Here is a 56,790-nt window from a genome sequence, read left to right as displayed (position 1 = left end):
GCGGCCAGGAATAAGACCAACCTCACCGCTAACCTGTCAGTGGCTATCATATTGCTCACCTCCCTTTTTCTTGGGGACGCCATTCTCCAGCTCTTCGGGATTTCGATTGACTCTTTCCGCATAGCGGGTGGGATCCTGGTCGTGACCATCGCGATGTCCATGATCAGCGGTAAGCTGGGCGAGGATAAACAGAACAAGCAGGAGAAGTCAGAAACAGCTATCCGCGAAAGTATTGGCGTGGTGCCGCTGGCCTTACCGCTCATGGCTGGCCCTGGCGCCATCAGTTCAACAATTGTCTGGGGCACGCGTTACCATAGCCTGATGCACCTGATTGGCTTTTCCGTTGCCATTGCGCTTTTCGCACTCTGCTGTTGGGGAGTATTCCGCATGGCGCCCTGGCTGGTGCGCCTGCTGGGGCAGACGGGCATTAACGTCATAACGCGTATTATGGGGCTGCTGTTGATGGCGTTAGGGATAGAATTCATCGTTACAGGAATTAAAAGCATTTTCCCCGGTTTGCTGCACTGATATTTCGTATGAAAGAACGGAGCCACGGCTCCGTTTTTTTACGTCATTATCAGTAAATCCTATAACTAAAGTTGAAATGCTCACATATCATAATAAATTCTACTAATAATGTTCATTGCTTGTATTTCAATGAGTTATTAATTCCCGCCAAACCCGCCTGCGCAGAAAACCTTCGATCGATCTGTTATTTTACTCACATGATACTCTGGGGCTTGCTGAGAGATAACCGAAATGATATTAGTAAATTCAACATTCCCCTAGATGAATGTGCTAAATAATAACCAGTTGTTAAATTTTTGTACAAAATAACTCGATGATAGCGCAGCGACGCGCGTGTAGAGAAAATTTTCTCTATCTTATTGAATATCATAATTTTTAAGTGGTATTCGATGTCCGGCAGGGCTGCCCTCAACGATGCGGTACTCACCGTAAAAGAGAATTGCTTAACAAATTTGCAAAATGTATTGGCGCGCGTTTACGCCATTTGATACTTTCCGGCCTAATATTTTGCAGCATAAAACAAGCAGATGAGAATTATTTTCATATGGTTCTCTTCTCAGATATCCAGTGCAGGTCTCAAACAGGGGAGGCCTGTAAAGAATCGACGCAAGACGGCCATACGAGCGGTCAGTAATAAAAAAGTCGGTGATAGCAAGCAGTAAAAGAAGAACCTGACAGCAGCAAAAAAAACTCCTGCGCTGTACAGGCCCCAAAAGGGGATTACACAGCTGGCGAAGGCCAGTCATTATAATGAGTGGAGTACCAACACAATGTCCATCATCACAAAAAAAAATCTGGTAGCAGCGGGGATTTTAACTGCGCTAATCGCGGGCAACGCTGCAATGGCTGCGGACGTTCCTGCAGGTGTTCAACTGGCGGAGAAACAGACGCTGGTGCGTAACAACGGTGCGGAAGTTCAGTCTCTTGACCCGCACAAAATTGAAGGTGTTCCTGAGTCTAACGTTAACCGCGACCTGTTCGAAGGCCTGCTGGTGACAGACGTAGACGGCCATCCGGCACCGGGTGTAGCAGAAAAATGGGAAAACAAAGATTTCAAAGTCTGGACATTCCATCTGCGTAAAGATGCGAAATGGTCCGACGGTACACCGGTTACGGCCGAAGATTTCGTTTATAGCTGGCAGCGTCTGGCGAATCCAACCACCGCCTCTCCGTATGCGAGCTACCTGCAATATGGCCACATTGCCAATATTGATGACATCATCGCGGGCAAAAAACCTGTTACCGACCTGGGCGTAAAAGCGATCGATGCCAATACCTTTGAAGTGACGTTGAGCGAACCTGTTCCGTACTTCTATAAGCTGCTGGTTCACCCGTCCGTCTCCCCGGTACCAAAATCCGCCGTGGAAAAATTTGGTGAGAAATGGACGCAGCCTGCCAATATCGTGACCAACGGTGCCTATAAGCTGAAAGACTGGGTGGTCAACGAACGTATGGTGCTTGACCGTAACCCGCAGTATTGGGATAACGCGAAAACCGTTATTGACCAGGTGACCTACCTGCCAATTTCGTCCGAAGTGACTGACGTTAACCGCTATCGCAGCGGTGAAATCGACATGACCTATAACAACATGCCGATTGAACTGTTCCAGAAACTAAAAAAAGAGATCCCTAAAGAAGTTCACGTCGATCCGTACCTGTGCACCTATTACTATGAAATCAACAACCAGAAAGCACCGTTTACCGACGTACGTGTACGTACTGCGCTGAAGCTGGCACTGGATCGCGATATCATCGTGAACAAAGTGAAAAACCAGGGCGATCTGCCGGCGTACAGCTATACCCCTCCATACACCGATGGCGCAAAACTGACCGAGCCAGAGTGGTTCAAACAGACTCAGGAACAGCGTAACGCAGAAGCGAAGAAACTGCTGGCCGAAGCGGGCTACACCGCAGATAAGCCGCTGACCTTCAGCCTGCTCTACAACACTTCCGATCTGCACAAAAAACTGGCTATCGCCGTTGCCTCAATCTGGAAAAAGAACCTGGGCGCGAACGTGAAGCTGGAGAACCAGGAGTGGAAAACCTTCCTCGACAGCCGTCATCAGGGCACCTTTGATGTGGCTCGTGCTGGCTGGTGTGCGGACTATAACGAACCGACCTCCTTCCTGAACACCATGCTGAGCGACAGCTCGAACAACACCGCTCACTATAAGAGCCCGGCGTTCGACAAGCTGATTGGCGACACGCTGAAAACCACTGACGAAGCGCAGCGTACAGAATTGTACTCTAAAGCCGAGCAGCAGCTGGATAAAGATTCCGCGATCGTTCCGGTTTACTACTACGTTAACGCCCGTCTGGTGAAACCGTGGGTAGGTGGATATACCGGTAAAGACCCGATGGATAATATCTACGTTAAAAACTTGTATATTATCAAGCATTAATGGCAATGAGTGGGGCGGGCATGCTCGCCCCACGGTGTCTAACCAACGTCACATAATATAGGCACACGCCAGAAGGTACGGGCAATGTTGAAATTTATCCTACGTCGCTGTCTTGAAGCGATTCCAACGCTATTTATTCTCATCACGATTTCCTTCTTCATGATGCGTCTTGCGCCGGGCAGTCCATTTACCGGTGAGCGTACGCTGCCGCCTGAAGTCATGGCGAATATCGAAGCGAAATACCACTTGAACGATCCTATCTCCACCCAGTACTTCAATTACCTGAAGCAGCTGGCCCACGGCGATTTTGGACCGTCATTTAAATATAAAGACTATTCCGTTAACGACCTGGTCGCGTCCAGCTTCCCGGTATCGGCTAAGTTGGGTGCTGCGGCATTCATTCTGGCCATCGTTTTCGGGGTCACCGCGGGCGTTATCGCTGCGCTCAGACAAAATACCAAATGGGATTATGCCGTAATGGGGGTGGCAATGACCGGGGTAGTGATACCCAGCTTCGTTGTCGCGCCATTACTGGTGATGATATTTGCCATCACGCTGAAGTGGCTGCCTGGCGGCGGCTGGAACGGCGGGGCATTGAAGTTCATGATTTTGCCGATGGTGGCATTATCGCTGGCGTACATCGCCAGCATCGCGCGTATCACCCGTGGTTCAATGATCGAAGTGCTGCACTCGAACTTCATTCGTACCGCGCGCGCTAAAGGGCTGCCGATGCGTCGGATTATCTTCCGCCACGCGCTCAAACCGGCGCTGTTGCCCGTGCTCTCCTACATGGGACCGGCATTCGTCGGGATCATCACTGGCTCTATGGTTATCGAAACAATCTACGGTCTGCCTGGCATTGGTCAGCTGTTCGTTAACGGCGCGCTCAACCGCGACTATTCGCTGGTGCTGAGCCTGACCATTCTCGTCGGTGCGCTGACCATTCTCTTTAACGCTATCGTCGATGTGCTGTATGCCGTCATCGACCCGAAAATTCGTTACTAACGCTGGAGCACGCCATGATGTTGAGTAAGAAAAACAGCGAGGCGCTGGAAAACTTCAGTGAAAAACTGGAAGTAGAAGGTCGTAGCCTCTGGCAGGACGCGCGCCGTCGCTTTATGCACAACCGTGCAGCGGTTGCCAGTCTGGTTGTTCTGGTGATCATCGCGCTGTTTGTGACCCTGGCGCCGATGCTGTCGCAATTTACCTATTTCGACACCGACTGGGGCATGATGTCCAGCGCACCGGATATGGAATCAGGCCATTATTTTGGCACGGACTCCTCCGGACGCGATCTGCTGGTGCGTGTCGCTATCGGTGGCCGTATCTCGCTGATGGTAGGTATTGCTGCCGCACTGGTGGCGGTGATCGTGGGTACGCTCTACGGTTCACTTTCCGGCTACCTCGGCGGCAAAATAGACTCGGTAATGATGCGTCTGCTGGAAATCCTGAACTCCTTCCCGTTCATGTTCTTCGTCATCCTGCTGGTGACCTTCTTCGGTCAAAATATCCTGCTGATCTTCGTGGCTATCGGGATGGTTTCCTGGCTGGATATGGCGCGTATTGTTCGCGGCCAGACGCTGAGCCTCAAACGCAAAGAATTTATCGAAGCCGCGCAGGTAGGCGGTGTGTCCACCGGGAATATCGTGGTTCGCCATATCGTTCCTAACGTGCTGGGCGTGGTGGTGGTTTATGCCTCACTGCTGGTACCAAGCATGATCCTGTTTGAATCTTTCCTGAGCTTCCTGGGTCTCGGCACTCAAGAGCCACTGAGCAGCTGGGGCGCGCTGCTGAGCGATGGCGCAAACTCGATGGAAGTTTCACCGTGGCTGCTGCTTTATCCGGCGGGTTTCCTGGTCGTTACCCTGTTCTGTTTTAACTTTATCGGCGATGGCCTGCGTGATGCCCTCGACCCGAAAGACCGTTAAGGAGCGCCGTCATGACAATTATTGAAACGGCCACTGCGCCACAGGCGCAACAGCAGAATAACCTTCTGCTGGATGTGAAAGATCTCCGCGTGACCTTTAAAACGCCGGACGGGGATGTTACCGCCGTCAACGATCTCAACTTCAACCTGCGCGCGGGCGAAACGCTGGGGATTGTAGGGGAATCCGGTTCCGGAAAATCCCAGACTGCCTTTGCGCTGATGGGCCTGCTGGCTGCTAACGGTGTGATTGGGGGCTCCGCTAAATTCAACGGTCGCGAAATCCTCAACCTGCCGGAACACGAGCTGAACAAGCTGCGCGCTGAGCAGATTTCGATGATTTTCCAGGATCCTATGACCTCGCTGAACCCGTATATGCGTGTAGGCGAGCAGCTGATGGAGGTCCTGATGCTGCACAAAGGCCTGGGCAAAGCGGAGGCCTTTGAAGAGTCGGTCAAAATGCTGGATGCGGTGAAAATGCCGGAAGCGCGCAAGCGTATGCGCATGTTCCCGCACGAGTTTTCTGGCGGTATGCGTCAGCGCGTGATGATTGCGATGGCGCTGCTGTGCCGGCCAAAGCTGCTGATTGCCGATGAACCTACCACCGCGCTGGACGTTACCGTTCAGGCGCAGATCATGACCCTGTTGAACGAGCTGAAGCGCGAGTTCAACACGGCGATTATCATGATCACCCACGACCTGGGCGTAGTGGCGGGCATCTGTGACAAAGTGCTGGTGATGTACGCCGGTCGTACCATGGAATACGGCAAAGCGCGCGATGTCTTCTATCAGCCAGCCCATCCGTACTCAATTGGTCTGCTGAACGCGGTGCCGCGTCTTGATGCAGAAGGGGAATCTCTGCTCACCATTCCGGGCAACCCGCCAAACCTGCTGCGTCTGCCGAAAGGCTGTCCGTTCCAGCCGCGCTGCCCGCACGCGATGGAAATCTGCAACAGCGCTCCGCCGCTGGAAGAGTTTGCACCAGGCCGTCTGCGCGCCTGCTTTAAGCCGCAGGAGGAGCTGGTATGAACGCATTAGATGAAAAACGCAACGTGCTGCTCGAAATCGCCGATCTTAAAGTGCATTTCGACATTAAAGACGGCAAACAGTGGTTCTGGCAGCCGCCGAAGACCCTGAAAGCGGTGGACGGCGTCACGCTGCGCCTGTACGAAGGGGAAACCCTGGGCGTGGTGGGAGAGTCCGGCTGCGGTAAATCGACCTTTGCGCGAGCCATTATCGGTCTGGTCAAAGCCACCGACGGTAAAGTGGCCTGGCTGGGTAAAGATCTGCTGGGCATGAAGCCCGACGAGTGGCGCGAGGTGCGCAGCGATATCCAGATGATTTTCCAGGATCCGCTGGCATCATTAAACCCGCGTATGACCATCGGCGAGATTATTGCCGAGCCGCTGCGCACCTATCATCCGAAAATGTCTCGTCAGGAAGTGCGCGATCGCGTGAAGGCGATGATGATGAAAGTCGGCCTGTTGCCAAACCTCATCAACCGCTATCCGCATGAGTTCTCCGGCGGTCAGTGCCAGCGTATTGGTATTGCCCGTGCGCTGATCCTCGAACCGAAGCTGATTATCTGCGATGAGCCGGTTTCCGCGCTGGACGTCTCCATTCAGGCGCAGGTGGTTAACCTGCTGCAGAAGCTGCAGCGCGAAATGGGGCTGTCGCTGATCTTCATCGCGCATGACCTGGCCGTGGTGAAACACATTTCTGACCGCGTGCTGGTGATGTATCTGGGGCATGCCGTGGAGCTGGGCACCTATGACGAGGTGTACCATAATCCATTGCATCCATACACCAGAGCGCTGATGTCCGCGGTGCCGATCCCCGATCCCGATCTGGAGAAAAATAAAACCATCCAGCTTCTGGAAGGGGAATTACCCTCGCCGATTAACCCACCGTCAGGCTGCGTCTTCCGCACGCGCTGCCCGATGGCCGGGCCGGAATGTGCTAAAACGCGACCGGTTCTGGAAGGCAGTTTCCGACATGCGGTTTCCTGCCTGAAAGTAGACCCGTTATAATCGCAAGGGCTGACATGATGTCAGCCCTTATTTTTTGCGAGGTAACTGTGTCGCGTATATTCACGTCAGCCCGTCGGCGGCTATATCATTTTTTATTCGACCCTGAAACGGTTTCAGGGCGACGCTTTGAAGGTCTGTGCGGTTTATTTGCGCTCCTCAGCGTGGTAGTCATCTTTATTGAATCGGGTGCCGGGACGCAATACCACCTGACGTTTGACGAATGGCATATCTTTGTCTGGCTTGAGCTGGCGATTACCCTGGTTTTTACCGCTGAATATCTCCTCCGGGTAATAGCCTGGCCCAACCCGGCCAGATATGTTTTCAGCTTCTGGGGATTTATCGATTTAGCCACCATCCTGCCGCTCTATGTCATGTGGCTTTGGCCGGAGATTAGCCTGAGCTATGTCTTTGCCTGGCGCGCGATGCGCGTGATTCGGGTATTACGTATTCTGAAGTTACTGCGTTTTATGCCGTCATTACGCGTGTTCTGGAGTGCGATCGTCAGCGCCCGCCATCAGCTTATTTTGTTCTACTCGTTTATTGCCATCGTTATGATTGTTTTTGGCGCGCTGATGTATTTAATAGAAGGGCCCAAATATGGCTTTACGACGCTCAATGCATCCGTCTACTGGGCCATTGTGACCGTCACCACCGTGGGCTACGGAGATATTACGCCCCACACGCCAGTGGGGCGCATCGTGGCGTCAGTGCTGATTTTGATTGGCTATTCGGTGATTGCGATCCCGACGGGACTTATTACCACACACATGAGCAGCGCGTTTCAGAGCCGCAAGCAACAGCGCAAATGTCCTCATTGCCAGCAGGGCGAACATGAACACGACGCGCGGTTTTGTCACCGCTGCGGCAGTGAATTACCGGAGTAAATAAAAAAGGCTGCAATCGCAGCCTTTTTTATTATTCGCGCCAGAGAATATGGCACAGCTTGTGGTCTTTCTCGCGACAGAGCAGGACGCGGGCGAAAATATCGTTAATTTCGCCGCCGTCTTCATCGGCCAGCCCAATCACCACTTCGGCAAAGAAGTCAGGATTCAGGTCGAAATCAACATGCTCAGCCCAGTCTTCTGAAGGGTCGAACAATTCGGCGCCGCCGCGCTCTTCGAACTGCAGATTAAAGAGGATCACGTCTGCGGGATCGAGGTTATCAACCGCCAGTTCGAGAAAAATGTCATAGGCCTGCTCGAGCGTTTCGTCTTCGGTCAGGCGATTGTTCAGATCCATTTCCATGATGACTACCTGTTTAACATCGTTGGGCACGTTTTACAGCAACGGACTAAAGAAGTAAAACAGTCGTTCGGCAATTCTCTGCCACAGCGGACGTTTTACCCACAGTCTGGCATCCAGTAGCCGCGAGCGGGAGATATAATCATCCTGCACCGCCGCGAGATCGCCGCCAAAGCCGGCATCATCAATGACCAGCGTGATTTCAAAGTTAAGCCACAGGCTGCGCATATCCAGGTTGACCGTGCCCACCAGGCTCAGCTCACCGTCGACGAGAACGCTCTTGGTGTGGAGCAATCCGCCTTCAAACTGATAAATTTTTACCCCTGCGGCCAGCAGTTCGCTAAAGAATGCCCGGCTGGCCCAGCCCACCAGTAGGGAGTCATTTTTGCGTGGCAAAATGATGCTCACATCGACACCGCGCTGCGCGGCGGTACAGATCGCGTGCAGGAGGTCGTCGCTGGGGACAAAGTAGGGCGTCGTCATGATCAGATATTCACGCGCCGAGTAGGTTGCCGTCAGCAACGCCTGATGGATTAAGTCTTCCGGGAAGCCCGGCCCGGAAGCAATAGTATGAATGGTGTGACCGCTCGCCTCTTCAAACGGCATAATATTGCCGTCCGGCGGTGGCGGCAGGATACGCTTGCCGGTCTCTATTTCCCAGTCGCAGGAATAAACGATGCCCATCGAGGTGGCAATCGGACCCTCCATTCGCGCCATCAAATCAACCCATTGACCTACGCCCGAGTCCTGTTTGAAGAAGCGCGGGTCAACCATATTCATACTGCCGGTATAGGCAATATAGTTATCGATCATGATCATTTTGCGATGCTGACGGAGATCCATCCTGCGCAGAAACACGCGCAGGAGATTCACCTTCAGCGCTTCAACCACTTCGATCCCGGCATTACGCATCATGCCCGCCCAGGGGCTACGGAAAAATGCCACGCTACCCGCGGAGTCAAGCATCAGGCGGCAATGAATGCCGCGCCGTGCGGCGGCCATCAGCGATTCAGCGACCTGGTCAGCCATCCCTCCGGGCTGCCAGATATAAAAAACCATCTCGATATTATGACGAGCCAGCTGAATATCGCGGATTAACGCCTGCATGACGTCGTCGGACGAGGTCAGCAGCTGCAGTTGATTGCCCTTAACGCCGCCAATCCCCTGACGGCGCTCGCAGAGCTTAAACAGTGAGGAGGCGACGCTGCTGTTCTCCTCGGCAAAAATATGTTTGCAGGCCTTAAGATCGTTCAGCCACTTCGCTGTGGAGGGCCACATGGCACGGGCGCGCTCGGCGCGGCGTTTACCCAGATGAAGTTCACCGAAAGAGAGATAGGCAATAATTCCCACCAGCGGGAGGATATAAATGATCAGAAGCCAGGCCATGGCAGAGGGTACGGCTCTGCGCTTCATCAGGATGCGTAATGTCACACCCGCGATTAACAGCCAGTATCCCAAAATGACCAGCCAACTCACCACGGTGTAGAAGGTTGTCATAGGTAAAAAAATCCTTTTGAAAGCGTATTGTTATGAGTGTACGCATCAGGATTCATCTGGCAAATAAAAACGCCAGGTAAAAGCGCTGGTTTGCCGCCGGGTTGGGTTTATAATGGCCTTTCTTTTAGAGAAAAAGTGTTAGAGAAAGAGTTGTAGACATGAAGCGCAGTAGAACAGAAGTAGGGCGCTGGCGCATGTTGCGACAGGTGAGTCGTCGCAAGGCTCGTTGGCTGGAAGCACAATCCCGCCGCAATATGCGTATTCACGCCATCAGAAAATGTGGATTGACCAGGCACCGCAATGCGTTGCTGTTCGCAGTCCAGGATATCTGAAACCATGAGGGCACCGTAACCGGTGCCCGCTGATTTTATAGCGTCTGATTTTCTTGGGGAATAGCGTATTTGCAGCGATATTCCTGTTGTGTTTAGCAAAAGGAGGGAGAAGTGTTTGCGGAGTTTGGCGTACTGAATTTCTGGACGTATGTTGTCGGCGCGTTTTTTATCGTGCTGGTGCCTGGGCCGAATACCCTGTTTGTGCTGAAAACCGGGATCGGTCACGGCGTTAAAAAAGGGTATCTTGCCGCCACGGGCGTGTTTATCGGCGATGCGGTTCTGATGTTTCTGGCCTGGGCGGGCGTCGCGGCATTAATCCAGACCACGCCGGTACTGTTTAATATCGTGCGCTATCTCGGGGCCTTCTATCTGCTCTGGCTGGGCGGCAAAATGCTCTGGTCAGTGGTGAACCGCCAGAAAAATGCGAATGAGAGCGGCCCCGAACCGGCCAGTATGATCATGAAACGTTCGCTGGTATTAAGCCTGACCAATCCCAAAGCGATTCTGTTCTACGTATCGTTCTTCGTTCAGTTCATTGACGTGAATGCGCAGAGCACCGGCACTTCTTTCCTGATCCTCGCGACGACGCTGGAGTTGATAAGCTTTATGTACATGAGCTTCCTGATCTTCTCAGGCGCGTTTGTCACGCGTTATCTGAAAACGAAAAAGAAACTGGCAAAGCTGGGAAACGGGCTGATAGGGCTGCTGTTTGTCGGGTTTGCGGCGAGGCTAGCGTCGCTGCATTGATGGTTTAAAAGGCTCCTACGGGAGCCTTTTTTATTATGTTTGACAACCCCTCATCCATTAGTTGTATAGTGCAACTTAATGATGAGGGCACAACATGCACAGCGAAACCCCGGTAGTCAGTGTTATTCGACGTTCCTCGCGCCTTATGGTGCGAGAGTTAGGTTTTATGGCCTCGACCCTGGCCTCAACGAATTACTCACCTTCGGCCGTCCATACCCTGGTCGAAATAGCCCTACGCAAAGAGATGACGGCGAGTCAGCTGGTGCAGCTGCTGGGCCTGGATAAATCCAGCGTCAGCCGGATGCTGGCTCGCCTGATTGCCGCGGGCGAACTCGAGGAAGTTACTTCACCTGAAGATGCGAGAGCGAAGAGTCTCAGGCTGACCGCGAAAGGTCATGAGACGGTCAGTAAAATTAATACCTTTAGCAATGAGCGCGTGGTCTCAGCAATAAAGAGTCTGGCTCCTGCGCAGCAGCAGACCATTTCTCAGGGACTTTCCCTTTATGCCAACGCGCTGCTGGCGTGCCGTGAGACAGGCAGCGACACGCGCCCCGACGAGCTCACGATAGTGCAGGGATATATTCCCGGCATGATTGGCCGTGTCGCGGAGATGCACGGGGTCTATTACGCGCGCGAGCATCATTTTGGCCGTTTTTTTGAGGCCAAAGTGGCCGCAGGGGTTGCAGAATTTAGTGACCGCCTGGATAAGCCATGCAACCAGATCTGGCTGGCGGTGATGAACAGCAGGATAGTGGGGTCAGTGGCGATAGATGGCGAGGATTTAGCCCCGGGTGAAGCCCATCTGCGCTGGTTTATTCTCGACGATGGCTGCCGGGGACACGGGGTGGGGAAAAAACTGCTGACCGAAGCGATGCGCTTTTGCGACAGCGTAGGTTTCTCTGCCGTGCATCTCTGGACATTCAATAAGCTGACCGCCGCACGACGTTTATACGAATCGTTTGGATTTACGCTCGTTAAAGAGTGGGAGGGCGATCAGTGGGGAACCCTTATAACGGAGCAGCAGTTTACCCGGCGCAGAGACGCGTAACTTCCACCATAAAAAAGGCTCCTTTCGGAGCCGCTTTGGTTTCAGAACACTTTCTTATACGGTCGAACCGTCACTTTCGCATACACACCTGCGGCAACATACGGATCTGCGTCAGCCCAAGCCTGAGCGCTTTCCTGAGATTCAAACTCAGCAATCACTGTGGAACCGGCAAAACCGGCGGCGCCAGGATCGTTGCTGTCTACTGCAGGCATTGGGCCGGCGGTCAGTAAACGGCCTTCATCCTGGAGCAGCTGCAAACGTGCCAGATGCGCAGGGCGCACAGCCTGGCGTTTTTCGAGCGAATCAGCAACATCTTCAGAGTAAATCACGTAAAACACGGCGAAGCTCCTTAACCGGTAAAAGTGTCAGTTACGTTATGTGAAAGGGCAAACGACTGCAATGTAAAATAAAAACAATGTTAATACCCTGATCTGAATGCGCCTTTTTTGGCCTCTCATGCGCTAAAGTTGCGCCAGAACAAAGTGTCTTATTGAATATGATTGCTATTTGCATTTAAAATCAGTGTTCGGTTTTTTAACGTTGATGATTATGACTTCGATGACCCTTGATTTACCTCGCCGCTTCCCCTGGCCGACGCTGCTTTCTGTCGTGATTCACGGTGCTGTTGTGGCGGGTTTGCTGTATACCTCGGTTCATCAGGTTATTGAAATGCCCGCGCCCGCGCAGCCGATTTCGGTGACGATGGTATCGCCAGCGGATCTCGAACCGCCGCAGGCTGCACCTCCGCCACCGCAGCCGGTGGCTGAACCTGAGCCAGAGCCCGAGCCTGTACCGCCGCCACCGAAGGAAGCGCCGGTGGTGATCCACAAGCCTGAACCGAAGCCAAAACCTAAGCCGAAGCCAAAACCGGTGAAGAAGGTCGAGGAGCGTCCGAAACGCGAGGAACGTCCGGTTGAACTACGTGCGACCCAGACGGTCGAGAATGCGGCGCCTTCGCGTCCGGTGATGAATAACACCGCAACCGCGCCTAAGCCGACAGTCAGTGCCCCTGCGGGCCCGCGCGCGCTGAGTCGCAACCAACCTCAGTATCCGGCGCGAGCGCAGGCCTTACGTATTGAAGGCCGCGTACGGGTTAAATTTGACGTCACTGCAGATGGCCGCGTGGATAACGTGGAAATCTTGTCCGCTCAGCCTTCCAATATGTTTGAGCGCGAAGTGAAATCGGCGATGCGCAGATGGCGCTATGAAGCCGGAAAACCGGGCAGCGGACTGATTGTGAATATTGTTTTCCGCCTGAACGGCGGGGCGCAGATGGAATAAAAAAAGCCTCCTGATGGAGGCTTTTTTTTGCCTGTCAATCAGGCCTGCGGAAGTTGACGAGGTTTTCCCTCGCTATCCACTGCAACATAAATAAACAGCGCTTCAGTGGCCTTATAACGCTGTCCAATGGGTTCAGAAGAGACTTTCTTAACCCATACTTCGATGTTGATTGAAATAGAGGTGTTGCCGCGTTTGACGCAGCGCGCGTAGCAGCAAACCACATCTCCCACCGCAACCGGGCGCAGGAAGGTCATGCCGTCCACTCGCACAGTCACCACGCGCCCGTGGGCAATCTCTTTTGCCAGAATTGCGCCGCCCATATCCATCTGCGACATCAGCCAGCCGCCAAAAATATCGCCATTGGCATTGGTGTCAGCGGGCATTGCCAGTGTGCGTAAAACCAGTTCGCCCTGCGGGGCGTTAGTTGTTGTCATTGTTTTAACTCGTAACGGAAGACTTCAGGCGGGATGCTACTATGATTTCACAGCGGAGAGAATAGACCAGAACGCCTGTCGTAGACGTTCTGGTCAGTCGTTAATCAGTGCTTGTCGTCCTGCGGCATGTGGCGATAGATGTATACGCCGCTTAACAGCGTGAAGATAAGCGTCAGCGCGGTCAGGCCGAAGACCTTAAAGTTGACCCAGATATTCTGCGGCAGCCAGAAGGCAATATAGATATTGGCAAGACCACAGAGAATAAAGAAGACCGCCCAGGCGATATTCAGACGGGACCAGACTTCCTGAGGCAGCGTCAGCTCTTTGCCCAGCATGCGCTGGATCAGCGGCTTTTTCATGACCCACTGGCTAATTAACAATGCGCCCGCAAACAGCGCGTAAATAACGGTCACTTTCCACTTAATAAATTCATCATTGTGGAAGAACAGAGTCAGCCCGCCGAATACGGCGACCAGGACGAACGTTATCAGCGCCATCTTTTCGACTTTGCGATAGCGCACCCAGCTGTAGATCAGAACAACAGCCGTTGCAACGATCAGCGCAGTGGTCGCGGCATAAATATCGTACAGCTTATAAAAAGCAAAAAAGACCACGAGCGGTAAAAAATCAAGAAACTGCTTCATTCTGTGATTCCATCTTCTGAGCGGGGCGGGAGGCAGCGATGCCACCCGCCTCAGGATTACTGACGAATTAACATATACAGGCGGAACAGATAGACCAGCAGTACCGCTGAAATCAGATTGCTCAGCGTATTCGCCACTACCGCACCAACATTTGGCGTTAATACCGCAAAATTCGGTGCAAACAACAGCAGGAGCGTTTTGGCGAGCAGCCAGCCGATCACGGCGGGAGCCACCAGACGCATATTCGCCCATGCCAGTCTGATGCTGCTGCGCATCGCGGTAAAAATCCCCATCTTATCTTGCACGACCATCACAGGCGCAAATGAAAGCACGATAGCCAGTAATACGCCCGGCACCACGACCAGCATAATCCCCATTTGCACCAGCAGGGTGGTTAAAAAGATCAGGATAAACAGTTTAGGTAAGACTGGCGCACTGGCACCAATCGCCCGTAAGGCGCTGACCCGGTGACCCGCCGATACCAGCTGAATCATCAGCAAAACGCCGCCCGCCAGAACCGCATTACCAATCAGGCCTGAGAACGTGGATGCGGCAGACGCCCGCAGCAGAATTTGCTGCTGTTCCGGCGTCATGTTTTGCACCAGTTCAAATAGCCCCACGCTTCCGGCAAGGTGGTCGCCCTGACTCAGGCTGGCAATCTGTTCTTCACTCGGTGAGAAGGCATGGCCCAGCACCACCGTGATAAAGGCACATAGCAACGCGATCAGTAAAAAGGTTATGAACTGATTGCGGAAAAAGTTTCCCGTGTCACGGTAGACAGACTTCGCCGTGATAGACATGCACTCTCCTTGAGTATTGCAGGTGTTAATTAGCCGGCAATTGTACACCGGATGCACCTGCTGTGGCAGCATCAAGGCTTGTATGGAAAAGCATATCTTTGTAAAGCGGCGGTAATCCAACGCGCGCCCGGGCGCGATTGCAGGCTTCGTTGACCTGCCCATCTTCCCTCGACATGGCAAATTCCCGGCACGGGCTGGGCCGATCCTCATAAATGGAACATCGGGTAGAGACCCCTGGCTCACCCTGTAGCGCTACGCAGCGGGCCTGCTTTTGGTTTGTGCCGCTCATGCAGCGCAGAAAGGGCGTTAACGGCTCAGTAAGATGAACCGGAACGGTACCGCCGCCATCGCTGGCTTCGGCCCAGTAGAAAGAGACTCGAAAATACGCACAACAGGCTCCGCACGTCATGCACGGGTTAATGTCACTCATGGCACACCTGCAAAAGAAGAACGCATCAAATCAACTTGTGAGAGCGATAAATTATCCAGCCGTCAGAGGAAGAGCAAGAGGGGAAAAAGGGAAAATTTTGTAACCGTGAAATGCCAAAAAATTGACATGGAAACAACTTATCGCTTTTGGACGCGTAACAAAAAATTAATCCAGATCAATGAATGTTAAGTTACTGGTTTTAATGTGATCTGTAGCAGATCACTTATTACTCATTTGTGAGTATATTCTCATCCGCGATTAAAACCACAACGATGGAGCGGATATGAAAAAATTAGCGGTGGCAGCCCTTGTATTAAGCAGTCTCTCTGGCGGCGCGTATGCGCATGAAGCAGGCGAATTCTTTATTCGTGCCGGTTCGGCTACGGTTCGCCCGACTGAAGGATCGGATAACGTGCTGGGTATGGGCGGTTTTAACGTCAGTAATAACACCCAGTTAGGGTTAACGTTCACCTATATGGCGACGGAAAACGTTGGTGTTGAGCTTCTGGCTGCAACGCCGTTCCGTCATCGCGTGGGCCTGGGCGCAACCGGTGATATCGCTACGGTTCACCATTTACCGCCAACGCTGATGGCGCAATGGTACTTTGGCGATGCCAGCAGCAAGGTGCGTCCTTATATTGGCGCCGGTGTGAACTACACCACCTTCTTTGACGAGAAGTTTAACGATACCGGTAAAGAGGCCGGTCTGACTGACCTTAGCCTGAAAGATTCATGGGGTATGGCGGGGCAGGTCGGTCTGGACTATCTGATTAACCGCGACTGGCTGATTAACGCCTCGGTCTGGTACATGGATATTGATACGGACGTACGCTTCAAGGCGGGCGGTCAGCAGCAAAGTATCAATACTCGCCTGGATCCGTGGGTGTTTATGTTCTCTGCGGGTTATCGTTTCTGATCCCCCGTCAAACTGGCCACAGGGTGGCCAGTTTGCTTTGCTCACTTCAAAACGACGGATAAACCGGCCGCTCATCAAGCTTTACGCAGTGCCTCAGGATCTTTTCCCCATCGTATAAATAGCTGAAAGCGTCGCTGGACAGGGAATGGAAAAGAATATCGCCGTTGGCAAACGGGATAATTTCGGTATCTCCCGCACGTTTATGTCCCGCACCGGTTTCAAAATGACCTTGCCATCGTTCCTGGGTATGGTCATAAACGTGCAGAATGATCTCGACAAGTCCTCTTTGCGGACAATTAAGGCGCAGGAAGGTTGAAGAGAAATTCAGGGACAGCGCATGGAAGGGAATCAATAAGGCGAAAACCAGTAAAGCTCGTAAATACATCAAACCGCGAAAACCTCCTTCAAAAGGGAAATGAGATTTTACTTAAGTCAAAAATTGCGTTTTTGCCGTGGATCAAGATGTCCTATAATTCAATAGGATAAAGGCCCCTTACGAGGCCCTTAGCGATCACTTCTGAATCAAATACCGAATGGTCGGGCCATCCTGCTGGATATCCAGCACCGTGTAGCCGTGGTTTTTCGCATCCAGCGGAATGTTGTTGATGGACTGCGGACAGTCGCTGACCACTTCCAGAATTTCCCCTTTTTTGAGCTGCGGTAGGGCTTCAAGCGTGGCAACAGCCGGATAAGGGCAGGGTTCACCAACCATATCCAGACGGTAATCGGGCACGATCTCTTTCATGCAGCATTCTCCTGGGTTTCTGTTTTAACACTCGCGCGACGGAAGAAGCGTTTCTCCTGCGCGACAACCAGTAAAAAAGCGACCAGCAGCAGGGCATAGGTGACCAGCAGGCCGCCGAGAGGGCCGAAGGTGCTCAGCAGGTTGACCTTGTCCCAGTTCGTGGCAAGCGCCGGGGACAGATCGTCCCAGAAGTACGCCAGGATCGTCGAGCCGATAACATTTCCCAGGCCCACCCACCAGTAATGCACCTGACCTTCAACGGCGCGGTACATCCAGCCGGTTTCACACCCGCCAGCCAGCACAATCCCGAAGCCAAACAGCAGGCCGCCAATCACCGCGTTAGGGCCAGCCCACATGATTTTCGGTTCAACGCCCAGCTGAACATAGCTGAAGATACCGATGGCGCTGACCGCCATCCCGGCGATAATCGCCTTTGCCATCATCGTGCGGCCGGTGATCCACATATCGCGAAACGCGGAGGTAAAGCAGATCTGCGCGCGTTCAATGAGCAGACCAAAACCCACGCCGAACAGCATCGCCAGGCCGAGTTTGGGCTGATTCATCGCAGTGCAAAGCGCCCAGGCGACCATAGCCAAAAAGACCAGCATACCGAGGCGGAAACGGCGACGCGCCTGGTCCGGCTTCTGGGTTAACGGAGACGCTGCGCTGACTTTTGTCATTTTCACCGGAATGCGGAACAGCGGCAGCAGGGTAAATTTGGCACCGAAGTAAGAGCCGATGGCCGTGGCGACTGCAAAGAACCAGGCGTGAAGCGAAAACTGAGGAATACCCGTAAAGAAAGCGGCCAGGTTACAGCCCATCGCCAGACGGGCGCCAAACCCGGCAATGATACCGCCGACCACCGCCTGCATTATTCGAATACGGCTTTTGGGCATCCGCAACTTAACGTTGTTTGCCCACAGCGCCGCCGCGAAACAGCCGCCGAACATGCCGATGATCATCATCCCGTCGATGCGGGTAAGCGGCGTGCCGTCCAGATGAATGAGTTTAAAGTACCCCCACTCTTCGGCATGCACGCCAGCGAGCTGTAGCAACTGACCACCCCAGCGGGTGAACTCGCCGGTCACGGCCCAGAAGGTGCCGGTGATGCCGAAATAGTAGGTAGAGAGAATGCCTGCCGCGATAACGGCCGGGACAGGTGACCAGAACTTAACCAGGTAAGTCTGTTTGAAGGCGTGCCATGACATGAATAAGCCTCTGAACTCAGAAGGATTAAAGATAAAAAAGAGTCCAGATCATACGCTTGCACGCCAGAATAGAAAGCCATTCACGCCGAAAATATCGACGGGATCAATTTTGAGGTAATCCGTTGTAGAAGGTGGGGAAGGAAGGGTAACCGTCTGGCAGGAAGCCAGACGGTAGAGAGGTTATGCTTTACGCGTCGCCGCTTTCATTGCGGTCACAAACGCTTTTAGCTCGGCCAGCATCTGCTCTGGCTTGTCCACGTTCTTCTCGATGATCTTCACAATTGCGGAGCCGGAGATGGCACCTGCCGCCTTCGCGTCAATCGCTGCGCTGACCTGATCCGGGGAGGAAATCCCGAACCCCTGCAGCGGAGGCGCGGCATGGTACTCGGCCAGCTTCTCCACCAGATGATGCAGCGGCAGTGCGGCTTTATTCTCGGCACCGGTCACGCCCGCGCGGGAGAGCAGGTAGGTATAGCCGCGTCCGTAAGAGGCAATCTGGCGCAGCAGGGCGTCATCGGCGTTCGGCGGGCAGATGAAAATCGGGGCGACGTTATGGCGCATGGCCGCCTGACGGAATGGCGCAGATTCCTCGACCGGCACGTCTGCCACCAGAACGGAGTCGACGCCCACGCGGGCGCACTCGGCGTAAAACTCATCGATACCGCGGTTGAACACCAGGTTGGCGTACATCAGCAGGCCAATCGGAATGGTCGGGTGCTTCTGGCGAATCGCCGCCAGCATCTCGAAGCACTGGGTCGGCGTCACCCCGGAGGCGAATGCGCGCAGCGTCGCATTCTGGATGGTCGGGCCATCCGCCAGCGGATCGGAGAACGGAATACCCAGCTCCAGCGCGTCAGCACCGGCTTCAATCAGGGTGTCGATAATCTTCAGCGACTGTTCCGGGCCCGGATCGCCCAGGGTGACGAAGGGAACGAACGCGCCTTCCTGGCGGGATTTCAGCTCTGCAAATACGTTATCGTAGCGTTCCATCAGATTTCCCCTCGTGCTTTCAGAATATCGTGAACGGTGAAGATATCTTTGTCACCGCGTCCGGAAAGGTTCACCACCAGCAGCTGCTCTTTTTCCGGGTTTTCTTTCATCATTTTCAGCGCGTGCGCCAGCGCGTGGGAAGACTCCAGCGCCGGGATGATCCCTTCGCTGCGGCACAGCGTTTTAAAGGCTTCCAGCGCTTCGTCATCGGTAATGGAGACATAGTCCGCGCGGCCGGTGCTGTTCAGATACGCATGCTGCGGCCCGACGGACGGGAAGTCGAGGCCGGCAGAAATAGAGTAAGACTCTTCAATCTGGCCCTCATCGGTTTGCATCATCGGGGATTTCATCCCGAAGTAGATCCCCACGCGGCCATGCTTCAGCGGCGCGCCGTGTTCGCCCGATTCAATGCCGTGACCGGCTGGCTCGACGCCAATCAGGCCCACGCTGGTGTCGTCGATAAAGTCTGCGAACATGCCGATGGCGTTAGAACCGCCGCCAACGCAGGCGATCACCGCATCCGGCAGGCGACCCTCTTTTTCGAGGATCTGCGCTTTGGTCTCTTCACCGATCATGCGCTGGAATTCGCGCACGATAGTCGGGAACGGGTGCGGGCCCGCCGCGGTACCGAGCATATAGTGTGCGGTTTCATAGCTGCCAGACCAGTCGCGCAGCGCTTCGTTACAGGCGTCTTTCAGCGTCGCGGAGCCGCTGTGCACCGGGATCACTTCTGCTCCCATCAGACGCATACGGAAGACGTTCGGAGACTGACGCTCAACGTCTTTCGCTCCCATATAGATGCGGCATTTCAGGCCGAGCAGGGCGCTGGCAAGCGCAGAGGCCACGCCGTGCTGACCCGCACCGGTTTCGGCGATGATTTCGGTTTTGCCCATACGCTTCGCGAGCAGCGCCTGGCCCAGCACCTGGTTAGTTTTATGCGCGCCGCCGTGCAGCAGGTCTTCACGCTTCAGATACAGCGTGGTTTTGGTGCCTTCCGTCAGGTTGCGGCATTTGGTCAGCGCGGTCGGACGACCGGCGTAATTTTTCAGCAGGTCGGTAAATTCCGCCTGAAACGCCGGATCTTTCTGCGCGCTGACAAACGCTTCTTCCAGCTGGCGCAGCGCGGGCATCAGGATTTGCGGGACGTACATCCCGCCGAACTCACCAAAATACGGGTTAAGTAATGTCGTCATCTTCTCTTCCTTAATATGCACGCAGAGTTTTAAAAACCGAGGCCAGCTTGCTGGCATCTTTGATACCCGGTTGGGACTCTACGCCTGAATTGAAATCGAGGCCTGCGCAGCCGGTTTTAGCGGCTTCTACGCAGTTATCCGGGCTTAATCCGCCCGCCAGCAGGACGTTGTCTAGCTTTTCGCCGTTCAGCAGCGACCAGTCAAAACGCTGGCCGGTGCCGCCCTGGCCGTTATCGAGGACGTATCTGTCCACATGGTTCAGGTTACGCGAGGGCAACGTATCGCCAACGCTTTGCGCTTTCCAGATTTGCACCTGTGGTGCCAGCGCGGCGCGCAGGGCATCGATGTAGCTCTGGTCTTCATCGCCGTGGAGCTGCACCGCGCTGAGGGATAACGCGTCGGCTTTTGCCGCAACGTCTGCAATATCTGCGTTGCGGAAAACGCCCACGTAGCTGAGCGGAGCCGCTGCGATGACCTTACGCGCCCGCTCTTCGCTGACCGCGCGAGGAGATGAATCCACAAAGATCAGCCCGCCATAAATCGCCCCGGCTTCATACGCGGCCTGGGCATCCTGTTCGCGGGTTAAGCCGCAGACTTTGTTTTCACCCAGCAGCACGCGACGTACCGCCGCATTGAGATCGTCATGTTCCATCATGGCGGAGCCAATCAGGAATCCGTTGGCGAAGTGGCTCAGCTCGCGCACCTGGGCGTAGCTGTTAATGCCGGATTCGCTGATCACCGTAACGCCAGACCCCAGACGCGGCGCCAGCTGGCGGGTACGGTTAAGGTCAATGGACAGGTCACGCAGATCGCGGTTGTTAATGCCGACCACTTTGGCTTCCAGCGCAATCGCGCGCTCCAGCTCCTCTTCGTTGCTCACTTCGGTCAGTACGCCCATGTTCAGGCTGTGCGCCACGGCGGAAAGCTGGCGATACTGCTCGTCGTCGAGCACTGAGAGCATCAGCAGGCAGGCGTCGGCCTGGTAAAAACGCGCCAGCCAGATCTGATACGGGTCGATAATAAAGTCTTTGCACAGGATCGGCTGCGGCGCGATGCCGCTGACGATCGGCAGAAAATCGAAGCTGCCCTGAAAATATTTCTCATCCGTCAGCACGGAGATGGCTGAAGCATGATGCTTATAAATGCCGGCAATACGCGCCGGGTCGAAATCGTCACGAATAACGCCTTTGGACGGGGACGCTTTTTTGCACTCAAGAATAAACGCGGTGCGCGTACCCCGCAGGGCGTCATAGAAACGACGGCTGCTCGGGACGACGTCATTCTGGAAACTGGCAAGCGGCTGCTGTTGCTTGCGGGCTTCCACCCAGATGGCCTTATCGGCAACGATTTTCGCTAAAACGGTCTGCATTCTTTACCCTCTTGCCGCAAGTGCGGTAACGCGATCGTAAGCTGCACCGGAGCGCAGTACATCCAGAACTTTTTGAACGTTGGCCTTCAGGTCTTCCTCACCGTGCAAACGCATCAGCATGGCGACGTTGGCAGCAACGGCGGCCTCATGGGCGACCTCTCCTTTACCTTGTAATAAGCGCGTGAGAATGTCACGGTTTTCTTCCGGCGTACCGCCTGCCAGCGCTTCCTGATGGTATGGCGCGAGGCCGAAGTCGGCAGCGTCCAGCTGATAGCTCAGGATTTCGCCGTCGCGCAGTTCGGCCACCAGCGTTGGCGCATGAAGAGAAACCTCATCCATACCGCCGCTGTGCACCACGGCGGCACGCTGATAGCCCAGCACGCGCAGCGTCTCGGCAATCGGCAGAACCAAGTCAGGGCTGTAAACGCCAATCAGCGCCAGCGGCGGGTGGGCCGGGTTGATCAGCGGGCCGAGCACGTTAAACAGCGTGCGGGTTTTGAGCTGCTGACGAACCGGCATCGCGTGGCGGAAACCGGTGTGGTACTTCGGCGCAAACAGGAAGCAGACGCCCAGGTCATCCAGCGCTTCGCGGGAACGCTCGGCGTTCATATCGAGGTTAATACCGAATGCGGCGAGCAGATCGGAAGAACCTGACCGGCTGGACACGCTGCGGTTACCGTGCTTCGCGACCTTCAAACCGCACGCCGCCGCCACGAAGGCGCTGGCGGTGGAGATATTGATGCTGTTACTGCCGTCACCGCCGGTACCGACGATATCCGCAAACTGATAGTCCGGGCGCGGGAACGGGGCGGCATTTTCCAGCAGGGCCGTAGCGGCACCGGCAATCTCCTGCGGGCTTTCACCGCGCACCTTCATGCTCACCAGCGCGGCTGCAAGCTGCTCAGGCTTCAGCTCACCGCGAACCACGGCGGAGAAGAGCTGATGGCTCTCCTGCTGGCTCAGGGTCTGCGCCTGGTACAGTTTTTCCAGAATCGGCTGCAGGGTGTTGGTCTGCTCCAGCTTCTGTAACGCCCAGTCGAGCGTCTGCTCCAGCAGGCGGGCGCCATGGGAGGTCAGGATTGATTCCGGGTGGAACTGCAGGCCGCAGACCCGGTCCGCGTCGTGGCGCACTGCCATCACCATGCCTTCAAACGAGGCGTTGATCGTCAGCCCGGCGGGAATATTGCTGCCAACCAGCGAGTGATAGCGCGCGACCGGGAGCGGGTTCGGCAGCCCGGCAAACATCGCCTGGCCGTCATGTTCAATGCTGGACGCTTTACCGTGCAGGATCTCACCCGCCTGGCCAACGTAGCCGCCATAGGCTTCAACAATCGCCTGATGGCCGAGGCAGATGCCGACGATCGGCAGTTTGCCGCGCATGCGGGTCAGCAGCTCCGGCATACAGCCCGCTTCGCTCGGCGCGCCTGGCCCTGGGGATAGCATCAGCACCGGGTTTTGCATGGTGGACAGACGGTCAATCAGGGTCTGCGCCGGAACGTGGTTGCGGTAGATAACGACGTTGTGGCCATTCGCACGCAGCTGATCTGCCAGGTTATAGGTAAAGGAGTCGATATTATCGAGCAGCAGAATGTCAGCCATCAGAAAATCTCCTGTGCATGGTGTGCGGTAGCAATGGCGCGAAGGACCGCACGGGCTTTACTGCGCGTTTCGTCAGCTTCAGACTGCGGAACAGAATCAAGAACAATCCCGGCACCCGCCTGGACGGTGGCGATACCGTCTTCGACATAGGCGGAGCGGATTACGATGCAGGTGTCGAGATCGCCGTGCGCGGTGAAGTAACCCACCGCGCCGCCGTAGCTGCCGCGACGGCGTCCTTCGGCGGCGGCAATCAGCTGCATGGCGCGGACTTTCGGCGCGCCGCTCAGGGTGCCCATGTTCATGCAGGCGCGGTAGGCGTGCAGCACGTCGAGATCGTGGCGCAGCTCGCCGACCACGCGGGAGACCAGGTGCATCACGAACGAATAGCGGTCGACTTTGGTCAGGTCCGCCACGTAGCGGCTGCCGGGAGTACAAATGCGTGCCAGATCGTTACGCGCCAGGTCAACCAGCATCAGGTGCTCGGAGAGTTCTTTGTGGTCGGTACGCATTTCGAGTTCGATGCGGCTGTCCAGATCGCGGTCAAGCGAGCCATCGGCGCGACGCCCGCGCGGACGGGTTCCGGCAATCGGGTAGATCTCAATCTGACGGCTGGTGGCGTCGTATTTCAGCGAGCTTTCCGGCGAGGCGCCGAACAGCGTGAATTCGTTGTCCTGCATGAAGAACATGTACGGGCTTGGGTTACTCTTTTTCAGCACGTCGTAGGCTGCGAGCGGCGACGGGCAGGGCAGCGAGAAGCGACGGGACGGCACGACCTGGAAAATTTCCCCGGCGCGAATCGCTTTTTGCATCTGGCGAACCACGGCGCCGTACTGATCGTCAGTCTGGTTAACGTCGCAGGTCATTTTTTCCACGCGCTGCACCGGCAGCGCGGGCGGCGCTTCCGTCATCTGCTGCTGCAGCTGAGCGATGCGGTATTCGAGACGTTTTTTCTCAGCGGCAGACGGCGTGAACAGGCTTGCCTGGATGCGGGTGTATTGCTTCTGGTGATCGATCACCAGCAGGGTTTCAGCCAGATAGAAGCAATAGTCCGGGCAGCGATTACCCTGCTCGGTTTCCGGCAAATCTTCAAAACCGGCAACCAGGTCATAAGCAAACAGCCCGCCGAAGAACATCGCTTCACGCTCGTCTTCCGGCACGGTGACCAGATTCTGCAGCAGGCGGAAGGCATCGAAAACGGACAGGGAGCAGAGGCGCGCGTCTTCGTCCAGCAGCTGGCTCACCGGCGGGAAATGCAGAATGCGCATTTCTGGATGGCGTTCATTTTCAATGCCTGACGGCAGGGCGGCATCCAGCAGCGGCAGCAGCGATGCGCCATTGTCTGATAATGCCTTGATGGTGACAGTGTCACCTAAAGCGGTAATGCGCAGCGCGCTATCGACCAGCAGCAGGCTTTTGAGATCGTCCTTGCTGTCGATATCCGCCGATTCCAGCAGCAGCGTTGCCGGACGTGCCCCGCACACCTGATGAAACAGCGCGGTCGGGTTGTGGCGATAGGCCGCCTCGCAGGTCAGCAGTTCGAGATGAGGTTTGGCTGTTTGCATGTTGTTGTTCTCATATTTTGTTCAAAAAAAAGCCCGCTGGGTAGCGGGCGGGTATCTGTTTGCATTTCGCAGACGCGTGACACTGCCCGAAGATCAGGAAGTGCGCCACCAGCCGTGCAGAGTGAAATGTGCTGTCATTTTCAGATACCTTTCTCGTGTGAACTTGCGTACTAGTTAACTAGTTCGATGGCAAGTTGTCAACCCTTGATTTCAGAATTTCGCGTTAAGTCGGTATCATGGTGTTTTCGGATGTCTCCAACCTGTTATGGGAAGTGCTTTGAGCGATACCACCTACGCCATTATTTATGATTTACACAGCCATACTCAGGCCTCTGATGGCCTGCTGACACCCGAAGCCCTGGTTCATCGCGCCGTTGAAATGCGTGTCGGCACGCTGGCGATAACCGATCACGATACGACAGATGCCATTCCGGCGGCGCGCGCCGAGATCGCCCGCAGCGGGCTGGCGCTGAATCTGGTGTCCGGCGTCGAGATCTCGACCGTCTGGGAAAACCATGAGATTCATATTGTTGGCCTGAATATCGATATAGACCATCCGGCACTTACGGCATTTTTGCAAGAACAAAAAACGCGCCGCAACCAGCGCGCAGAGATGATCGGCGAGCGTCTGGAAAAGGCGCATATTCCGGGCGCGCTGGAAGGCGCGCAAAAGATGGCGAACGGCGGGGCGGTCACCCGCGGTCATTTCGCCCGTTTTCTGGTCGACGCGGGCAAAGCGACGACCATGGCGGACGTCTTTAAAAAGTATCTGGCGCGCGGTAAAACCGGATACGTTCCGCCACAGTGGTGTACAATAAAACAAGCTATTGATGTGATTCATCATTCTGGCGGTAAGGCCGTGCTGGCCCATCCTGGGCGGTATAATCTTTCTGCTAAATGGCTGAAAAGGCTGCTGGCACACTTTGCCGAATGCGGTGGCGAGGCGATGGAAGTCGCCCAGTGTCAGCAGGCGCCCAACGAGCGCGCGCAGCTCGCGACCTATGCCCGCCAGTTCGGCCTGCTTGGGTCACAGGGCTCTGATTTCCATCAGCCCTGCGCGTGGATCGAACTGGGGCGCAAGCTCTGGTTGCCCGCTGGCGTTGAGCCGGTCTGGCAGCTCTGGGAACAGCCGCAGCAAATTGAAGAGAGGGAAGTATGAGTCAGTTTTTCTATATCCATCCGGATAACCCGCAGCCACGTCTGATCAACCAGGCCGTGGAGATCGTCCGCAAAGGCGGCGTGATTGTCTACCCGACCGATTCAGGCTACGCGCTGGGCTGTAAAATTGAAGATAAAGGGGCAATGGAACGCATTTGCCGTATTCGCCAGCTGCCGGACGGCCATAACTTTACCCTGATGTGCCGCGATCTCTCTGAGTTGTCGACCTATGCGTATGTTGATAACGTGGCGTTTCGCCTGATTAAGAACAACACGCCGGGCAACTACACCTTCATCCTGAAGGGCACGAAGGAAGTACCGCGTCGTCTGCTGCAGGAGAAACGCAAAACCATCGGCATGCGCGTGCCGTCGAACCCGATTGCGCAGGCGCTGCTGGAAACCCTCGGCGAACCGATGCTTTCTACCTCGCTGATGCTGCCCGGAAGCGAGTTTACCGAGTCCGATCCGGAAGAGATCAAAGATCGTCTGGAGAAGGTGGTCGAGCTGATTATTCACGGCGGCTATCTCGGCCAGCAGCCGACCACCGTGGTCGACTTAACCGAAGATGCACCGGAAGTGATTCGTGAAGGCGTGGGTGACGTAAAGCCTTTCTTGTAAAGGTATAAGCAGATATACTACGCGGCCATCAAAGCAGGGCTCAGCCCTCTTTTGACCTGATTCGACGCCTGTGAAGGCGACACCTGAGGAAGCTCAATGAGCGAGAAGTTACAGAAAGTGCTGGCGCGTGCCGGCCACGGTTCACGCCGTGAAATCGAAGCCATTATTGAAGCGGGCCGCGTGAGTGTGGACGGTAAAATCGCCACGCTGGGTGACCGCGTAGAAATCGTACCGGGGCTGAAGATCCGCATCGACGGTCATCTTATCTCCGTTAAAGAGTCCGCGGAACAGATCTGCCGCGTGCTGGCTTACTACAAGCCGGAAGGCGAGCTGTGCACCCGCAACGACCCGGAAGGTCGTCCGACGGTGTTTGACCGTCTGCCTAAACTGCGTGGCGCTCGCTGGATTGCCGTCGGCCGTCTGGACGTGAACACCTGCGGTCTGCTGCTGTTTACCACTGATGGTGAACTGGCAAACCGTCTGATGCACCCAAGCCGTGAAGTGGAACGTGAATACGCGGTGCGCGTATTTGGCCAGGTTGATGAAAATAAACTGCGCGATCTGTCGCGTGGCGTTCAGCTGGAAGACGGTCCTGCGGCATTCAAAACCATCAAATTTACCGGTGGGGAAGGCATTAACCAGTGGTACAACGTGACCCTGACCGAAGGCCGTAACCGCGAGGTGCGTCGTCTCTGGGAAGCGGTAGGCGTGCAGGTTAGCCGCCTGATCCGCGTCCGTTACGGCGACATTCTGCTGCCGAAAGGTCTGCCGCGCGGTGGGTATACCGAACTGGATCTGACCCAAACCAACTACCTGCGCGAGCTGGTCGGCCTGACGCCGGAAACCACCTCAAAAGTGGCGGTGGAAAAAGATCGTCGACGCATGAAGGCGAATCAGATCCGTCGCGCAGTGAAGCGACACAGCCAGGTGAGCAGCAGCCGCCGCTCCGGCAGCCGTAACAACAACGGTTAATATAAAAGCCCGGTCAACGAACCGGGCTTTTTTCTTTAGTAATCAATTCCAATTTGCGCTTTGATGCCTGCATCAAACGCATGTTTGACCGGACGCAGCTCGCTGACGGTATCGGCCATCTCCAGAATATCCCGATGACATCCGCGCCCCGTAACGATAACCGTCTGGTGTACAGGACGATTCATCAGAGCATCCAGCACGGCTTCCAGCGGCAGGTAGTCGTAGGCGACCATGTAGGTGATCTCATCCAGCAGAACCATATTCAGAGAGGGATCGGCCAGCATTCTCTTTGCATGCTCCCAGACGGCGAGACAGGCGGCGGTGTCGGTTTCCCGGTTCTGAGTATCCCACGTAAACCCGGTCGCCATCACCTGAAACTCAACGCCGTGAGGCTCAAGTAAATTCCGCTCACCGTTGGGCCATTCGCCTTTGATAAACTGGATCACGCCCACTTTTTGCCCGTGTCCAACGGCGCGTGTCGCCGTGCCGAATGCGGCGGTGGTTTTCCCTTTTCCGTTGCCGGTAAAAACGATGACGATCCCACGTTCGTCCTGGGCTGCCGCGACGCGCGCATCGACCTGTTCTTTCAGACGCTGCTGGCGCTGCTGATGACGTTCTTCACTCATTGCGAAATTCCTGGTTTACGTCCCGGCTGGGCGTCAAAGGTCATCCCGGTTTTGCGGCGGCTGTCGTCGCCCATCAGCCAGAGATAGAGCGGCATAATGTCTGCCGGGGTTTTCAGCTTCTGCGGATCTTCGCTCGGGAACGCGCTGGCGCGCATTTTGGTGCGCGTACCGCCCGGGTTAATGCAGTTTACGCGCAGATGGCGGCTCTGGTACTCCTCCGCCAGCACCTGCATCATGCCTTCGGTCGCGAATTTTGAAACGGCATAGGCTCCCCAATTTGCGCGCCCTTCACGGCCTACGCTGGAGGAGGTAAAGACCAGGGAGCCTGACTCGGATTTGAGTAATAAAGGAAGCAATGCCTGGGTGAGGAAAAACGTGCCGTTGACGTTAACCTGCATCACCTGCTGCCAGATATCCGGATCCTGTTCATCCATAGGCCGCACCTCTCCAAGCAGACCGGCGTTATGCAGCACGCCGTCGAGCCGTGGATAGTGGGTGCTGATGCGTCGGGCTAATTCCTGGCACACCGCGGGCGTGCAGGTCAGTAAATCGAGCGTATACCACGGAACCGGAGTGCCGTATGCGGCCTCAATCTCCTGAGCGACGCTTTTCAATTTTTCTTCGTTGCGCCCTACCAGAATAACGTTCGCGCCGTACTCGGCGTAGGTCAGGGCTGCCTCGCGGCCAATCCCATCGCTGGCACCGGTGACAAGAATGATCCGGTTCTGCAGCAGATTTTTTTGCGGTTGATAATGCACGGTGGCTCCTCAGGTGCCCGGTGATTCAGTGGCACCTTCATAATGACTTTTCGGCTTTATGCCCGAATTAGCATGAGAATTCAATCAGTCTACAGGACGCATTACTGTAAAATTAACAATTTGCAAATATTTAAACTACACGCCGGGGATTCCTGAAGGCGGCTCGCAGAGGTAATGTCACGAGCGAGACGCATGGGCAGGGCTGTTGTACACTGCCGTGAAAGATTCGTGGTTAAATCAAGGTGGAACGCGTGGAATTACTTTCTCAATATGGGTTGTTTTTGGCCAAAATCGCAACGGTGGTGGTTGCCATTGCGGTGGTAGCCGTTCTGATTGCCAACCTGACGCAGCGCAAGCGTCAGCGTGGGGAGTTACGCATCACCCGCCTGAGCGAGCAGTATAAAGAGATGCAGGAAGAGATGTCTCTCGCGCTGCTTGATAGTCATCAACAGAAACTGTGGCTGAAAGCGCAGAAGAAAAAGCATAAACAGGATGCCAAAGCGGCAAAAGCAAAAGCGAAGCTCAATGCACCGCAGGATAAGGCCGCGCCACGCGTTTACGTGCTCGATTTTAAGGGCAGTATGGATGCGCATGAAGTGTCTTCTCTGCGGGAAGAAGTGACTGCCGTTCTGGCCGTGGCGACACCGCAGGATCAGGTTGTCGTGCGTCTTGAAAGCCCGGGCGGGGTCGTTCACGGTTACGGACTGGCCGCCTCACAGCTGCAGCGCCTGCGTGAAAAACAGATCCCGCTGACCGTTGCCGTGGATAAAGTGGCCGCGAGCGGTGGCTACATGATGGCCTGCGTGGCGGACAAAATTGTTGCCGCGCCGTTCTCCATTATTGGCTCGATCGGCGTGGTCGCGCAAATTCCGAACTTTAACCGCTTCCTGAAAAATAAAGAGATTGATATCGAACTTCACACGGCGGGTCAATACAAACGTACCCTGACGCTGCTGGGGGAAAACACGGAAGAAGGGCGTCAAAAATTCCGCGAAGATCTCAACGAAACGCATCATCTCTTTAAAGATTTTGTACACCGTATGCGCCCAACGCTCGACATTGAACAGGTCGCGACGGGCGAGCACTGGTACGGCGTCCAGGCGCAGGAGAAAGGGCTGGTGGATGAAGTCGGAACCAGCGACGATCTGCTGCTCAATCTGATGGAAGGCCGGGAACTGGTGGGCGTGCGCTTTACCCAGCGTAAGCGACTCCTTGACCGCTTTACCAACAGTGCGGCAGAAAGCGCGGACCGTCTGCTGCTGCGCTGGCTACAGCGCGGACAAAAACCGCTGCTGTAAACAAAAACGCGAGGCATATGCCTCGCGTTTTGCATTAATCGACCAGGTGATATTTCTCTGAAAGCGTATGCGCCAGGTATTTGAACATGTTAAAAACGGCGGTGCTTTTCGGGGTCGGTAAACCCTGTTCGTCAAGGAAGTATTCGCCGCTGAAAATCAGCACGCCATTACGCTGCTCTACGCCGGTGGCTTCAATGCCCGCCAGCGTATCTTCATGGTCACGGATAAGCTTGTTTGCTTCGATAAGCAGAGAGGCTCGGTCAATAGGTTGGGTCGTATTCTGCATAATCCACTCCTTAAACAGTGACAATAGTCTACGCCGAGGGCGCTTTGGGGGCAAATTTTCCCTGTAATGTGAGGGGATAAGGTGCAGGGTCCTGGCTGGCGTGATCTGCTTTTGCATGCTAATAAAGTTGCGTAACGAATTTTATCAGGTAGAGTGTGCGCTTTCGTCATTCTGGCAACAGAATTGCTTGACATTCAACCGGGAATTCGTCACGAATTACACGAGATGTGAGAAAAATACCCGAAAACTCAATCACCTGGGCGTCTTCTCATTAACGTCCGGTAAGTCAAAGGGGTTGATATCTCCTGACGCAGTCGCAATATCATTGGCTCGTCGTCAGCGGAAGGGAAATCAACGTGCGGCGTATTCCTGGAAGAATTAAATTAGGTAAAGGTGAATATGGGTAAAGCTCTCGTCATCGTTGAGTCCCCGGCAAAAGCCAAAACGATCAATAAGTATCTGGGTAATGACTACGTGGTTAAGTCCAGCGTCGGTCATATCCGCGATTTGCCGACCAGTGGCTCAGCCAGCAAAAAGAGCGCAGACTCTACCTCCACCAAAGGGGCTAAAAAGCCTAAAAAGGATGAACGTAGCGCGCTTGTCAACCGCATGGGTGTTAACCCATGGCATAACTGGGATGCACAATATGAAGTGCTGCCCGGGAAAGAAAAAGTCGTTAACGAGCTGAAGCAGCTTGCTGAAAAAGCAGACCACATCTATCTCGCAACCGACCTTGACCGCGAAGGGGAAGCCATTGCGTGGCACCTGCGGGAAGTGATCGGTGGTGATGACAAACGCTACAGCCGTGTAGTGTTTAACGAAATTACGAAGAATGCGATTCGTCAGGCGTTTGAGAAGCCGGGCGAACTGAATATCGACCGCGTAAACGCACAGCAGGCTCGTCGCTTTATGGACCGCGTTGTGGGCTACATGGTCTCTCCACTGCTGTGGAAGAAGATTGCCCGTGGCCTGTCCGCAGGGCGTGTGCAATCCGTCGCCGTGCGTCTGGTCGTTGAGCGTGAGCGCGAAATTAAAGCCTTCGTGCCGGAAGAGTTCTGGGAAGTCGATGCCAATGTGACCACGCCGGGCGGTGACGCTCTGCCGCTGCAGGTGAGCCATCACAACGACAAGCCTTTCCGTCCAGAAAACCGCGACCAGACTATGGCCGCCGTAGCGCTGCTGGAAAAAGCACGCTATCAGGTGCTGGAACGTGAAGACAAACCGACCAGCAGCAAGCCAGGGGCACCGTTTATTACCTCCACGCTGCAACAGGCTGCAAGCACGCGTCTGGGTTATGGCGTGAAGAAGACCATGATGATGGCGCAGCGCCTGTATGAAGCGGGCTACATCACCTACATGCGTACCGACTCAACCAACCTGAGCCAGGACGCGGTCAGCATGGTGCGCGGCTACATCAGTGACAATTTCGGTAAGAAATACCTGCCTGAAAGCGCTAACCAGTTCGCCAGCAAAGAGAACTCTCAGGAAGCACACGAAGCGATTCGTCCTTCTGACGTCTCGGTGTTAGCGGAATCGCTGAAAGACATGGAAGCCGACGCGCAGAAGCTGTATCAGCTGATCTGGCGCCAGTTCGTGGCGTGCCAGATGACGCCAGCGCAGTACGACTCCACCACGCTGACCGTTGGCGCGGGTGAGTTCCGTCTCAAAGCGCGCGGTCGTATCCTGCGTTTCGACGGCTGGACGAAGGTGATGCCAGCGCTGCGTAAAGGTGATGAAGACCGAACGCTACCGGCGGTAAATAAAGGGGATGAGCTCTCGCTGGTTGACCTCGTGCCAGCCCAGCACTTCACCAAGCCGCCTGCGCGCTTCAGTGAAGCGTCCCTGGTGAAAGAGCTGGAAAAACGCGGTATTGGTCGTCCGTCGACCTACGCGTCCATCATCTCGACGATCCAGGACCGTGGCTACGTACGCGTTGAAAACCGCCGTTTCTATGCGGAAAAAATGGGTGAGATCGTCACTGACCGTCTGGAAGCAAACTTCCGTGAGTTGATGAACTACGATTTCACCGCGCAAATGGAAGACAGCCTCGACCAGGTTGCCAGCCATCAGGCGGAATGGAAAAAGGTACTCGACAGCTTCTTCAGCGACTTTACCGACCAGCTTGAAAAAGCGGAGAAAGACCCTGAAGAGGGCGGCATGCTGCCTAACCAGATGGTTCTGACCAGCATCGACTGTCCAACCTGCGGCCGCAAGATGGGGATCCGCACCGCAACCACGGGCGTGTTTCTTGGCTGCTCCGGCTATGCGCTGTCACCAAAAGAGCGCTGCAAAACCACCATCAACCTGGTGCCTGAGAACGAAGTTCTCAACGTGCTGGAAGGTGACGATGCGGAAACTAACGCTCTGCGTGCCAAACGCCGCTGCAAGAAATGCGGCACGGCAATGGACAGCTACCTGATCGATCCAAAACGTAAGCTGCACGTCTGCGGTAATAACCCAACGTGTGACGGGTATGAGATCGAAGAGGGCGAGTTCCGCATTAAAGGCTATGACGGCCCGATTGTGGAATGCGAGAAGTGCGGCTCTGAAATGCACCTGAAAATGGGGCGTTTCGGTAAGTACATGGCCTGTACCAACGACGAGTGTAAAAACACGCGCAAAATTCTGCGTAACGGGGAAGTGGCTCCTCCGAAGGAAGATCCGGTTCCGCTGCCAGAACTGCCGTGCGAGAAATCCGACGCGTACTTCGTGCTGCGTGATGGTGCCGCAGGTGTCTTCCTGGCCGCCAACACCTTCCCGAAATCGCGTGAAACGCGCGCGCCGCTGGTGGAAGAGTTGCATCGCTTCCGCGATCGTCTGCCTGAGAAACTGCGTTATCTGGCCGATGCGCCACAGCAGGATCCGGAAGGCAACAAAACCGTGGTACGGTTTAGCCGTAAAACTAAGCAGCAGTATGTTGCGGCCGAGAAAGAGGGTAAAGCGACCGGATGGTCAGCCTTCTTTGTCGATGGCAAATGGGTTGAAGGCAAGAAATAATCTTCCCTTACCGTAACTTACCTGTAAAAGGGCCGGATTTCCGGCCCTTTTTTATTGCCTTGTTATTATTTTTTGTTCCGTACTATACAGTCAGGCTATAAATGATATAGTGGTTATAGTTAACCTGTTTCTTATTATTAAATCGTCTTAAGCGATTGACCGCATGCGCTAAATCGGATGGTCTGGCATGAAATTACAGCAGCTTCGTTATATCGTTGAGGTGGTGAATCATAACCTTAACGTCTCTTCTACCGCCGAGGGGTTGTATACCTCGCAACCGGGCATCAGCAAACAAGTTCGTATGCTGGAGGACGAGTTAGGTATCCAGATATTTGCCCGCAGCGGTAAGCATCTCACCCAGGTGACGCCTGCGGGGCAGGAAATCATCCGCATTGCGCGGGAAGTCCTCTCTAAAGTCGACGCAATTAAGTCGGTGGCAGGGGAACACACCTGGCCGGATAAAGGTTCGCTGTATATTGCCACGACGCATACCCAGGCGCGCTATGCGCTTCCCGGCGTTATCAAAGGCTTTATCGAGCGTTATCCCCGCGTCTCTTTGCATATGCACCAGGGCTCGCCAACGCAAATTGCTGAAGCCGTTTCCAAGGGGAATGCAGACTTTGCCATCGCCACCGAAGCGCTTCACCTGTATGACGATCTGGTGATGCTTCCATGCTATCACTGGAACCGTTCTATCGTGGTGACCCCCGATCACCCCTTGGCGGGCAAAGGGTCGGTGACTATCGAAGAGCTGGCGCAATATCCGCTGGTAACGTATACGTTTGGCTTTACCGGACGGTCCGAGCTTGATACGGCCTTTAACCGGGCAGGGTTAACGCCGCGCATTGTCTTTACCGCGACGGATGCCGACGTGATTAAAACCTATGTGCGGCTTGGTCTGGGGGTGGGCGTTATTGCCAGCATGGCGGTGGATCCGGTATCAGACCCTGACCTGGTGCGACTTGATGCGCATGATGTTTTCAGTCATAGCACCACAAAGATTGGCTTCCGTCGCAGCACCTTCCTGCGCAGCTATATGTATGATTTTATTCAGCGCTTTGCCCCTCATTTAACGCGTGACGTGGTTGATACCGCCGTTGCATTACGCTCAAATGAAGATATTGAAGAGATGTTTAAAGACATCAAACTCCCCGAAAAATAATCACACCCGGTATCTTTCCCTTAGGGAAAGATACCGAAATAACGCCTCAAAGCTAAATTAGAATTATCATCATCTGCGTATCCCCTGTCATATAATGTCATTATCCATTTAATCCGTATGGTTATAATGTCGTGAATTGGCGACAAAAGTAGAAACTAATTTACGCCTTCGCAAATTTTTCTTTTCAATTATTTATTTCTGGTCAAAAGATTGAATATTTCATACCTTCCGGTGCGTAAATTCACTGGCTTTTCGGCTAAAGTTTCTTTAGGATTTATCTCAACAGATGATTAATTGTACCAATTGTTTGGTCCTAAATGATAAGCGATGTCGATTGTATGAGGTTAGCAATGCCTTCAGGAAGTGAAGAACCGCAAAGGGATCCTGCGCTCAAGCGTAAAGCCTGGCTGGCGGTCTTTCTCGTCTCTACCCTGTTTTGGGTGGTGGTTGCTCTCCTGGCCTGGAAATATTGGGGTTAAATATGGCAGTGACGGTACGTACAGAAACGGTAAAACAGATGTGTCAGCATCGTGACAACGGCCACAGAGGGCGTAAAGCACCTGCGACTGTTGTACCCGCGTCCTGGAAACTGACGCCGCAGCAGCAAGCGTTTATTGATGTGTTCGCAGAAGACGAACCCAAAAAACAATAATTTAGTTAATTGCGTAATGATGCAAATAGTCTGAATATCGACTCTGCACTTTCGTACTCTTTAATAAATACACATCAGCAATATAGCACTGAGGACTTACCTCGGAACTTTTAATAAATAATGCCTGGTGTCCCTATGATGAATAACATGACGTCTCACAAATACTGGTCATGGATCGGCGTTTTTACCGTGTCGATTCTGTTCTGGAGTCAGCTCATCTGGTTGGCCCTCCACTAAATTGTAAAACCTCGCTACGGCGGGGTTTTTTGTTTTCCCTTTCTGGACCAATCCTAAATTTATCAATTTGGGTTGTTATCAAAACGTTACGACATCTTTGTGTTATCTTTAATTACGGCCCTGATGATTGTCGGGGCATCTCTGTGATTAAGGAGGAGCTTATGTCGTTAACCCTACGCGAAGCCAGTAAGGATACGTTACAGGCAGAAAATAAAACCTGGCATTACTACAGCCTGCCGCTGGCTGCCAGAACGCTTGGGGACATTTCGCGTTTACCCAAGTCATTGAAAGTTTTACTGGAAAATCTATTGCGCTGGCAGGACGGTGACTCTGTCACCCTCGATGATATCCAGGCGCTGGCAGGGTGGCTGGAAAATGCCCATGCCGACAGAGAAATCGCCTACCGCCCGGCCAGGGTGCTGATGCAGGACTTTACCGGTGTTCCTGCCGTCGTTGATTTAGCCGCGATGCGCGAGGCCGTTAAGCGTCTCGGCGGAGATACGGCAAAAGTGAATCCGCTTTCCCCCGTTGACCTTGTCATTGACCACTCCGTAACCGTTGACCGCTTTGGGGATGACGACGCCTTTGGCGAGAACGTGCGTCTGGAGATGGAGCGCAACCACGAGCGCTACGTGTTCCTGAAGTGGGGGCAGCAGGCGTTCAGCCGGTTTAGCGTGGTCCCGCCGGGGACCGGTATTTGTCACCAGGTTAACCTTGAATATCTGGGTAAAGCCGTCTGGAGTGAATTGCAGGATAAAGAATGGGTCGCCTATCCGGACACGCTGGTGGGCACGGACTCCCATACCACCATGATCAACGGTCTGGGCGTGCTGGGCTGGGGCGTCGGGGGTATCGAAGCGGAAGCGGCCATGCTCGGCCAGCCGGTGTCCATGCTTATCCCTGACGTGGTGGGCTTCAAGCTTACCGGCAAGCTGTCTGAAGGCATTACCGCCACCGATCTGGTGCTCACCGTCACCCAGATGCTGCGTAAGCATGGTGTGGTGGGCAAGTTTGTAGAATTCTACGGGGATGGCCTGGATTCGCTGCCGCTGGCCGACCGCGCCACCATTGCCAATATGGCGCCGGAATACGGTGCAACCTGCGGCTTTTTCCCCATCGATGACGTCACGCTGCAATACATGCGCCTTAGCGGGCGCAGCGAAGAGCAGGTCACGCTGGTGGAGGCCTATACCAAAGCGCAAGGCATGTGGCGAAACCCGGGCGATGAACCGGTCTTCACCAGCACGCTTGAACTCGATATGGGAAGCGTTGAGGCGAGCCTCGCCGGCCCGAAACGTCCGCAGGATCGGGTTGCGCTGAGTGACGTGCCAAAAGCCTTTGCCGCCAGCAATGCCCTTGAAGTGAACGTGGCGCAGAAAGATCACCGTCCGGTCGACTATGTTCTGAACGGACATCAGTATCAGCTCCCGGATGGCGCGGTTGTTATTGCGGCCATTACCTCCTGCACCAACACCTCGAACCCCAGCGTATTAATGGCGGCCGGTCTGCTGGCGAAAAAGGCGGTAGAGCTTGGGCTAAAACCTCAGCCATGGGTCAAGGCCTCGCTGGCACCGGGTTCCAAAGTGGTATCGGATTACCTGGCGCAGGCCAAACTGACGCCGTACCTTGACGAACTGGGCTTCAACCTCGTGGGCTACGGCTGTACGACCTGTATTGGTAACTCCGGCCCGCTGCCTGAACCCATTGAAACGGCGATCAAGCAGGGTGACCTGACGGTAGGCGCGGTCCTGTCCGGTAACCGAAACTTTGAAGGGCGTATTCACCCGCTGGTGAAAACCAACTGGCTCGCCTCACCGCCGCTGGTTGTGGCATATGCCCTTGCAGGGAACATGAATATCAACTTGGCGACCGACCCGATTGGTCACGATCGCAAGAACGATCCTGTATACCTGAAAGATATCTGGCCATCTTCACGTGAAATCGCGCTGGCCGTTGAAAAGGTCTCAACCGAGATGTTCCGCAAAGAGTATGCGGAGGTCTTTGAAGGCACGCCGGAGTGGAAAACCATCAACGTCGTGGGCTCAGATACCTACGACTGGCAGGATGACTCGACCTATATTCGTCTGTCGCCGTTCTTTGATGAGATGCTGGCCGAGCCGGCACCGCTTAAGGATATCCACGGCGCGCGCATACTGGCGATGCTGGGAGATTCCGTCACGACCGACCATATCTCTCCGGCGGGGAGTATCAAAGCCGATAGCCCGGCAGGCCGTTATCTGCAAAGCCGGGGCGTCGAACGCCGCGATTTTAACTCCTACGGATCGCGTCGCGGTAATCATGAAGTCATGATGCGCGGAACGTTTGCCAACATCCGCATTCGTAACGAAATGGCCCCGGGCGTGGAAGGGGGCATGACGCGCCATCTGCCGGGGACGGAAGTCGTTTCGATCTATGATGCGGCGGTCAAATATCAACAGGAAGGTACGCCGCTGGCGGTGATCGCCGGGAAAGAGTACGGTTCCGGCTCCAGCCGCGACTGGGCGGCGAAAGGTCCGCGTCTGCTTGGCGTTCGCGTGGTCATCGCTGAATCGTTCGAACGTATTCACCGCTCGAATCTGATCGGTATGGGGATCCTGCCGCTTGAGTTCCCGCAGGGCGTGACGCGTAAAACGCTGGGACTGACCGGGGAAGAGCAGATTGAGATTAGCGGTCTGCAAAATCTGCAGCCGGGGAAAACGGTGCCGGTGAAGTTAACGCGGGCAGACGGGAAAATCGAGGTGCTGGATTGCCGGTGCCGTATTGATACGGCAACCGAGCTGACCTATTACCAGAACGACGGCATTTTACATTATGTGATTCGTAAGATGCTGGACTGATAAAACGAGCCCGGCACCCGTGCCGGGCTTTTTAGCATCATTCTTTCAGCAGATGGCCCATTTTGGCGGCTTTGGTATCCAGGTAGTGGGCGTTTTTCGGGTTTCGGCCGACAATCAGCGGTACGCGCTCGACGATGTTGATCCCCGCTTCGGTCAGGATCTCCACTTTTTTCGGGTTATTGGTCAACAGGCGAACTTCGTCGACGCCCAGCAGCTTGAACATATCGGCGCATAAGGTGAAGTCGCGTTCGTCAGCGGCAAAGCCAAGCTGATGGTTTGCTTCAACCGTATCGTAGCCCTGGTCCTGAAGCGCGTAGGCGCGGATTTTATTCAGCAGACCAATATTACGACCTTCCTGACGGTGATAAAGCAGCACACCGCGGCCTTCTTCTGCAATATGAGACAGGGCGGCTTCCAGCTGGAAACCACAATCACAGCGCAGGCTGAACAGCGCGTCGCCGGTAAGACACTCTGAATGGACGCGGGACAGAACCGGCGTCTGCCCTGAAATGTCACCATAAACCAGCGCGACATGATCCTGTCCGGTTGCCAGTTCTTCAAAACCCACCATCAGGAAATCGCCCCATGGGGTTGGCAGTTTGGCTTCTGCCACACGTTTAAGCTGCATGTGATTCTCCAGAGTAGGCTGACACGTTTCGTGCCTTTGCCCTGTTTTGCTTTCTGTATCAGTTCATTTTGCCACAAGCTCAGCAGGTTCGCCTAATGGGCACCATGCTATATGAACGTTAAACGCACGATCCGACATATCCACCAGGATGATTAATTTCAGTTATGATTGTGACGCTTAGCGAAAAAGGAGAAGACATGCTTTCAATCGCCAGACGTACGGCAGCAGGTGCGGCCATTTTACTGATTATGCCTCTGGCCGTATGGCTTTCAGGCTGGATGTGGCAGCCCGGGCATAATGCCACGTGGCTGAAAACGTTATACTGGATAACGGAAACGGTCACCCAGCCGTGGGGGATTATTACCCACGTACTCCTCTGCGCCTGGTTTCTGTGGTGCCTGCGCTTTCGTCTGCGCGCGGCGCTGATGCTCTTTGCGATCCTCGGGGGCGCTATCCTTGTCGGTCAGGGCGTGAAGTCCTGGGTTAAAGATCGCGTTCAGGAGCCGCGTCCTTTTGTCGTCTGGCTGGAAAAAACGCATCATGTTCCGGTAGATGAGTTCTACAATTTAAAGCGTAAAGATCGTGGCGCGCTGGTGAAAGAACAGCTTGCGGAACAGCAGGATATCCCGAAATTCTTGCGCAAACACTGGCAGAAAGAGACCGGGTTCGCGTTTCCTTCCGGCCACACCATGTTTGCGGCCAGCTGGGCGTTGCTGGGGGTTGGGCTGCTTTGGCCAAGGCGTCGAACGATCACTATCGTGGTTTTACTGATCTGGGCGACGGGGGTTATGGGCAGCCGCCTGCTGCTGGGAATGCACTGGCCGCGCGACCTGGTCGTCGCCACGCTCATCTCATGGCTGCTGATTATGATGGCGACCTGGCTCACTGAACGATTCTGCGGCCCGCTAACGCCACCGCCAGAAGAGAAAGAAGAAATAGCCGAAAGGGACCAGACAGACGCCTGACGGTTGATATTCCGCATTTTGGCCATAGATCCATGACCTGCGCGTCACTTTTTCCGTTTCGCGCTCGTCGCTAAAATGGTAGTTTATAAGGCTGATTGCGGTGAATTGAACACACTTTATTCGCTTGAACCACATAACGGGAAGTAATGTGAAATATTTACTCATTTTCTTACTGGTATTGGCGATTTTTGTCATTTCAGTCACGTTGGGTGCACAAAACGATCAGCAGGTGACGTTTAACTATCTGCTGGCTCAGGGTGAGTATCGCGTCTCGAGCCTGCTGGCGGTCTTATTTGCTGCCGGCTTTGCCATTGGCTGGCTGGTTTGCGGTCTGTTCTGGCTGAAAGTCCGTGTTTCTCTTGCGCGCGCTGAACGTAAAATTAAGCGACTCGAAAATAACATTGCCCCTGCGTCTGACATCCCGGAAAGCTCTGGTGTGCCGGTCGTGAAGGAATAATCGACTATGCTGGAGTTGTTGTTTCTGCTTTTGCCTGTAGCCGCAGCCTATGGCTGGTATATGGGCCGCAGAAGTGCGCAACAAACAAAACAGGATGAGGCCAACCGCCTCTCCCGCGACTACGTTGCGGGGGTGAACTTCCTCCTGAGCAATCAGCAGGACAAAGCGGTAGACCTGTTCCTCGATATGCTTAAAGAGGATACGGGGACGGTTGAAGCGCATCTCACCCTGGGCAACCTGTTCCGCTCGCGCGGCGAGGTCGATCGCGCCATTCGTATTCATCAGACCCTGATGGAAAGCGCCTCGCTGACCTACGATCAACGTCTCCTTGCGGTGCAACAGCTGGGGCGGGATTACATGGCCGCGGGGTTGTACGATCGCGCTGAAGATATGTTCGCGCAGCTGGTGGACGAAACAGATTTCCGCATCGGCGCGCTGCAGCAGCTCCTGCAGATTTATCAGGCCACCAGCGACTGGCAGAAAGCCATTGATACCGCTGAACGTCTGGTGAAGCTGGGTAAAGATAAGCAGCGCGTTGAGATCGCCCATTTCTACTGTGAGCTTGCGCTTCAGCAGATGGGCAACGACGACATGGATAAAGCCATGGCGCTGCTGAAGAAAGGCGCCGCGGCGGACCGCAACAGCGCGCGAATATCCATCATGATGGGGCGCGTCTTTATGGCGAATGGCGACTACGCCAAAGCCGTTGAAAGCCTGCTGCGGGTTATCGACCAGGACAAAGAGCTGGTCAGTGAAACGCTGGAAATGCTGCAAACCTGCTATCAACAGCTCGACAAGCAGGAAGAGTGGGTAGCGTTCCTGCGTCGCTGCGTGGAAGAAAATACTGGCGCCACCGCTGAACTGATGCTCTCAGACGTCGTTGAGCAGTATGAGGGGAGCGACACCGCGCAGGTTTATATTACGCGTCAGCTGCAGCGTCATCCGACCATGCGGGTGTTCCACAAGCTGATGGATTACCATCTGAACGACGCTGAAGAAGGGCGCGCCAAAGAGAGCCTGATGGTGCTGCGCGACATGGTTGGCGAACAGGTGCGCAGCAAGCCGCGCTATCGTTGCCAGAAGTGTGGTTTTACCGCGTATACGCTCTACTGGCACTGTCCTTCCTGCCGCGCCTGGTCCACCATCAAGCCAATCCGCGGCCTGGACGGGCAATAATTTTTTAAAACGCCGCATTTTAGTTACAACATACTGATGGTTTTTCCACTGTCCTGTGCTCCGTGCGGTTAGCCGGCCTGGCAGGCGCGTAAATGGATCCTGTCAATTTGCGGCGTCGGCAGGTAGAATGCTGGCCGTTTATCTGTTCCGCGCCGCTGCGCGCCCATAGACGAAAAGGGCTGGTCATGACGTCTGTTACATCCTCCACTTCCCGCGTAATTACGGATTCTCCTGTTGTTGTTGCGCTTGATTACAATAAGCGTGACGCTGCACTGGCGTTTGTCGACGGCATCGACCCTCGCGACTGCCGTCTGAAAGTTGGCAAAGAGATGTTCACGCTGTTTGGACCGCAAATCGTTCGCGATCTGCAGCAGCGTGGCTTTAACGTTTTCCTCGACCTGAAATTCCACGATATCCCGAATACCACGGCGCATGCCGTTGCCGCAGCCGCAGAGCTGGGCGTATGGATGGTCAACGTCCATGCATCGGGTGGGGCAAGAATGATGACGGCCGCCCGTGAGGCGCTCCTGCCGTTCGGTAAAGATGCACCGTTGCTGATTGCGGTCACCGTGCTGACCAGTATGGACGAAAACGATCTACGCGACCTGGGCGTGACGTTGTCACCCACCGAGCATGCCGAACGTCTCGCGCGTCTGACGCAGCATTGCGGCCTGGATGGCGTCGTCTGCTCCGCGCAGGAAGCGGTACGTTTCAAATCAGCGCTGGGCCAGGATTTTAAACTGGTTACGCCGGGTATTCGTCCTGCAGGCAGCGAAGTGGGCGATCAGCGCCGCATTATGACGCCTGAGCAGGCGCTGGCTGCTGGCGTTGACTACATGGTCATCGGGCGTCCGGTAACGCAGTCTGCCAACCCGGCTGAGACGCTTAAGGCTATCAACGCATCGCTGAAAAAGGGGGCCTAATGACCGATTCCAACAGCCGTCTGGTCTATTCAACCGATAGCGGGCGTATAGACGAGCCGAAAGCGAAAGTGGAACGTCCAAAGGGGGACGGCATCGTTCGGATCCAGCGCCAGACCAGTGGACGAAAAGGGAAAGGGGTTTGCCTTATCTCCGGCATTGACCTGGATGATGCTGAACTGGCAAAGCTGGCGGCCGAGTTGAAAAAAAAATGTGGCTGCGGCGGCGCCGTGAAAGACGGCATTATTGAAATCCAGGGAGATAAGCGCGATTTAATAAAATCTCTGCTGGAAGCCAAAGGGATGAAGGTCAAACTGGCAGGCGGTTAAAATAAATGAGCCACGGCAAATGCCGTGGCTCGTGTTATATACGTGCGTATGTCAGACCTGAAATGCGTTCAAATATCGCAATACCGGGGAAGGCTTAGATAATAATTATTTGCCAACCTGGTGACCGATAATACCACCGACAGCAGCGCCACCTAATGTACCCAGCGTACTACCATCCGTTAATACTGCACCACCGAGAGCACCGGCACCGGCACCAATAGCGGTGTTACGGTCACGTTTAGACCAGTTAGAGCACGCGCTCAGGGACATTGCTACAGTGATTGCCAGAACAGCGGCGGCTAATTTTTTGCTGGTTAAGGTCATAATACTTTCTCCTGAATTATCGATTCACGGAAAGATGTACACGTTAAGCATAGACGAATCGAATACTTAATTCTGTTCTCCGTGAAAGCTGGTCGCGCAGGCGTTACGTAATCACGCAGGTGATAGTCACTTCCTGTTATATCGCTAACATTAATTTTACGACTTTAATGCAGGTTAAACAGGTAAAAACTCTTAAAGAAGTACCAGGAATCATCTCAGAGAAAGAAGGGCGTATGCGCCCGAAATTCGGGCGCGGAGGGAACTCAGGCGGTCGTTTTAATAATATTGACGATCAGCCCGTCATCTTCCAGTTTATTACGGTGCGCATCGCTCAACCGTTCATCGGTAATCACGCGGCTAAAGCGTGAAACCGGGCCCATCGTATAAGGGTGAACGGCGCCAAATTTAGAGCTGTCGGTCAGCACAATGGCTTCACACTCTTTTTCCAGCACGGCATTCACCACGTCAGAGCGCATCATATCCCGGCCGGTAAAACCTGTCTCCGGCTGCCAGCCGTCAATCCCGATAAAGGCCTTGCTGAAATGAACCTGCTGAACATACTGACGGGTCAGCGGGCCAACCATGCTTTCACTTTTTTTCTGGTAAATACCGCCCAGCAGAATCACCTCGCAGCGCGTCTCTTTGAGCAAATGCGCGATATAGCTGCTGACGGTGATGATGGTAACGTCTTTTTGATCGGCAAGCGTGCGCGCCAGAAGGGCATTGCTGCTGCCGTTTTCAATAAAGACGGTCTCGCCGTTGTTCACCAGGGACGCGGCAAATTCCGCCAGTTCACGTTTGAGCGCGTAATTATTCATCATGCGCGTCTCAACGTCGTCACTGTCCAGCGGGACAGCATATCCGTGCGCGCGACGCAGGTAGCTCTGTTTTTCCAGCAGATTAAGATCCTGACGGATGGTGACTTCAGAAACGCCGGTGGTTTTAGCGAGATCGACTACGCTTACGCGTCCCTGATCGATGACCATCTGCAAAATGAGTTGTTGTCGGGAATTCATAGCATCCATTTAATAAAGCGAAACGAGGTCGGAGACGGTGGGATTAAACTTCCCACGGCGCTTTTGGCTGTCTGTTTTCTGGCGCATTGTCAGCACCATTCTGAGCAAGAAGTTCAGACTTCAGGATCTCGAGATTACGGATAGCAGAGTGATAATCGCCCGCCACCAGGATATCCAGCACGGTATCAATTCGTTGTGCTACAGCTTGTGCGTCAATAGTCGACATAATCTCACCCCAGGCGCGAAAAGTTAATATTTTCAATGATGCAGAAAATAGGATCAAAAGAGAAGGGAAAAAATGCAATAACTAAATTACATAAACGTAAGTGATAAATTTATTCCCCCTCATGCAGCAGGCTTAATGACTGGATTAGTCTAAAACTGCGCGCAAGGCGCTTTTTTATAAGAGGAATTAGACTATGACAGTTATCAATCAGCCTACCTGCACACTGTTTACCGATACTGAACGGTTCACGCAGCTGTCAGGATATTACGAGGCGGAGCGTCACACGGTCTGGATGATGCTGCGGGCTCAGCCACGTCCTTGCTTTAACCATGCGTTAATAGAGGAGATCATGAACTTTTCATGGCTGGTTCGCCAGTCTGGGTTTGCGGTTGATTTTTGGGTAACCGGATCGCTGGTTCCCGAGATGTACAATACGGGCGGAGATTTACAGTTCTTCGTCGAGTGCATTCAGAACGGACGTCGGGAAGCGTTACGGGCGTACGCTCGCGCCTGCGTTGATTGCGTCCATGCGGCCTCACGGGGGTTTGATACGGGAGCCATCACTCTGGCAATGGTAGAAGGCAGTGCGTTAGGGGGCGGGTTTGAGGCCGCTCTGGCGCACCATTTCGTCCTGGCTCAGCGCGATGCCCGTTTAGGTTTCCCGGAGATTGCCTTCAACCTGTTTCCGGGTATGGGAGGATATTCCCTGGTTGCACGCCGTTCAGGCATGAAGCTGGCGGAGGAACTCATCTACAAAGGGGAATCCCATACGGCTGAATGGTACGAACAGCACGGGCTGGTGGATGTCCTGTTTGAACCGGGACAAAGCTATGTCTCCACCCGAACCTTCATCGATACGCTGCGGCCAAAACTGAATGGCGTAAGGGCGATGCTGCGCGCCCGTACGCGCGTTCTGCAATTGCCTCGCAGTGAACTGATGGACATCACGGAAGACTGGGTTGATGCCGCTTTCTGCCTGGAGCCGAAAGATATCGCCTACATGGAGCGTCTGGTCACGCTGCAAAACCGCCATCACGCGGTGGGCCTGCGTAAAGCCAGTTAACGTTGATTTCGCGCTTGATATCGTTTTAGCCATCGCTCGAATGCGGCAGCGGGCATCGGCTTAGCAAACAGAAAACCCTGCCGTTCGTTGACGCCGTTCTTGGTCAGAAAGGCGTCTTCTTTTGCATTCTCCACACCCTCGGCAATCACCTGCAGATTTAACGCCTGCGCCACCGCGACGATAGCGCGCACCAGCGACTGGGAAATAGACTGCTTATGAATATCCCTGACGAAAGATTGATCGAGCTTAATGGCGTCGATAGGGAAGCGGGCCAGCTGAGAAAGGGAAGAGTAGCCGGTGCCAAAATCATCCAGATGAATTTGCGCCCCGAGTCTGCTGAACTGCTGGATCACGGACAGCGCCAGCTCTTCATTTTCGATAAGACAGCTTTCGGTCAACTCAACGTCGACCGGGCAGTATTCAAAATTCAGATCCTTCAGCGCCTGCTTTAAGTCGCTGAAGATGGTCTGGTCGGCCAGCTGGCGTGCAGAGACGTTCACCGCCACGCGCAGGTTTATTCCCTTATCGCGCCATTTTGCCACCTGGCGAACCACATCGAGCATCACCCAGCGGCCCAGCGGCACAATCAACCCCGACTCCTCGGCATAAGAGATAAACTCCAGCGGCGGGATCAGGCCGCGTTCTGGTGATTGCCAGCGGACCAGCGCTTCAAGGCTTCTGACTTCTCCACGCCAGGTTATTTTCGGCTGATAGTGGATCAGAAGCTGATCGTTATCCAGTGCCTTGCGCAGGTTGGTATCCAACCAAAGATACTCAAACACGCGCTGGTTCATCTCGGGTGAGAAGACGCAGAACTTGCCCCGGCCGTTCTCTTTGGCGGTGTACATGGCGGTATCGGCGTTGCGAATAACGCTTTCCCGGTCGTTCCCGTGCTGCGGGGCGAGGGCGATACCCAGAGAGCAGCCGGTATAAATCTCAATCAGACCGATTCGGAACGGCTGGCGCAGACGGGTTAAAATGCGCGACGCCATCGCCTCCAGAGAGCCCTGAGAGGTATTGGTGGCCATGACGATAAACTCATCGCCGCCAAGACGCGCCAGCACCTGTTCCTCGTCCAGACAGCTCAAGATGGCGAGGGCGACAGCCTGCAACAGCTGATCGCCAAACATATGCCCGTAAGCGTCATTGACCTTTTTAAAGTTATCCAGATCGAGATACACCACGCCCACCTGCGTGTCGCCGCGGTTGTCGATAGCGTCAGAAATCAGATCGTGGATCGCATTGCGGTTGGGCAGGCCGGTGATGGTATCGGTATTGGCCAGCACGCGCAGCCGCTCCTGAGCGCGGCGCTCCTCGGTAATATCTGTCCCGGAACAGATAAGGAAAATTTCATTTTTACCGCTGCCGCTGTGCACGAATTTGTTTCTGAACAGAAACAGCCGCTGCCCTTTACGCGTTTTGATCCAGCGTTCGACTTCGTAGGAACTGCCGTTGCGAAAAAAACCGGTAATATTGCGCTTTGAGGCTGCCGCTTCGCTGCGGCTCATAAACAGCTTAAACACGTTCTGCCCAATCACTTCTTGCTCTTTCAGGCCGGTGTACTCTTCGCTAAGCCGGTTAAAACGCTGAATATTGCCGTGCTGATCGAGAATAACAATGACGGAGTTGGCCTCAGAGACAACCTGTTCCGCGAAAGAGAGCCCCTGAGCCAGATCGCGCGCCACGGAGGGCGTATCGTTCCAGGCGGAAGCGGTGCCTGCCCACTCGTTGCGGGTAATTTTACGGCCCACAAGATGAACCGGGACATCTTCTCCGTACAGGGAGAGCGACATGGAAATGCTGGAGGTAATAACGGTTAAATGACGGATGAGATCGGCCTGTTCATCGTCCAGCGCCACGACCTGAGTGACATCGGCATTTTCGCTGGTGGAAAGGTGCAGAGCGTTGCTGTCAGCTGACAGGCGCCACCACGGGCTGTGAGTTCCCATGTAGCGAAACAGCAAGTTCTGCTCCAGATCGTCCATCATGTTTTCTCCCGCAGCTGTTCATTAGCGCACAAATTATTCATTTGCTGTCGACTTTTCCGTTGAGAAACAGCGGCAAAACCGAAGTGAACCTGTTGTTTTTCCCTGCTTTCTTATAATAAAACGAGTCAGGTTAAAAAGGATACTGAGCGTATAGAAATTCACGTAACCGAATATAACAACACTCTTTTACTGTAGATAATTATGGCGGTTTTGGGCGAAGGGATGCTGAAAATAGTAAGGAAAAATAATGATTTTGTGGCGGGGATAAAAAGAAAAATTGTCGGCCCTTCCGGAAAGGAAACGGCCGACAATTGAACCGGTTATCAGGCGACAGGGCGCGCGATAATACTGCGGGTTTCCATGCGAACTTCGGCGATAGTAACGTCAATCACGTCGGTGACTTTGTAAACTGTTTCACCTTTAATTTGCACGGTACCGTTTTCCTGGCTACAGACCATTTCGTCACGAACCGCGTGCAGGAACGGCGCAGGAATAAACGCGACAGCACCGTTATCGACCAGACGGACGCGCATCCCCCCGCGGCTGATATCGATGATCTCTGCGGCGAAACGTGTGTCCGTACCGGCTTTATCCTGCAGGAAGCGCGCGTACAGCCAGTCTCCAACGTCACGTTCCGCCATGCGGTTCAGGCGGCGGCGATCGGCCATCTGCAGCGTGGTGTCCTCCTGAGGACGGGCAATGGTTTCACCTTTGATAATCGCTTTCAGCAGACGGTGGTTGACCATATCGCCATACTTACGGATCGGCGATGTCCAGGTGGCGTAAGCTTCGAGGCCAAGACCAAAGTGCGGGCCAGGTTCGGTGCTGATTTCAGCGAAGGACTGGAAGCGACGAATGCGGCTGTCCAGGAAGCCCGACGGCTGCGCGTCCAGCTCGCGGCGAAGCTTGCAGAAGCCCGGCAGCGTCAGCACTTCTTCCGGATCAACGTGCACATCGTGAGTCTTCAGCAGGGCCGCCAGCGCTTCGGTATTCGCCGGATCAAACCCGGTGTGGACGTTGTAAATGCCAAAGCCCAGCCTGTCGCGCAGCACGCGTGCGGCGCAGATGTTGGCGGAAATCATCGCCTCTTCAACGATGCGGTTCGCAATGCGTCGCGGTTCGGCCACGATGTCCAGCACTTCGCCTTTCTCGCCCAGAACAAAGCGATAATCCGGGCGGTCTTTGAACACCAGCGCATGGGTTTTACGCCACTCGCCGCGGTTCAGGCAGATGCGATGCAGCAGGCGGATTTGCGCGGCAATGGCGTCTGATTCAGGTTTCCAGCTACCGGTATTTTCAAGCCAGTCGGAGACGTTATCGTAGGCCAGCTTGGCTTTCGATTCGATGGTGGCGGCAAAGAACTCGATATCGTCTTCAATCGCGCCATCTGCGGCGATAGTCATGCGGCAGGCAAGGACCGGGCGCACTTCATTTGGACGCAGCGAGCAGAGATCGTCTGACAATTCGCGCGGCAGCATCGGAATGTTGAAGCCCGGCAGGTAGTTGGTGAACGCACGGATTTTCGCCGCGTCATCCAGCTTGCTGCCTTCGGCAATCCAGGCGGTTGGATCGGCAATGGCGACGGTCAGATGCAGTTTGCCATCGGCGCTCTCTTCAGCGTACAGCGCGTCATCCATATCTTCCGTGCTGGCGCTGTCGATGGTGACAAACTCCAGCGCGGTGAGATCGCGGCGCGTCAGACCTTCGTCCTGCATCTCGGTCGCTACGCCGTTCGGCGCTTCTTTTTCAAGATTGTGGCGTGCCAGCGTGACCCACCATGGCACGAAATGGTCGGCGCCAAAGGTGATGAACTGGGTCAGCTCAGCATAAAAACCGCGATCGCCTTTCAGAGGATGACGGCGCATTTCTGCTACGGCCCAGTCACCTTCTTTAAAATCATGCTCAACGCCACGGGCGGCGCGGCAGGGAATAGCATCTTTCAGCAGGGGATGATCCGGCACGATAGCAAGACGATCGTCTTTTCTCTGCACCTTGCCCACAAAACGGGTCAGGAACGGTTCGATCAGTTCTTCCGGCTCGGCAGACTCGCGGTCCTTCTCGGTATGAATGACGGCCATGACGCGATCGCCATGCATCACTTTCTTCATCTGCGGAGGCGGAATGAAGTAGCTTTTCTGCGCGTCAACCTCAAGGAAGCCAAAGCCCTTTTCCGTGGCTTTTACGACCCCTTCTGCACGCGGCGTCTGGGAATGCAGTTGCTGTTTAAGCTGCGCTAGCAGCGGGTTGTCCTGAAACATAATGTTCTATTTTCGTAGCCATTGAGCGGCTGACAGTTTTACGCGATTCTCACTGTCTCAGCAAGCGCTCTTTGGGTAATTAGTATGGTTATTCCTCTTTACCAAACGCGACTTTCAGACGATTGAGCCAGCCATCAAACGCGCTCCGGGTAAGCAGCGTGATGGCATGTTCGCCGGGGAGTCCTTGATCCGTGAGCGGGGTAAACTGCGCGGCGCTGAAGCGGTCCGGAGAGCGCGTCAGCAGTTCGACCGCCGCCGAAAGTGCGGGGGACGTCAGCGGGATCGCTTCGCGGGTGTTTAACAGGATTTCTCCGGTCAGGTCGAGCAGCGACGGCTCGTGGCAAAGGACCGGCGTCAGCGCCTCCAGCGTGGGTTCTGCCTGCCAGCGGGACAGCGACTCAAGCTGATGCGCACTCGCATAGCGCAGCTCGACGACGGGCAACAGCGGCACCCAGGCGGCGTGGCTCGCGGGCAGCGTGTGCGGCTGAATATGATGGCCTGGCAACCAGCGAACGGGGTGTACTAACAGCGCCTGAAAAACCGCGACCACGCGCGCCTGAAAACCAATAAACCCGATAATCTGGTTAATCACCACAATGTCATAGATTGACAGGCCGACCTCATCAAGCTGGTTCTGCGCTTTATCATCAATCACATCAGGAGAGCTGGCGAGCTGGCGGGCATACTGCGTAATTTGTGCCAGACGTCGGTTGCTTTCACGCGAGGAGTCGGGGCCGGGAAGCGGGGCGAGGAGGGCGGCGTAATGGTTACAGAGCCGCTGAACGCCACAGGCCTGGGCGACCGTTAGCGCGGTGCTGAGCCGATCGTAGGCGCTGAGCGTATGCAGGCGGTTCACGGGAATCGAGAGCGGAAACAGCTGGTGGCACAAGGCTCTGGCAGGGGTAAGCCAGCCAGAACAGGCGGCGACAATCTCATCAGGCAGGGCTAAATCGAGCAAAAAACGATCGTCGACGTTAGCGGCTTCGGGCACCAGAGGCAGAACATCTGTCTGCGCGTGGTTCGACTGGGTCTCGTGATACCAGTGGCCTTTGCCGGAAAAACGGCGTTGTTCCATGTGCGTTCCTTGATCTCAAAATGGCGATCAATATCCTGGCGTAAGGCAGATAAAGGGAAAAATATTGTTAGGTGATAACAAATAGCAGAACGGAATAACGAAGGGGTGGTGCGGGGGGAAAACTCTCTTCCCGTGCGGGAAGAGAGTCACAGCTTATTTAATTTCCAGCTCGTTCATTGCAGCGATGTTGAAGCCGCCGTCAACGTGAACCACTTCACCGGAGATACCAGCGGAAAGGTCAGAGCACAGGAATGCTGCAGAGTTACCCACATCTTCAATGGTAACGGTACGACGAATCGGGGTAACCGCTTCGCAGTGTGCCAGCATTTTACGGAAATCTTTAATACCGGAAGCTGCCAAGGTGCGGATAGGACCTGCAGAGATGGCGTTAACGCGCACGCCTTCAGGACCCATTGCGTTCGCCATGTAGCGTACGTTGGCTTCCAGAGAGGCTTTCGCCAGGCCCATAACGTTGTAGTTAGGGATAGCACGCTCAGCGCCCAGGTAGGACAGGGTCAGCAGGGCTGCGCCCGGGTTCAGCATCGCTCGGCAGGATTTCGCCATCGCAACGAAGCTGTAGGAGCTGATGTCGTGAGCGATTTTGAAGCCATCACGGGTAACCGCGTTCACGTAGTCGCCGTCCAGCTGGTCGCCAGGAGCGAAGCCAATGGAGTGAACGAAACCGTCGAATTTCGGCCATGCTTTTGCCAGTTCAGCAAACATGCCGTCGATGCTTTCGTCTTGTGCAACGTCACATTCCAGAACGATGCTGGAACCCAGCTGCGCGGCAAACTCTTCAACACGGCCTTTCAGCTTGTCGTTCTGGTAGGTGAACGCCAGCTCAGCGCCTTCGCGATGCATTGCCTGTGCGATGCCGTATGCGATGGACAGTTTGCTGGCAACGCCAGTCACCAGAATGCGCTTACCGGAAAGAAAACCCATAGCTTTAATCCTTATATTCATTGCTAATTTTGCCTTGTAATTCATAGCGTTACAGGCAGTATTTCAAAATCATTCGAAATTAGCTCGAAATTATAGCCCACTCACAGCCCCTTGTGTCACGATATTTCTCGCTGTTCTCCGAAGACGCCTGTCCCGAAGAATGCGCCGCGGACTCGCGGGGGCTCAAAATTTCAGCATTCGTCCAGTATATCACCCGGCAACAGGTTCACCTCATCCAACCAGCGAGGAAGCGCGATCCCGCGAGGGTATTCACGCTTTCCTGATATTGTCGATGAAGCGCGCGATGACGATAAAGAAAACCGGTACGAAGAAAATGGCGAGAAGCGTACCGCTAATCATGCCGCCAAATACGCCGGTACCGATGGCATGCTGCGTACTGTCGCTCGCACCATTGGCCAGCATCAACGGAACAACCCCTAAGGTGAAGGCTAACGACGTCATCAGAATAGGGCGCAGACGCTGGCCGGCGGCATGAATGGTTGCCGCCAGCAGGGGCTGCCCCTGGCGATGGAGCTGCCTCGCAAATTCAACAATCAGAATGGCGTTCTTGGCCGACAGGCCAATAAGCGTAATCAGGCCGACCTTGAAGAAAACGTCATTCGTCATGCCGGCAACGGACACCGCGATCACCGCGCCGATAAGACCCAGCGGAACGACCAGCATGACCGCAAACGGAATAGACCAGCTCTCATACAGGGCGGCCAGCACCATAAACACGACCAGTATCGACAGGACGATAAGGCCCGGAAGCTGAGATTCCGATTTTCTCTCCTGCAATGAACTGCCGGCCCACTCGCCAGCCATGCCCTGAGGCAGACTCCTGGACACGTCCTCCATAACCTTCATTGCGGTGCCGCTGGACTCTCCCGGCGCCGCATTTCCGGTAATGCGAATAGCCGAATATCCCTGATAACGCGTCAACTGCTGGGGCGCAACGTGCCAGGAAAGCGTGGCAAACGTCGATACCGGCACCATCTGCCCCATCCGGTTTTTCACTGATAATGTCAGTATCTGCTCAGGCTGCATTCGGTAGGGCGCATCGGCCTGAATAATCACCTGCTGAACGCGGCCGTTGTTCGTATAGTCATTGACGTAATTTGAGCCCAGGGTGACGGAGAGCGTCTGGTTGATTTCATCAAATGAGACGCCCATTGCTTCCGCCTTTTCTCTGTCCACCTGGAGCGCAAGGCTTGTTCCTTCCGGCAGACCGTCTATATACACGTCATTCAGTTCAGGGCGCTGGTTGGCCTGCAGGACCAGAGCGTCGGCAGCGCGCTTTAACGCCTCGTAGCCCAGTCCCGCTCTGTCCTGCACGTACCAGGTGAAGCCCGACGAGGTGCCCATATCCGAAATGGCCGGCGGGAGCAGGCTCATCGTGACGGCATCAGAGACGTTTGCCATGCTGGCCTGTATCCGGTCGGCTTCCCCCTGGGCCGTCGAGCCCTGCCGATCTTTCCAGTCCTTCAGCGTGGTGAAGGCCATAGCCGAGTTAGGTCCTGAACCTGAAAATCCAAACCCCAGGATCATAATGTTGCTTTCAATATCCGGCCGGGCCGCAATTTCCTCTTCAAATTTTTTAACCACGTTGAGGGTACGCTGCATCGTGGCATCAGAAGGCAGCTGGATTGAGGACATAAAGTAGCCCTGATCTTCGTCCGGCAGAAAGGACGACGGTAACGAAGACAATCCCAAAAACAGCGCAGCACAAAGCGCAGCGTACAGGAGCAGCATACGCCCGGTTCGCTTCAGAACGGCACCCAGCCCGGCTTCGTAACTGGCGGTGAGCGAACGAAAGCGCGCGTTAAACCCGACCGCGAACCTTCCGCCTCTCTTTCCTGGCTTATGCGGCTTGAGTAGCGTTGCGCACAGGGCAGGCGTCAGCGTCAGGGCAAGAAACGCGGACAGCAGTATGGAGACCGCCATGGAAATACAAAATTGTCGGTAGATAATCCCGACGGATCCTTCCGCAAACCCCATGGGGATAAAGACGGCGGTTAGCACCAGCGTGATGCCAATAATCGCCGGAGTGATTTCCTGCATGGCTTGCCGCGTGGCGTCACGCGGGGACAGGCTTTTTTCCTCCATCAGTCGTTCAACGTTCTCCACGACCACGATGGCATCATCAACGATAATCCCTATCGCCAGCACCATGCCGAACATCGTCAGAATATTGATGGAGTAGCCGCTCAACAGCATCACCGTGAAGGTGCCAAGAAGCGCGACGGGAGCAACAATCGCCGGGATAAGCGTACAGCGTATCTTGTGCAGAAACAGCAGCATAACCAGGAAGACCAGGACCATCGCTTCCACAAATGTCTGAACAACCTTCATGATAGAAAGTTTCACGAACGGCGCGGTGTCGAAGGGGATCGTAAACGCCATTCCTTCGGGTAACACCCGGGAAAGTTCGTCGATGCGCGCCCGTACGCCGGAAGCCGTGCTCATCGCATTCGCGCCAGGCGAGAGCTGGATTGCTGCCGCCGTTGCGGGCACGCCATTTTCACGGATACCAAAGGCGTAGCTTTGCAGGCCAGATTCAATCCGCGCAATGTCGGACAGTTTCAGGCGGGCACCGGATGCGTCAGATTTCAGGGTGATATTCCTGAACGCCTCAACCGAGGAGAGCTGTCCCTTCACGGTGATGGGATACGTCACCCCTTGTCCTGCAGAGGCTGGCTCATCTCCCGTTTTGCCGGGCGAAACCAGGGCATTTTGCTGGCCAACGGCGGTAAGAACATCGCTTACCGAAAGCCCGTAGCCGTGGAGCTTCATGGGATCCAACCAGATGCGCAGCGCTTTTTCGCCGCCAAACAGCTGAACTTTCCCTACGCCGGGCACGCGACGAAGCTCGTCACTGACGTTTCTGGCAAAATAGTCGCTTAAATCGGCTTCCTCAAATTGACCCGTCGCCGACTTCAGCCCCACCATCATTAAAAAGCCAGAGTTAGCGGCCTCGACGTTGATGCCGTTTTGCCTTACCGCCTGAGGCAGACGAGGCTCGACGATCTTAATCTGATTCTGCAGATCCATCTGCGCCAGCTTGATGTCCGTGCCCGGTTTAAAGGTGACGGTAATCGATGCCGAACCGGTTGTGTCACTGGATGATTCAAAGTAGAGCAAATTATCTACGCCGGAGATTTCGCGCTCGATTAACGATACCACCGACGTGTTCATGATATCGGGGCTGGCCCCGGGGTAACTGACGGAAATAATGATTCCAGGCGGCGCCACCGCCGGATACTGCGCAACCGGCAAACGGGGAATAGACAGGAGCCCTGCCAGGACGATAAAAAGCGCTACAACCCAGGCGAAAACGGGGCGTTCAATAAAAAAATGCGGCATTAAATTAACGTCCGGTTACGTGAATTTCATCATCAGTGGATACGCGCTTGCCGATATCCCTGAGCTGCGAAAATTTCTCAAGAAGCTGCGGCGCGTCATCGAGGCTCGTCGCGAACATCCACATGTAGGTCATCACCGAGTAAATATGTCCGGCGGTGATGCCGGTTGAGCGCGTCATCCAGACGATGGTCAGCGTAAAAAGCGCGGCAACAAGCACGCCGACCCACAAATAACCCCACGCCTCGCGGTCAGATAATGCGATACGCAAACGCGCCAGCGTGGAGTAATGGCGGTGAAGGGTAGCCGTGCCCGCCTTATGAACATAATCCACCTCTTTTTCCAGTCGATTATTCAGGCGCATGAACAGCCATTCATTTTTACGGGCATATCCTGAGACAAATCCGAGCAGGATAAATACAATCGCAAAGCACATGACGCCGGCCCAAAATTCAATAAGCAGCAACATGATTGCGGCACCAAAAAGTGAGCTCAGCGAGGTAATAAGCAGGGGAAGGTGCATTTCAAAGAAATCCACATATTCGCGCGAGAGCGTTACCCTGGCGGCGATCGCCGAATGGTTAAGCTGATATTTGCGCTGTGCCAGGACGACGGAAACCGCGAGTCCGGCATAAATGCGTGCAAACGTGCGCGTATCAACGCTCCGTCTGGCCGCACCGATGAACCACATACAAAGTACCATCAAGCCATACAGCGCGGCGTTAAGCGTTTCACCGGCGAGGATGGCATTTATCGCGATGCCAGCCAGAACGGGATAAAGTAAAAACGTCACGTTTTCGGCCACCACCAGGAAAAAAGTGACAACCAGTTTTTTCCGGTGCCGTATCGCGAGTTTTTTTAGCGAGTGCATCACTCCGGCAGGTTCAGAAGAACGAAGATTATTACGGTTCATCATTATGGGTAATTTTTATCAGATTTATTAGGTGAGTTATTTTTGTGCAAAATAGCGTGAGGGAGAGTCTACCGCGCGCCTGTTTAGCGGACATGGGCGGTTTGTGGAGGCTGTGTGGAGCAACGGCTCAAATCATTCTCATAATAAGGTACAGCGGGGCTCCACCAAAAAAAATGATCAAATAACACTCGTAGTAAAAGATAAGATCTTCTATATCGGGCATCGCGTTTAACAGAACGGTGAACGTAATAATGAGATAAACAAAAATCACCATCAGCCAGAAGGCGACGACGAGTAGCTCAGTTAACGCGCCGGCTTTATTCTGGATTATCAGAGAGACAACCGACAATGCAATGCAGCCATAGATGATGGGTGAAGAGAGCAGCGTTGAGGCGACTTTTTCATCCATTTTGTGTACCAGCATCAGCCAGGTATAAAGTAATACCCACGACAGCAGCAGGAACAGGGAATATATACCCAGTTTTTTAGGAGAGAAATATTTAGAAAGTTCCATGTTCATTATTTCAGCCAACTTCATAAAATCTTTAAGAAACAGTGGTAATTTGTAACGCGCAATGCACAAAGGGCTATGCCTCAATAGCGATTATGACCTGCCCCCACGATTAGA

59 protein-coding genes and 1 other annotated feature (1 of these 60 only partly in view) are annotated in these 56,790 nt (G+C 54.5%); of the genes, 29 read left to right on the top strand and 30 right to left on the bottom strand.

Annotated elements, in window-relative coordinates; genetic code table 11:
* The 7 genes from IM317_RS10450 to IM317_RS10420 form a co-directional block, all read left to right on the top strand.
* On the top strand, positions 1–528 hold the 3' portion of the coding sequence (locus tag IM317_RS10450) for a YchE family NAAT transporter (protein WP_023312098.1). 120 nt of this gene lie to the left of the window's left edge; only the last 528 of its 648 coding nucleotides appear in the window; its start codon lies off the left edge, out of view; its stop codon occupies positions 526–528.
* 770 nt (positions 529–1,298) lie between these two features.
* Entirely contained in the window at positions 1,299–2,930 is a 1,632-nt protein-coding gene (gene oppA, locus IM317_RS10445; protein ID WP_033145757.1) for an oligopeptide ABC transporter substrate-binding protein OppA, read from the top strand.
* Positions 2,931–3,014: 84 nt separating this feature from the next.
* A complete protein-coding gene (gene oppB, locus IM317_RS10440; RefSeq protein ID WP_008502786.1) occupies positions 3,015–3,935 on the top strand; it encodes an oligopeptide ABC transporter permease OppB in 921 nt (306 codons plus the stop codon).
* Positions 3,936–3,949: 14 nt separating this feature from the next.
* Positions 3,950–4,858, top strand: coding sequence for an oligopeptide ABC transporter permease OppC (oppC, locus tag IM317_RS10435; RefSeq protein WP_023312096.1), 909 nt, complete (start codon positions 3,950–3,952; stop codon positions 4,856–4,858).
* A gap of 11 nt (positions 4,859–4,869) precedes the next feature.
* Positions 4,870–5,883 (top strand): ABC transporter ATP-binding protein, encoded by a 1,014-nt coding sequence (locus IM317_RS10430; RefSeq protein ID WP_023312095.1) that lies wholly within the window; start codon positions 4,870–4,872, stop codon positions 5,881–5,883.
* Positions 5,880–6,884 carry a murein tripeptide/oligopeptide ABC transporter ATP-binding protein OppF gene (gene oppF / locus IM317_RS10425; RefSeq protein ID WP_023312094.1) on the top strand — a complete coding sequence of 335 codons (1,005 nt, stop codon included), beginning with the start codon at positions 5,880–5,882 and terminating at the stop codon, positions 6,882–6,884. The genes IM317_RS10430 and oppF overlap by 4 nt, the downstream gene beginning before the upstream one ends.
* 14 nt (positions 6,885–6,898) lie before the next feature.
* Positions 6,899–7,768, top strand: a complete 870-nt coding sequence (locus IM317_RS10420; protein ID WP_033145756.1) for an ion transporter — start codon at positions 6,899–6,901, stop codon at positions 7,766–7,768.
* A 31-nt stretch (positions 7,769–7,799) separates the two neighbouring features.
* On the opposite strand, the gene IM317_RS10415 is transcribed toward IM317_RS10420, so the two are convergent.
* Together IM317_RS10415 and cls are read right to left on the bottom strand one after the other, a co-directional pair.
* Positions 7,800–8,129 (bottom strand): HI1450 family dsDNA-mimic protein, encoded by a 330-nt coding sequence (locus IM317_RS10415; RefSeq protein WP_006810881.1) that lies wholly within the window; start codon positions 8,127–8,129, stop codon positions 7,800–7,802.
* 33 nt (positions 8,130–8,162) lie between these two features.
* Positions 8,163–9,623 carry a cardiolipin synthase gene (gene cls / locus IM317_RS10410; RefSeq protein WP_008502791.1) on the bottom strand — a complete coding sequence of 487 codons (1,461 nt, stop codon included), beginning with the start codon at positions 9,621–9,623 and terminating at the stop codon, positions 8,163–8,165.
* 158 nt (positions 9,624–9,781) lie between these two features.
* On the opposite strand from cls, the gene IM317_RS10405 reads away from it, so the two are divergent.
* From IM317_RS10405 to IM317_RS10395, 3 genes are all read left to right on the top strand, one after another.
* On the top strand, positions 9,782–9,955 hold the full coding sequence (locus IM317_RS10405; RefSeq protein WP_086379783.1) for a YciY family protein: 174 nt from the start codon (positions 9,782–9,784) through the stop codon (positions 9,953–9,955).
* A gap of 111 nt (positions 9,956–10,066) precedes the next feature.
* Positions 10,067–10,702: a leucine efflux protein LeuE gene (gene leuE, locus IM317_RS10400; RefSeq protein ID WP_033145755.1), complete on the top strand. Its 636-nt coding sequence runs from the start codon at positions 10,067–10,069 to the stop codon at positions 10,700–10,702.
* 94 nt (positions 10,703–10,796) lie between these two features.
* Positions 10,797–11,750 carry a helix-turn-helix domain-containing GNAT family N-acetyltransferase gene (locus IM317_RS10395; protein ID WP_033145754.1) on the top strand — a complete coding sequence of 318 codons (954 nt, stop codon included), beginning with the start codon at positions 10,797–10,799 and terminating at the stop codon, positions 11,748–11,750.
* Between the two features lie 41 nt (positions 11,751–11,791).
* Here the strand turns inward: IM317_RS10395 and IM317_RS10390 are convergent, their stop codons facing one another.
* Positions 11,792–12,088 (bottom strand): YciI family protein, encoded by a 297-nt coding sequence (locus tag IM317_RS10390; RefSeq protein ID WP_029741731.1) that lies wholly within the window; start codon positions 12,086–12,088, stop codon positions 11,792–11,794.
* Between the two features lie 220 nt (positions 12,089–12,308).
* Here IM317_RS10390 and tonB point away from each other — a divergent pair, with 220 nt between their 5' ends.
* Positions 12,309–13,031 (top strand): TonB system transport protein TonB, encoded by a 723-nt coding sequence (gene tonB / locus IM317_RS10385; protein ID WP_033145753.1) that lies wholly within the window; start codon positions 12,309–12,311, stop codon positions 13,029–13,031.
* A 38-nt stretch (positions 13,032–13,069) separates the two neighbouring features.
* Here the strand turns inward: tonB and yciA are convergent, their stop codons facing one another.
* The 4 genes from yciA to IM317_RS10365 all read right to left on the bottom strand — a co-directional run bounded on the left by yciA (position 13,070) and on the right by IM317_RS10365 (position 15,339).
* A complete protein-coding gene (gene yciA, locus IM317_RS10380) occupies positions 13,070–13,465 on the bottom strand; it encodes an acyl-CoA thioester hydrolase YciA (RefSeq protein WP_008502796.1) in 396 nt (131 codons plus the stop codon).
* 104 nt (positions 13,466–13,569) lie between these two features.
* Positions 13,570–14,109, bottom strand: a complete 540-nt coding sequence (locus IM317_RS10375) for a septation protein A (RefSeq protein ID WP_023312088.1) — start codon at positions 14,107–14,109, stop codon at positions 13,570–13,572.
* A gap of 56 nt (positions 14,110–14,165) precedes the next feature.
* On the bottom strand, positions 14,166–14,909 hold the full coding sequence (locus IM317_RS10370; RefSeq protein ID WP_033145752.1) for a YciC family protein: 744 nt from the start codon (positions 14,907–14,909) through the stop codon (positions 14,166–14,168).
* A gap of 25 nt (positions 14,910–14,934) precedes the next feature.
* Entirely contained in the window at positions 14,935–15,339 is a 405-nt protein-coding gene (locus tag IM317_RS10365) for a YkgJ family cysteine cluster protein (protein ID WP_033145751.1), read from the bottom strand.
* Here IM317_RS10365 and IM317_RS10360 point away from each other — a divergent pair.
* A complete protein-coding gene (locus IM317_RS10360; RefSeq protein ID WP_172421278.1) occupies positions 15,232–15,528 on the top strand; it encodes a hypothetical protein in 297 nt (98 codons plus the stop codon). The genes IM317_RS10365 and IM317_RS10360 overlap by 108 nt on opposite strands.
* A 94-nt stretch (positions 15,529–15,622) precedes the next feature.
* Entirely contained in the window at positions 15,623–16,255 is a 633-nt protein-coding gene (gene ompW / locus IM317_RS10355; RefSeq protein WP_023312086.1) for an outer membrane protein OmpW, read from the top strand.
* A gap of 46 nt (positions 16,256–16,301) precedes the next feature.
* Here the strand turns inward: ompW and IM317_RS10350 are convergent, their stop codons facing one another.
* The 9 genes from IM317_RS10350 to trpL form a co-directional block, all read right to left on the bottom strand.
* A complete protein-coding gene (locus tag IM317_RS10350; protein WP_033145750.1) occupies positions 16,302–16,640 on the bottom strand; it encodes a hypothetical protein in 339 nt (112 codons plus the stop codon).
* A 126-nt stretch (positions 16,641–16,766) separates the two neighbouring features.
* Positions 16,767–17,000 (bottom strand): sulfurtransferase-like selenium metabolism protein YedF, encoded by a 234-nt coding sequence (gene yedF / locus IM317_RS10345; protein ID WP_003856774.1) that lies wholly within the window; start codon positions 16,998–17,000, stop codon positions 16,767–16,769.
* The gene (gene yedE / locus IM317_RS10340) at positions 16,997–18,208 is read right to left on the bottom strand and encodes a selenium metabolism membrane protein YedE/FdhT (protein WP_033145749.1); all 1,212 of its coding nucleotides are present in this window, start codon (positions 18,206–18,208) and stop codon (positions 16,997–16,999) included. Before yedE ends, yedF begins: the two co-directional genes overlap by 4 nt.
* A 180-nt stretch (positions 18,209–18,388) precedes the next feature.
* A complete protein-coding gene (gene trpA / locus IM317_RS10335; RefSeq protein WP_033145748.1) occupies positions 18,389–19,198 on the bottom strand; it encodes a tryptophan synthase subunit alpha in 810 nt (269 codons plus the stop codon).
* Positions 19,198–20,391: a tryptophan synthase subunit beta gene (trpB, locus tag IM317_RS10330; RefSeq protein WP_023312081.1), complete on the bottom strand. Its 1,194-nt coding sequence runs from the start codon at positions 20,389–20,391 to the stop codon at positions 19,198–19,200. Before trpB ends, trpA begins: the two co-directional genes overlap by 1 nt.
* A gap of 10 nt (positions 20,392–20,401) precedes the next feature.
* Positions 20,402–21,760: a bifunctional indole-3-glycerol-phosphate synthase TrpC/phosphoribosylanthranilate isomerase TrpF gene (gene trpCF, locus IM317_RS10325; RefSeq protein ID WP_033145747.1), complete on the bottom strand. Its 1,359-nt coding sequence runs from the start codon at positions 21,758–21,760 to the stop codon at positions 20,402–20,404.
* A gap of 3 nt (positions 21,761–21,763) precedes the next feature.
* Positions 21,764–23,359 (bottom strand): bifunctional anthranilate synthase glutamate amidotransferase component TrpG/anthranilate phosphoribosyltransferase TrpD, encoded by a 1,596-nt coding sequence (gene trpD, locus IM317_RS10320; protein ID WP_033145746.1) that lies wholly within the window; start codon positions 23,357–23,359, stop codon positions 21,764–21,766.
* Positions 23,359–24,921, bottom strand: a complete 1,563-nt coding sequence (locus IM317_RS10315; protein ID WP_033145745.1) for an anthranilate synthase component 1 — start codon at positions 24,919–24,921, stop codon at positions 23,359–23,361. The genes trpD and IM317_RS10315 overlap by 1 nt, the downstream gene beginning before the upstream one ends.
* A gap of 23 nt (positions 24,922–24,944) precedes the next feature.
* Positions 24,945–25,038, bottom strand: a sequence feature (Trp leader region).
* The gene (gene trpL / locus IM317_RS24250; RefSeq protein ID WP_106993556.1) at positions 25,015–25,059 is read right to left on the bottom strand and encodes a trp operon leader peptide; all 45 of its coding nucleotides are present in this window, start codon (positions 25,057–25,059) and stop codon (positions 25,015–25,017) included. It overlaps the preceding feature by 24 nt.
* A 139-nt stretch (positions 25,060–25,198) precedes the next feature.
* Here trpL and rnm point away from each other — a divergent pair, with 139 nt between their 5' ends.
* From rnm to rluB, 3 genes are all read left to right on the top strand, one after another.
* A complete protein-coding gene (rnm, locus tag IM317_RS10305; RefSeq protein WP_032656720.1) occupies positions 25,199–26,080 on the top strand; it encodes an RNase AM in 882 nt (293 codons plus the stop codon).
* Complete coding sequence (locus IM317_RS10300; protein ID WP_003856793.1) at positions 26,077–26,697, top strand: L-threonylcarbamoyladenylate synthase; 621 nt, start codon at positions 26,077–26,079, stop codon at positions 26,695–26,697. The genes rnm and IM317_RS10300 overlap by 4 nt, the downstream gene beginning before the upstream one ends.
* 96 nt (positions 26,698–26,793) lie before the next feature.
* The gene (gene rluB, locus IM317_RS10295; RefSeq protein WP_023312076.1) at positions 26,794–27,669 is read left to right on the top strand and encodes a 23S rRNA pseudouridine(2605) synthase RluB; all 876 of its coding nucleotides are present in this window, start codon (positions 26,794–26,796) and stop codon (positions 27,667–27,669) included.
* Positions 27,670–27,704: 35 nt separating this feature from the next.
* Here the strand turns inward: rluB and cobO are convergent, their stop codons facing one another.
* Positions 27,705–28,295 (bottom strand): cob(I)yrinic acid a,c-diamide adenosyltransferase, encoded by a 591-nt coding sequence (cobO, locus tag IM317_RS10290; RefSeq protein ID WP_033145744.1) that lies wholly within the window; start codon positions 28,293–28,295, stop codon positions 27,705–27,707.
* On the bottom strand, positions 28,292–29,053 hold the full coding sequence (locus tag IM317_RS10285; protein WP_033145743.1) for a YciK family oxidoreductase: 762 nt from the start codon (positions 29,051–29,053) through the stop codon (positions 28,292–28,294). The genes cobO and IM317_RS10285 overlap by 4 nt, the downstream gene beginning before the upstream one ends.
* Positions 29,054–29,304: 251 nt before the next feature.
* Between IM317_RS10285 and sohB the strand changes: the two genes are divergently transcribed.
* Positions 29,305–30,351: a protease SohB gene (sohB, locus tag IM317_RS10280; protein ID WP_033145742.1), complete on the top strand. Its 1,047-nt coding sequence runs from the start codon at positions 29,305–29,307 to the stop codon at positions 30,349–30,351.
* 34 nt (positions 30,352–30,385) lie between these two features.
* Here the strand turns inward: sohB and IM317_RS10275 are convergent, their stop codons facing one another.
* Positions 30,386–30,637 (bottom strand): YciN family protein, encoded by a 252-nt coding sequence (locus IM317_RS10275; protein WP_023312072.1) that lies wholly within the window; start codon positions 30,635–30,637, stop codon positions 30,386–30,388.
* Between the two features lie 399 nt (positions 30,638–31,036).
* On the opposite strand from IM317_RS10275, the gene topA reads away from it, so the two are divergent.
* The 6 genes from topA (at position 31,037) to acnA (ending at position 38,522) form a co-directional block, all read left to right on the top strand.
* Positions 31,037–33,634: a type I DNA topoisomerase gene (topA, locus tag IM317_RS10270; protein ID WP_033145741.1), complete on the top strand. Its 2,598-nt coding sequence runs from the start codon at positions 31,037–31,039 to the stop codon at positions 33,632–33,634.
* A gap of 187 nt (positions 33,635–33,821) precedes the next feature.
* Positions 33,822–34,796, top strand: coding sequence for an HTH-type transcriptional regulator CysB (gene cysB, locus IM317_RS10265; RefSeq protein ID WP_008502814.1), 975 nt, complete (start codon positions 33,822–33,824; stop codon positions 34,794–34,796).
* 338 nt (positions 34,797–35,134) lie between these two features.
* Complete coding sequence (locus IM317_RS10260) at positions 35,135–35,275, top strand: YmiA family putative membrane protein (protein ID WP_213327741.1); 141 nt, start codon at positions 35,135–35,137, stop codon at positions 35,273–35,275.
* A 2-nt stretch (positions 35,276–35,277) separates the two neighbouring features.
* Entirely contained in the window at positions 35,278–35,448 is a 171-nt protein-coding gene (locus tag IM317_RS10255) for a hypothetical protein (protein ID WP_032656727.1), read from the top strand.
* 138 nt (positions 35,449–35,586) lie between these two features.
* Positions 35,587–35,685: a small membrane protein YmiC gene (gene ymiC, locus IM317_RS23930; RefSeq protein WP_032623144.1), complete on the top strand. Its 99-nt coding sequence runs from the start codon at positions 35,587–35,589 to the stop codon at positions 35,683–35,685.
* A 161-nt stretch (positions 35,686–35,846) separates the two neighbouring features.
* The gene (gene acnA, locus IM317_RS10250; protein ID WP_033145740.1) at positions 35,847–38,522 is read left to right on the top strand and encodes an aconitate hydratase AcnA; all 2,676 of its coding nucleotides are present in this window, start codon (positions 35,847–35,849) and stop codon (positions 38,520–38,522) included.
* A 37-nt stretch (positions 38,523–38,559) separates the two neighbouring features.
* Here acnA and ribA read toward each other — a convergent pair whose 3' ends face one another.
* A complete protein-coding gene (gene ribA, locus IM317_RS10245) occupies positions 38,560–39,150 on the bottom strand; it encodes a GTP cyclohydrolase II (protein WP_008501210.1) in 591 nt (196 codons plus the stop codon).
* Positions 39,151–39,347: 197 nt separating this feature from the next.
* On the opposite strand from ribA, the gene pgpB reads away from it, so the two are divergent.
* The 5 genes from pgpB to yciH all read left to right on the top strand — a co-directional run bounded on the left by pgpB (position 39,348) and on the right by yciH (position 42,997).
* Positions 39,348–40,115, top strand: coding sequence for a phosphatidylglycerophosphatase B (gene pgpB, locus IM317_RS10240; RefSeq protein WP_033146543.1), 768 nt, complete (start codon positions 39,348–39,350; stop codon positions 40,113–40,115).
* Between the two features lie 148 nt (positions 40,116–40,263).
* Positions 40,264–40,572 carry a LapA family protein gene (locus IM317_RS10235; RefSeq protein WP_023312067.1) on the top strand — a complete coding sequence of 103 codons (309 nt, stop codon included), beginning with the start codon at positions 40,264–40,266 and terminating at the stop codon, positions 40,570–40,572.
* 6 nt (positions 40,573–40,578) lie between these two features.
* Positions 40,579–41,748 carry a lipopolysaccharide assembly protein LapB gene (lapB, locus tag IM317_RS10230; protein ID WP_023335944.1) on the top strand — a complete coding sequence of 390 codons (1,170 nt, stop codon included), beginning with the start codon at positions 40,579–40,581 and terminating at the stop codon, positions 41,746–41,748.
* Positions 41,749–41,933: 185 nt separating this feature from the next.
* Complete coding sequence (gene pyrF, locus IM317_RS10225; RefSeq protein ID WP_033146542.1) at positions 41,934–42,671, top strand: orotidine-5'-phosphate decarboxylase; 738 nt, start codon at positions 41,934–41,936, stop codon at positions 42,669–42,671.
* Positions 42,671–42,997, top strand: coding sequence for a stress response translation initiation inhibitor YciH (yciH, locus tag IM317_RS10220; RefSeq protein ID WP_023312064.1), 327 nt, complete (start codon positions 42,671–42,673; stop codon positions 42,995–42,997). The genes pyrF and yciH overlap by 1 nt, the downstream gene beginning before the upstream one ends.
* A gap of 105 nt (positions 42,998–43,102) precedes the next feature.
* On the opposite strand, the gene osmB is transcribed toward yciH, so the two are convergent.
* The 3 genes from osmB to IM317_RS10205 form a co-directional block, all read right to left on the bottom strand.
* Positions 43,103–43,321: an osmotically-inducible lipoprotein OsmB gene (gene osmB, locus IM317_RS10215; RefSeq protein WP_008501216.1), complete on the bottom strand. Its 219-nt coding sequence runs from the start codon at positions 43,319–43,321 to the stop codon at positions 43,103–43,105.
* A gap of 263 nt (positions 43,322–43,584) precedes the next feature.
* Complete coding sequence (locus IM317_RS10210; RefSeq protein WP_023312063.1) at positions 43,585–44,337, bottom strand: DNA-binding transcriptional regulator YciT; 753 nt, start codon at positions 44,335–44,337, stop codon at positions 43,585–43,587.
* Positions 44,338–44,380: 43 nt separating this feature from the next.
* On the bottom strand, positions 44,381–44,563 hold the full coding sequence (locus IM317_RS10205; protein ID WP_024907126.1) for a hypothetical protein: 183 nt from the start codon (positions 44,561–44,563) through the stop codon (positions 44,381–44,383).
* Between the two features lie 193 nt (positions 44,564–44,756).
* Between IM317_RS10205 and IM317_RS10200 the strand changes: the two genes are divergently transcribed.
* The gene (locus IM317_RS10200) at positions 44,757–45,626 is read left to right on the top strand and encodes a crotonase/enoyl-CoA hydratase family protein (RefSeq protein ID WP_033145739.1); all 870 of its coding nucleotides are present in this window, start codon (positions 44,757–44,759) and stop codon (positions 45,624–45,626) included.
* On the opposite strand, the gene pdeR is transcribed toward IM317_RS10200, so the two are convergent.
* The 7 genes from pdeR to IM317_RS10165 form a co-directional block, all read right to left on the bottom strand.
* Positions 45,623–47,614 (bottom strand): cyclic di-GMP phosphodiesterase, encoded by a 1,992-nt coding sequence (pdeR, locus tag IM317_RS10195; RefSeq protein WP_029740520.1) that lies wholly within the window; start codon positions 47,612–47,614, stop codon positions 45,623–45,625. The genes IM317_RS10200 and pdeR overlap by 4 nt on opposite strands.
* Before the next feature lie 323 nt (positions 47,615–47,937).
* A complete protein-coding gene (locus IM317_RS10190) occupies positions 47,938–49,872 on the bottom strand; it encodes an exoribonuclease II (protein ID WP_033145738.1) in 1,935 nt (644 codons plus the stop codon).
* Positions 49,873–49,960: 88 nt separating this feature from the next.
* Complete coding sequence (locus IM317_RS10185; RefSeq protein WP_033145737.1) at positions 49,961–50,947, bottom strand: CMD domain-containing protein; 987 nt, start codon at positions 50,945–50,947, stop codon at positions 49,961–49,963.
* A gap of 153 nt (positions 50,948–51,100) precedes the next feature.
* Positions 51,101–51,889 carry an enoyl-ACP reductase FabI gene (gene fabI / locus IM317_RS10180; protein ID WP_003856831.1) on the bottom strand — a complete coding sequence of 263 codons (789 nt, stop codon included), beginning with the start codon at positions 51,887–51,889 and terminating at the stop codon, positions 51,101–51,103.
* A gap of 270 nt (positions 51,890–52,159) precedes the next feature.
* Positions 52,160–55,252, bottom strand: a complete 3,093-nt coding sequence (locus IM317_RS10175) for a multidrug efflux RND transporter permease subunit (RefSeq protein WP_033145736.1) — start codon at positions 55,250–55,252, stop codon at positions 52,160–52,162.
* Between the two features lie 4 nt (positions 55,253–55,256).
* Positions 55,257–56,165: an ABC transporter six-transmembrane domain-containing protein gene (locus IM317_RS10170; RefSeq protein WP_060568766.1), complete on the bottom strand. Its 909-nt coding sequence runs from the start codon at positions 56,163–56,165 to the stop codon at positions 55,257–55,259.
* Between the two features lie 124 nt (positions 56,166–56,289).
* A complete protein-coding gene (locus tag IM317_RS10165) occupies positions 56,290–56,676 on the bottom strand; it encodes a hypothetical protein (protein ID WP_033146540.1) in 387 nt (128 codons plus the stop codon).
* Positions 56,677–56,790: the final 114 nt, after the last annotated feature.

It is taken from the genome of Enterobacter cloacae complex sp. S3, assembly GCF_014930495.1.
Lineage (GTDB): Bacteria > Pseudomonadota > Gammaproteobacteria > Enterobacterales > Enterobacteriaceae > Enterobacter > Enterobacter asburiae_B.
Note: the sequence above shows the minus strand (reverse complement) of the source record. Positions and strands in the feature narration are given on the sequence as shown.

Bases quoted from the DNA above. Each gene is read 5' to 3' on its own strand.
- oppA (WP_033145757.1), top strand. From the start codon at position 1,299: ATGTCCATCATCACAAAAAAAAATCTGGTAGCAGCGGGGATTTTAACT.
- oppB (WP_008502786.1), top strand. From the start codon at position 3,015: ATGTTGAAATTTATCCTACGTCGCTGTCTTGAAGCGATTCCAACGCTA.
- oppC (WP_023312096.1), top strand. From the start codon at position 3,950: ATGATGTTGAGTAAGAAAAACAGCGAGGCGCTGGAAAACTTCAGTGAA.
- IM317_RS10430 (WP_023312095.1), top strand. From the start codon at position 4,870: ATGACAATTATTGAAACGGCCACTGCGCCACAGGCGCAACAGCAGAAT.
- oppF (WP_023312094.1), top strand. From the start codon at position 5,880: ATGAACGCATTAGATGAAAAACGCAACGTGCTGCTCGAAATCGCCGAT.
- IM317_RS10420 (WP_033145756.1), top strand. From the start codon at position 6,899: ATGATGTCAGCCCTTATTTTTTGCGAGGTAACTGTGTCGCGTATATTC.
- IM317_RS10415 (WP_006810881.1), bottom strand. From the start codon at position 8,129: ATGGAAATGGATCTGAACAATCGCCTGACCGAAGACGAAACGCTCGAG.
- cls (WP_008502791.1), bottom strand. From the start codon at position 9,623: ATGACAACCTTCTACACCGTGGTGAGTTGGCTGGTCATTTTGGGATAC.
- IM317_RS10405 (WP_086379783.1), top strand. From the start codon at position 9,782: ATGAAGCGCAGTAGAACAGAAGTAGGGCGCTGGCGCATGTTGCGACAG.
- IM317_RS10395 (WP_033145754.1), top strand. From the start codon at position 10,797: ATGCACAGCGAAACCCCGGTAGTCAGTGTTATTCGACGTTCCTCGCGC.
- tonB (WP_033145753.1), top strand. From the start codon at position 12,309: ATGACCCTTGATTTACCTCGCCGCTTCCCCTGGCCGACGCTGCTTTCT.
- yciA (WP_008502796.1), bottom strand. From the start codon at position 13,465: ATGACAACAACTAACGCCCCGCAGGGCGAACTGGTTTTACGCACACTG.
- IM317_RS10375 (WP_023312088.1), bottom strand. From the start codon at position 14,109: ATGAAGCAGTTTCTTGATTTTTTACCGCTCGTGGTCTTTTTTGCTTTT.
- IM317_RS10370 (WP_033145752.1), bottom strand. From the start codon at position 14,909: ATGTCTATCACGGCGAAGTCTGTCTACCGTGACACGGGAAACTTTTTC.
- IM317_RS10360 (WP_172421278.1), top strand. From the start codon at position 15,232: ATGAACCGGAACGGTACCGCCGCCATCGCTGGCTTCGGCCCAGTAGAA.
- IM317_RS10365 (WP_033145751.1), bottom strand. From the start codon at position 15,339: ATGAGTGACATTAACCCGTGCATGACGTGCGGAGCCTGTTGTGCGTAT.
- ompW (WP_023312086.1), top strand. From the start codon at position 15,623: ATGAAAAAATTAGCGGTGGCAGCCCTTGTATTAAGCAGTCTCTCTGGC.
- IM317_RS10350 (WP_033145750.1), bottom strand. From the start codon at position 16,640: ATGTATTTACGAGCTTTACTGGTTTTCGCCTTATTGATTCCCTTCCAT.
- yedF (WP_003856774.1), bottom strand. From the start codon at position 17,000: ATGAAAGAGATCGTGCCCGATTACCGTCTGGATATGGTTGGTGAACCC.
- yedE (WP_033145749.1), bottom strand. From the start codon at position 18,208: ATGTCATGGCACGCCTTCAAACAGACTTACCTGGTTAAGTTCTGGTCA.
- trpA (WP_033145748.1), bottom strand. From the start codon at position 19,198: ATGGAACGCTACGATAACGTATTTGCAGAGCTGAAATCCCGCCAGGAA.
- trpB (WP_023312081.1), bottom strand. From the start codon at position 20,391: ATGACGACATTACTTAACCCGTATTTTGGTGAGTTCGGCGGGATGTAC.
- trpCF (WP_033145747.1), bottom strand. From the start codon at position 21,760: ATGCAGACCGTTTTAGCGAAAATCGTTGCCGATAAGGCCATCTGGGTG.
- trpD (WP_033145746.1), bottom strand. From the start codon at position 23,359: ATGGCTGACATTCTGCTGCTCGATAATATCGACTCCTTTACCTATAAC.
- IM317_RS10315 (WP_033145745.1), bottom strand. From the start codon at position 24,921: ATGCAAACAGCCAAACCTCATCTCGAACTGCTGACCTGCGAGGCGGCC.
- IM317_RS10300 (WP_003856793.1), top strand. From the start codon at position 26,077: ATGAGTCAGTTTTTCTATATCCATCCGGATAACCCGCAGCCACGTCTG.
- rluB (WP_023312076.1), top strand. From the start codon at position 26,794: ATGAGCGAGAAGTTACAGAAAGTGCTGGCGCGTGCCGGCCACGGTTCA.
- cobO (WP_033145744.1), bottom strand. From the start codon at position 28,295: ATGAGTGAAGAACGTCATCAGCAGCGCCAGCAGCGTCTGAAAGAACAG.
- IM317_RS10275 (WP_023312072.1), bottom strand. From the start codon at position 30,637: ATGCAGAATACGACCCAACCTATTGACCGAGCCTCTCTGCTTATCGAA.
- topA (WP_033145741.1), top strand. From the start codon at position 31,037: ATGGGTAAAGCTCTCGTCATCGTTGAGTCCCCGGCAAAAGCCAAAACG.
- cysB (WP_008502814.1), top strand. From the start codon at position 33,822: ATGAAATTACAGCAGCTTCGTTATATCGTTGAGGTGGTGAATCATAAC.
- IM317_RS10260 (WP_213327741.1), top strand. From the start codon at position 35,135: ATGAGGTTAGCAATGCCTTCAGGAAGTGAAGAACCGCAAAGGGATCCT.
- IM317_RS10255 (WP_032656727.1), top strand. From the start codon at position 35,278: ATGGCAGTGACGGTACGTACAGAAACGGTAAAACAGATGTGTCAGCAT.
- ymiC (WP_032623144.1), top strand. From the start codon at position 35,587: ATGAATAACATGACGTCTCACAAATACTGGTCATGGATCGGCGTTTTT.
- acnA (WP_033145740.1), top strand. From the start codon at position 35,847: ATGTCGTTAACCCTACGCGAAGCCAGTAAGGATACGTTACAGGCAGAA.
- ribA (WP_008501210.1), bottom strand. From the start codon at position 39,150: ATGCAGCTTAAACGTGTGGCAGAAGCCAAACTGCCAACCCCATGGGGC.
- pgpB (WP_033146543.1), top strand. From the start codon at position 39,348: ATGCTTTCAATCGCCAGACGTACGGCAGCAGGTGCGGCCATTTTACTG.
- lapB (WP_023335944.1), top strand. From the start codon at position 40,579: ATGCTGGAGTTGTTGTTTCTGCTTTTGCCTGTAGCCGCAGCCTATGGC.
- pyrF (WP_033146542.1), top strand. From the start codon at position 41,934: ATGACGTCTGTTACATCCTCCACTTCCCGCGTAATTACGGATTCTCCT.
- yciH (WP_023312064.1), top strand. From the start codon at position 42,671: ATGACCGATTCCAACAGCCGTCTGGTCTATTCAACCGATAGCGGGCGT.
- osmB (WP_008501216.1), bottom strand. From the start codon at position 43,321: ATGACCTTAACCAGCAAAAAATTAGCCGCCGCTGTTCTGGCAATCACT.
- IM317_RS10210 (WP_023312063.1), bottom strand. From the start codon at position 44,337: ATGAATTCCCGACAACAACTCATTTTGCAGATGGTCATCGATCAGGGA.
- IM317_RS10205 (WP_024907126.1), bottom strand. From the start codon at position 44,563: ATGTCGACTATTGACGCACAAGCTGTAGCACAACGAATTGATACCGTG.
- IM317_RS10200 (WP_033145739.1), top strand. From the start codon at position 44,757: ATGACAGTTATCAATCAGCCTACCTGCACACTGTTTACCGATACTGAA.
- pdeR (WP_029740520.1), bottom strand. From the start codon at position 47,614: ATGATGGACGATCTGGAGCAGAACTTGCTGTTTCGCTACATGGGAACT.
- IM317_RS10190 (WP_033145738.1), bottom strand. From the start codon at position 49,872: ATGTTTCAGGACAACCCGCTGCTAGCGCAGCTTAAACAGCAACTGCAT.
- IM317_RS10185 (WP_033145737.1), bottom strand. From the start codon at position 50,947: ATGGAACAACGCCGTTTTTCCGGCAAAGGCCACTGGTATCACGAGACC.
- fabI (WP_003856831.1), bottom strand. From the start codon at position 51,889: ATGGGTTTTCTTTCCGGTAAGCGCATTCTGGTGACTGGCGTTGCCAGC.
- IM317_RS10175 (WP_033145736.1), bottom strand. From the start codon at position 55,252: ATGCCGCATTTTTTTATTGAACGCCCCGTTTTCGCCTGGGTTGTAGCG.
- IM317_RS10170 (WP_060568766.1), bottom strand. From the start codon at position 56,165: ATGATGAACCGTAATAATCTTCGTTCTTCTGAACCTGCCGGAGTGATG.
- IM317_RS10165 (WP_033146540.1), bottom strand. From the start codon at position 56,676: ATGGAACTTTCTAAATATTTCTCTCCTAAAAAACTGGGTATATATTCC.